The organism is Acidovorax sp. FG60 (assembly GCF_057808995.1).
The window spans coordinates 54585-109481 of the sequence record NZ_JBMDJC010000014.1; the positions used below are offsets into that span (position 1 = coordinate 54585).

The 54897-nt window shown below is 65.2% G+C and carries 56 protein-coding genes (1 of these 56 cut by a window edge); 19 read left to right on the plus strand and 37 right to left on the minus strand.

Features of this window, described 5'->3' with window-relative positions:
- Together ACODS0_RS19440 and ACODS0_RS19445 are read right to left on the minus strand one after the other, a co-directional pair.
- Positions 1–963 carry the 5' portion of an MFS transporter gene (locus ACODS0_RS19440; protein ID WP_488836570.1) on the minus strand. Its footprint begins 318 nt before the window's first position, so the window shows 963 of its 1281 coding nt (coding positions 1–963); its start codon is at positions 961–963; its stop codon lies off the left edge, out of view.
- Between the two features lie 41 nt (positions 964–1004).
- On the minus strand, positions 1005–1454 hold the full coding sequence (locus ACODS0_RS19445) for a RidA family protein (RefSeq protein WP_121507048.1): 450 nt from the start codon (positions 1452–1454) through the stop codon (positions 1005–1007).
- Positions 1455–1668: 214 nt separating this feature from the next.
- Between ACODS0_RS19445 and soxR the strand changes: the two genes are divergently transcribed.
- Positions 1669–2133, plus strand: coding sequence for a redox-sensitive transcriptional activator SoxR (gene soxR / locus ACODS0_RS19450; RefSeq protein ID WP_304505251.1), 465 nt, complete (start codon positions 1669–1671; stop codon positions 2131–2133).
- Between the two features lie 130 nt (positions 2134–2263).
- On the opposite strand, the gene ACODS0_RS19455 is transcribed toward soxR, so the two are convergent.
- The 5 genes from ACODS0_RS19455 to ACODS0_RS19475 all read right to left on the minus strand — a co-directional run bounded on the left by ACODS0_RS19455 (position 2264) and on the right by ACODS0_RS19475 (position 8642).
- Complete coding sequence (locus ACODS0_RS19455) at positions 2264–2815, minus strand: PaaI family thioesterase (protein ID WP_488836572.1); 552 nt, start codon at positions 2813–2815, stop codon at positions 2264–2266.
- Positions 2816–2909: 94 nt separating this feature from the next.
- Positions 2910–3716, minus strand: coding sequence for an oxidoreductase (locus ACODS0_RS19460; protein WP_488836574.1), 807 nt, complete (start codon positions 3714–3716; stop codon positions 2910–2912).
- Between the two features lie 35 nt (positions 3717–3751).
- Complete coding sequence (locus tag ACODS0_RS19465; protein WP_488836576.1) at positions 3752–6829, minus strand: efflux RND transporter permease subunit; 3078 nt, start codon at positions 6827–6829, stop codon at positions 3752–3754.
- Complete coding sequence (locus ACODS0_RS19470) at positions 6826–7941, minus strand: efflux RND transporter periplasmic adaptor subunit (RefSeq protein WP_488836578.1); 1116 nt, start codon at positions 7939–7941, stop codon at positions 6826–6828. Before ACODS0_RS19470 ends, ACODS0_RS19465 begins: the two co-directional genes overlap by 4 nt.
- An 83-nt stretch (positions 7942–8024) precedes the next feature.
- Entirely contained in the window at positions 8025–8642 is a 618-nt protein-coding gene (locus ACODS0_RS19475; protein ID WP_121419489.1) for a TetR/AcrR family transcriptional regulator, read from the minus strand.
- A gap of 91 nt (positions 8643–8733) precedes the next feature.
- On the opposite strand from ACODS0_RS19475, the gene ACODS0_RS19480 reads away from it, so the two are divergent.
- A complete protein-coding gene (locus ACODS0_RS19480; protein ID WP_488836681.1) occupies positions 8734–10182 on the plus strand; it encodes an efflux transporter outer membrane subunit in 1449 nt (482 codons plus the stop codon).
- 60 nt (positions 10183–10242) lie between these two features.
- Here the strand turns inward: ACODS0_RS19480 and ACODS0_RS19485 are convergent, their stop codons facing one another.
- Positions 10243–13365, minus strand: a complete 3123-nt coding sequence (locus ACODS0_RS19485) for a WD40 repeat domain-containing protein (RefSeq protein WP_488836580.1) — start codon at positions 13363–13365, stop codon at positions 10243–10245.
- Positions 13366–13469: 104 nt separating this feature from the next.
- On the opposite strand from ACODS0_RS19485, the gene ACODS0_RS19490 reads away from it, so the two are divergent.
- Entirely contained in the window at positions 13470–14405 is a 936-nt protein-coding gene (locus ACODS0_RS19490; RefSeq protein WP_218299248.1) for a M14 family metallopeptidase, read from the plus strand.
- A gap of 19 nt (positions 14406–14424) precedes the next feature.
- Here the strand turns inward: ACODS0_RS19490 and ACODS0_RS19495 are convergent, their stop codons facing one another.
- The 4 genes from ACODS0_RS19495 to ACODS0_RS19510 form a co-directional block, all read right to left on the minus strand.
- A complete protein-coding gene (locus tag ACODS0_RS19495) occupies positions 14425–14964 on the minus strand; it encodes a DUF924 family protein (protein ID WP_487262337.1) in 540 nt (179 codons plus the stop codon).
- 85 nt (positions 14965–15049) lie between these two features.
- Entirely contained in the window at positions 15050–15265 is a 216-nt protein-coding gene (locus ACODS0_RS19500; protein WP_055398867.1) for a hypothetical protein, read from the minus strand.
- 227 nt (positions 15266–15492) lie between these two features.
- Positions 15493–16455 (minus strand): DMT family transporter, encoded by a 963-nt coding sequence (locus tag ACODS0_RS19505; RefSeq protein ID WP_488836583.1) that lies wholly within the window; start codon positions 16453–16455, stop codon positions 15493–15495.
- A gap of 217 nt (positions 16456–16672) precedes the next feature.
- The gene (locus tag ACODS0_RS19510; protein ID WP_488836585.1) at positions 16673–17179 is read right to left on the minus strand and encodes an MgtC/SapB family protein; all 507 of its coding nucleotides are present in this window, start codon (positions 17177–17179) and stop codon (positions 16673–16675) included.
- A gap of 472 nt (positions 17180–17651) precedes the next feature.
- Here ACODS0_RS19510 and ACODS0_RS19515 point away from each other — a divergent pair, with 472 nt between their 5' ends.
- Complete coding sequence (locus ACODS0_RS19515; protein WP_121419494.1) at positions 17652–18242, plus strand: NAD(P)H-dependent oxidoreductase; 591 nt, start codon at positions 17652–17654, stop codon at positions 18240–18242.
- Positions 18243–18275: 33 nt separating this feature from the next.
- Here ACODS0_RS19515 and ACODS0_RS19520 read toward each other — a convergent pair whose 3' ends face one another.
- Together ACODS0_RS19520 and ACODS0_RS19525 are read right to left on the minus strand one after the other, a co-directional pair.
- Positions 18276–19226, minus strand: a complete 951-nt coding sequence (locus tag ACODS0_RS19520; protein WP_488836587.1) for an NAD(P)H-dependent flavin oxidoreductase — start codon at positions 19224–19226, stop codon at positions 18276–18278.
- A gap of 68 nt (positions 19227–19294) precedes the next feature.
- Positions 19295–20089, minus strand: coding sequence for a pseudouridine synthase (locus ACODS0_RS19525; RefSeq protein WP_488836589.1), 795 nt, complete (start codon positions 20087–20089; stop codon positions 19295–19297).
- A gap of 216 nt (positions 20090–20305) precedes the next feature.
- On the opposite strand from ACODS0_RS19525, the gene ACODS0_RS19530 reads away from it, so the two are divergent.
- Positions 20306–20899 carry a DUF6151 family protein gene (locus tag ACODS0_RS19530; protein WP_488836591.1) on the plus strand — a complete coding sequence of 198 codons (594 nt, stop codon included), beginning with the start codon at positions 20306–20308 and terminating at the stop codon, positions 20897–20899.
- 156 nt (positions 20900–21055) lie between these two features.
- A complete protein-coding gene (locus tag ACODS0_RS19535; RefSeq protein WP_488836593.1) occupies positions 21056–21391 on the plus strand; it encodes an ankyrin repeat domain-containing protein in 336 nt (111 codons plus the stop codon).
- Positions 21392–21434: 43 nt separating this feature from the next.
- Here ACODS0_RS19535 and ACODS0_RS19540 read toward each other — a convergent pair whose 3' ends face one another.
- Positions 21435–22262, minus strand: a complete 828-nt coding sequence (locus ACODS0_RS19540) for an alpha/beta fold hydrolase (RefSeq protein WP_488836595.1) — start codon at positions 22260–22262, stop codon at positions 21435–21437.
- A 68-nt stretch (positions 22263–22330) separates the two neighbouring features.
- Positions 22331–22795: a tellurite resistance TerB family protein gene (locus ACODS0_RS19545; protein ID WP_488836597.1), complete on the minus strand. Its 465-nt coding sequence runs from the start codon at positions 22793–22795 to the stop codon at positions 22331–22333.
- A gap of 129 nt (positions 22796–22924) precedes the next feature.
- Between ACODS0_RS19545 and ACODS0_RS19550 the strand changes: the two genes are divergently transcribed.
- On the plus strand, positions 22925–23842 hold the full coding sequence (locus tag ACODS0_RS19550) for a DHH family phosphoesterase (RefSeq protein ID WP_488836599.1): 918 nt from the start codon (positions 22925–22927) through the stop codon (positions 23840–23842).
- Positions 23843–23929: 87 nt separating this feature from the next.
- Here ACODS0_RS19550 and ACODS0_RS19555 read toward each other — a convergent pair whose 3' ends face one another.
- The 3 genes from ACODS0_RS19555 to ACODS0_RS19565 all read right to left on the minus strand — a co-directional run bounded on the left by ACODS0_RS19555 (position 23930) and on the right by ACODS0_RS19565 (position 28192).
- Complete coding sequence (locus ACODS0_RS19555) at positions 23930–25147, minus strand: DUF1501 domain-containing protein (protein ID WP_488836601.1); 1218 nt, start codon at positions 25145–25147, stop codon at positions 23930–23932.
- 10 nt (positions 25148–25157) lie between these two features.
- A complete protein-coding gene (locus ACODS0_RS19560; RefSeq protein WP_488836603.1) occupies positions 25158–26771 on the minus strand; it encodes a DUF1800 domain-containing protein in 1614 nt (537 codons plus the stop codon).
- Positions 26772–26920: 149 nt separating this feature from the next.
- Positions 26921–28192: an MFS transporter gene (locus ACODS0_RS19565; RefSeq protein ID WP_488836605.1), complete on the minus strand. Its 1272-nt coding sequence runs from the start codon at positions 28190–28192 to the stop codon at positions 26921–26923.
- 277 nt (positions 28193–28469) lie between these two features.
- Between ACODS0_RS19565 and ACODS0_RS19570 the strand changes: the two genes are divergently transcribed.
- Positions 28470–30173, plus strand: a complete 1704-nt coding sequence (locus ACODS0_RS19570; RefSeq protein ID WP_488836607.1) for a flagellinolysin — start codon at positions 28470–28472, stop codon at positions 30171–30173.
- Positions 30174–30191: 18 nt separating this feature from the next.
- Here the strand turns inward: ACODS0_RS19570 and ACODS0_RS19575 are convergent, their stop codons facing one another.
- Positions 30192–30629 carry a thermonuclease family protein gene (locus tag ACODS0_RS19575; protein WP_488836609.1) on the minus strand — a complete coding sequence of 146 codons (438 nt, stop codon included), beginning with the start codon at positions 30627–30629 and terminating at the stop codon, positions 30192–30194.
- A 420-nt stretch (positions 30630–31049) separates the two neighbouring features.
- Between ACODS0_RS19575 and ACODS0_RS19580 the strand changes: the two genes are divergently transcribed.
- A complete protein-coding gene (locus ACODS0_RS19580; RefSeq protein ID WP_488836611.1) occupies positions 31050–31628 on the plus strand; it encodes a DUF2242 domain-containing protein in 579 nt (192 codons plus the stop codon).
- A 79-nt stretch (positions 31629–31707) separates the two neighbouring features.
- Here the strand turns inward: ACODS0_RS19580 and ACODS0_RS19585 are convergent, their stop codons facing one another.
- Positions 31708–32256 (minus strand): RBBP9/YdeN family alpha/beta hydrolase, encoded by a 549-nt coding sequence (locus ACODS0_RS19585; protein ID WP_488836613.1) that lies wholly within the window; start codon positions 32254–32256, stop codon positions 31708–31710.
- Positions 32257–32399: 143 nt separating this feature from the next.
- Between ACODS0_RS19585 and ACODS0_RS19590 the strand changes: the two genes are divergently transcribed.
- On the plus strand, positions 32400–32837 hold the full coding sequence (locus ACODS0_RS19590) for an Lrp/AsnC family transcriptional regulator (RefSeq protein WP_306553184.1): 438 nt from the start codon (positions 32400–32402) through the stop codon (positions 32835–32837).
- An 80-nt stretch (positions 32838–32917) separates the two neighbouring features.
- On the opposite strand, the gene ACODS0_RS19595 is transcribed toward ACODS0_RS19590, so the two are convergent.
- Positions 32918–33478 carry a dihydrofolate reductase family protein gene (locus ACODS0_RS19595; RefSeq protein WP_488836615.1) on the minus strand — a complete coding sequence of 187 codons (561 nt, stop codon included), beginning with the start codon at positions 33476–33478 and terminating at the stop codon, positions 32918–32920.
- Between the two features lie 77 nt (positions 33479–33555).
- Positions 33556–34446, minus strand: a complete 891-nt coding sequence (locus ACODS0_RS19600; protein WP_488836617.1) for a LysR family transcriptional regulator — start codon at positions 34444–34446, stop codon at positions 33556–33558.
- A 182-nt stretch (positions 34447–34628) separates the two neighbouring features.
- Between ACODS0_RS19600 and ACODS0_RS19605 the strand changes: the two genes are divergently transcribed.
- A complete protein-coding gene (locus ACODS0_RS19605) occupies positions 34629–35339 on the plus strand; it encodes a glutathione S-transferase family protein (protein ID WP_487256620.1) in 711 nt (236 codons plus the stop codon).
- Positions 35340–35358: 19 nt separating this feature from the next.
- Here the strand turns inward: ACODS0_RS19605 and ACODS0_RS19610 are convergent, their stop codons facing one another.
- A complete protein-coding gene (locus ACODS0_RS19610; protein WP_488836619.1) occupies positions 35359–35895 on the minus strand; it encodes a pseudouridine synthase in 537 nt (178 codons plus the stop codon).
- 275 nt (positions 35896–36170) lie between these two features.
- Between ACODS0_RS19610 and gltS the strand changes: the two genes are divergently transcribed.
- Positions 36171–37412, plus strand: a complete 1242-nt coding sequence (gltS, locus tag ACODS0_RS19615; protein ID WP_055398922.1) for a sodium/glutamate symporter — start codon at positions 36171–36173, stop codon at positions 37410–37412.
- A 137-nt stretch (positions 37413–37549) separates the two neighbouring features.
- Here gltS and ACODS0_RS19620 read toward each other — a convergent pair whose 3' ends face one another.
- Positions 37550–38470 carry a peptidoglycan DD-metalloendopeptidase family protein gene (locus ACODS0_RS19620; RefSeq protein WP_488836622.1) on the minus strand — a complete coding sequence of 307 codons (921 nt, stop codon included), beginning with the start codon at positions 38468–38470 and terminating at the stop codon, positions 37550–37552.
- A gap of 177 nt (positions 38471–38647) precedes the next feature.
- Between ACODS0_RS19620 and ACODS0_RS19625 the strand changes: the two genes are divergently transcribed.
- Positions 38648–39919 carry a phospholipase D-like domain-containing protein gene (locus tag ACODS0_RS19625; RefSeq protein WP_488836683.1) on the plus strand — a complete coding sequence of 424 codons (1272 nt, stop codon included), beginning with the start codon at positions 38648–38650 and terminating at the stop codon, positions 39917–39919.
- Between the two features lie 169 nt (positions 39920–40088).
- Here the strand turns inward: ACODS0_RS19625 and ACODS0_RS19630 are convergent, their stop codons facing one another.
- The gene (locus ACODS0_RS19630; protein WP_121419513.1) at positions 40089–40337 is read right to left on the minus strand and encodes a hypothetical protein; all 249 of its coding nucleotides are present in this window, start codon (positions 40335–40337) and stop codon (positions 40089–40091) included.
- A 362-nt stretch (positions 40338–40699) separates the two neighbouring features.
- On the opposite strand from ACODS0_RS19630, the gene ACODS0_RS19635 reads away from it, so the two are divergent.
- Positions 40700–41482, plus strand: a complete 783-nt coding sequence (locus tag ACODS0_RS19635; RefSeq protein ID WP_218299267.1) for a transporter substrate-binding domain-containing protein — start codon at positions 40700–40702, stop codon at positions 41480–41482.
- 28 nt (positions 41483–41510) lie between these two features.
- On the opposite strand, the gene ACODS0_RS19640 is transcribed toward ACODS0_RS19635, so the two are convergent.
- The 5 genes from ACODS0_RS19640 to ACODS0_RS19660 all read right to left on the minus strand — a co-directional run bounded on the left by ACODS0_RS19640 (position 41511) and on the right by ACODS0_RS19660 (position 45531).
- Positions 41511–41972: an SRPBCC family protein gene (locus tag ACODS0_RS19640; protein ID WP_055398924.1), complete on the minus strand. Its 462-nt coding sequence runs from the start codon at positions 41970–41972 to the stop codon at positions 41511–41513.
- A 160-nt stretch (positions 41973–42132) separates the two neighbouring features.
- A complete protein-coding gene (locus tag ACODS0_RS19645) occupies positions 42133–42450 on the minus strand; it encodes a DUF2322 family protein (protein ID WP_488836625.1) in 318 nt (105 codons plus the stop codon).
- Between the two features lie 263 nt (positions 42451–42713).
- Entirely contained in the window at positions 42714–43043 is a 330-nt protein-coding gene (locus tag ACODS0_RS19650) for a hypothetical protein (RefSeq protein WP_010460358.1), read from the minus strand.
- Positions 43044–43105: 62 nt separating this feature from the next.
- Positions 43106–44098 (minus strand): FHA domain-containing protein, encoded by a 993-nt coding sequence (locus ACODS0_RS19655; protein ID WP_488836627.1) that lies wholly within the window; start codon positions 44096–44098, stop codon positions 43106–43108.
- Positions 44095–45531, minus strand: a complete 1437-nt coding sequence (locus ACODS0_RS19660; RefSeq protein WP_488836629.1) for a S1 family peptidase — start codon at positions 45529–45531, stop codon at positions 44095–44097. The genes ACODS0_RS19655 and ACODS0_RS19660 overlap by 4 nt, the downstream gene beginning before the upstream one ends.
- An 89-nt stretch (positions 45532–45620) precedes the next feature.
- Between ACODS0_RS19660 and ACODS0_RS19665 the strand changes: the two genes are divergently transcribed.
- Positions 45621–46565, plus strand: a complete 945-nt coding sequence (locus tag ACODS0_RS19665; RefSeq protein ID WP_488836631.1) for a M14 family metallopeptidase — start codon at positions 45621–45623, stop codon at positions 46563–46565.
- Between the two features lie 41 nt (positions 46566–46606).
- Here the strand turns inward: ACODS0_RS19665 and ACODS0_RS19670 are convergent, their stop codons facing one another.
- Positions 46607–47488, minus strand: a complete 882-nt coding sequence (locus ACODS0_RS19670) for a DMT family transporter (protein ID WP_488836633.1) — start codon at positions 47486–47488, stop codon at positions 46607–46609.
- Positions 47489–47736: 248 nt separating this feature from the next.
- Between ACODS0_RS19670 and ACODS0_RS19675 the strand changes: the two genes are divergently transcribed.
- The 3 genes from ACODS0_RS19675 to ACODS0_RS19685 all read left to right on the plus strand — a co-directional run bounded on the left by ACODS0_RS19675 (position 47737) and on the right by ACODS0_RS19685 (position 49273).
- Positions 47737–48045 carry a single-stranded DNA-binding protein gene (locus tag ACODS0_RS19675; RefSeq protein ID WP_488836685.1) on the plus strand — a complete coding sequence of 103 codons (309 nt, stop codon included), beginning with the start codon at positions 47737–47739 and terminating at the stop codon, positions 48043–48045.
- A 107-nt stretch (positions 48046–48152) separates the two neighbouring features.
- The gene (locus tag ACODS0_RS19680) at positions 48153–49151 is read left to right on the plus strand and encodes a hypothetical protein (protein WP_488836635.1); all 999 of its coding nucleotides are present in this window, start codon (positions 48153–48155) and stop codon (positions 49149–49151) included.
- A complete protein-coding gene (locus ACODS0_RS19685; RefSeq protein WP_488836637.1) occupies positions 49130–49273 on the plus strand; it encodes a hypothetical protein in 144 nt (47 codons plus the stop codon). Before ACODS0_RS19680 ends, ACODS0_RS19685 begins: the two co-directional genes overlap by 22 nt.
- Positions 49274–49359: 86 nt before the next feature.
- Here the strand turns inward: ACODS0_RS19685 and ACODS0_RS19690 are convergent, their stop codons facing one another.
- The 5 genes from ACODS0_RS19690 to ACODS0_RS19710 form a co-directional block, all read right to left on the minus strand.
- Entirely contained in the window at positions 49360–49659 is a 300-nt protein-coding gene (locus ACODS0_RS19690; RefSeq protein ID WP_488836639.1) for a hypothetical protein, read from the minus strand.
- A 98-nt stretch (positions 49660–49757) separates the two neighbouring features.
- Entirely contained in the window at positions 49758–50105 is a 348-nt protein-coding gene (locus tag ACODS0_RS19695; protein WP_488836641.1) for a HepT-like ribonuclease domain-containing protein, read from the minus strand.
- Positions 50102–50392 (minus strand): nucleotidyltransferase family protein, encoded by a 291-nt coding sequence (locus tag ACODS0_RS19700; RefSeq protein ID WP_008906417.1) that lies wholly within the window; start codon positions 50390–50392, stop codon positions 50102–50104. Before ACODS0_RS19700 ends, ACODS0_RS19695 begins: the two co-directional genes overlap by 4 nt.
- Before the next feature lie 417 nt (positions 50393–50809).
- Entirely contained in the window at positions 50810–52336 is a 1527-nt protein-coding gene (locus ACODS0_RS19705) for a TIR domain-containing protein (RefSeq protein WP_488836643.1), read from the minus strand.
- Positions 52337–52495: 159 nt separating this feature from the next.
- Positions 52496–54319 (minus strand): glutamine--tRNA ligase/YqeY domain fusion protein, encoded by a 1824-nt coding sequence (locus tag ACODS0_RS19710; RefSeq protein WP_488836645.1) that lies wholly within the window; start codon positions 54317–54319, stop codon positions 52496–52498.
- Positions 54320–54491: 172 nt separating this feature from the next.
- Between ACODS0_RS19710 and ACODS0_RS19715 the strand changes: the two genes are divergently transcribed.
- Positions 54492–54845 carry a hypothetical protein gene (locus ACODS0_RS19715; RefSeq protein ID WP_055393575.1) on the plus strand — a complete coding sequence of 118 codons (354 nt, stop codon included), beginning with the start codon at positions 54492–54494 and terminating at the stop codon, positions 54843–54845.
- Positions 54846–54897 lie beyond the last annotated feature (52 nt).

A 54897-nucleotide genomic window follows, 5' to 3' on the forward strand; every position in this document is an offset into this window, starting at 1 on the left:
CCACACCAGGCTGGTGGCGCCCAGCCACAGCGCGCCCCAGCCCAGCAGCAGCAACCCTACCGAAACGGCCGTGGCCACCTGGGCCTGACCACGGTCGGCCATGCGGCCCGCCACATTGGCCATGAGCGCACCGGCCACGCCCGCCAGCCCCACCAGGCCGATGCCCGCATCGCCCAGGCGGTGGGCAGGCCCCGCCAGCAACAGCGCCATGGTGGAGAACAACACGCTGACCGACGCAAACGACAGCCCACCCAGCAAGGCCCGGCTGCGCAGCCTGGGGTGGCGCAGGGCCAGCGTGCCCAGAGAGCGCAGCACCTGGCCATACCCCTGGGCCCGCCCAGCGTTTCGCGAGCGGGGCATTACCCACCACAGCGCCAGCGCCACGGCCACCATGGCCACGCCCGCCTCGCGGTACACCAGCGTCCAGCCGCCCAGTTCAGACAGCAGTCCTGCCACACTGCGCGCCGCCAGAATGCCAACAAGCAGCCCGCTCATCACCAGCCCCACCGCGCGCCCACTGCGGCCCGGCGCAGCCAGCGTGGCCGCCAACGGCACCAGCACCTGCGCAGCCACCGAGAACAGACCCGTCAGCACCGTGCCCAGCGCCAGCAGGGAGTAGCTGCCCGCAAACCCGCTGGTGAACAGCCCCAGAGCCGCCAGCAACATCAGCGTGGTGATGAGCCGCCGCCGCTCCAGCATGTCACCCAGCGGCACTAACAACAACAAACCCGCCGCGTAGGCCACCTGCGCCAGCGTGACGATGAGCGCCGCCGAGGCGTCACGCACCTGCAACTGCGTGGCAATGGAGTGCAGAAGGGGCTGGTTGAAGTAATTGCTGCCCGCGCACAACCCGCAGGCCACGGCCATGAGCAGCAGCACCGGCGTGCTGAGGCCTGGCGCCTCTGCGCGGGGCGTGCTGGGCGGTGTGGTGGATGCGGAGCGGGAGTGCGGTGGAGTGCTCATCTTGGGGACAGTGGTTGCCTGGGGTGGTGTGCATGCACAGCTCATGCCTGCATCACTGCTGTGGCCTCGATTTCAATCAGCATGCCGTCGAGCGCCAGCCGGGGCACCGGGATCAGCGTGCAGGCCGGTGCCGCCCCATCGGGCCAAAGGCTGCGCACCGCCTGGCTGAACAGCGCCAGCCGCTGCTCGGTGTGGTCCACCACCAGCACGGTGAGCTTGGCCACGTCATGCACGCTGGCCCCCGCGCCTGCCAATGCGATACGCAGGTTGGTGAACGCCTGGCGCAGCTGCTCCCCAAAGTCGGCAGACAGCTGGCCCGCAGCGTTCTCGCCACCTTGGCCCGCCACAAAGACAGTGCGTGCCGGGGCGGGCGCCACCACCACATGGGTGTAGCCATTGGCACGCGGGTCGTACAGGCCCGGCGGGTTGATGAAGCGCAGCGTGGAAGTTGCCGTGGCGGGGTGCTGGGTTGTTGCGGTATCAAGGCGCATGGTGCAGAAATCCTGAGAGGGGATGTGAAGGTGAAGACCACGGCGGAATTGCCAGAAAGCCTGGGCGACCGCAGTCGCAGCGGCATCGGCGGCGGTTGCAAGGGCTTCGTGGGTTAGTATCAAACATCAAGTTAAATTGAGGTCAATCGCCGTGAAGAAAGCCCTTGCAGAAGCTGTTGTGAAACCAGGCAAGCTCCGCATTCCCGTCGCCCGCGTGGTAGCGGACGCGCAGGCTGACCCGTCCGAGCTGTGCGAAAAATCCGAGCTGTCGGTGGGCGAGGTCGCCAGCCGCAGCGGGCTGGCCGTGTCGGCCCTGCATTTTTATGAATCGCGCGGGCTGATCGCCAGTGTGCGCAATGCGGGGAACCAGCGGCGCTACCCGCGCTCCGTGCTGCGCCGCGTGGCGGTGATCAAGGTGGCACAGCGCATGGGCGTGCCGCTGGCCGCCATCGCCGAGGCCTTGCAGGCGCTGCCCGCCGGGCGCACGCCCACGGTGGCCGACTGGCGCCGCCTGTCCGCCCGCTGGCGCGATGACCTGGACGAGCGCATCCGCACGCTGACGGCGCTGCGTGACCAGCTGGATGGCTGCATTGGCTGCGGTTGTTTGTCGCTCAAGGTCTGCCCGCTGCGCAATGCGCAGGATGCGCTCGCAGAGGAGGGGCCTGGGCCGCATTTTTGAGGGATGGCGGGCGATCTTCGGCGCCCGGGGTGCGAATGGCACGCATGGGCTCGTGCAGGTCTTAGACTGCATTGCGAATAGCATGGTTCGCATCGGGCACAACCCCATGCAGAGGCGTGTGCAGACTTCTTTACGCAGCACGCTTTGGTACGTCAAAGACAAGGCAGGTGGTCGTCGCATGGGCATACAGCTTGCCGTGCTCGTCCTCGACGCGGGCCTCGGCCGTAGCGAGTCGATCACCGCCGTGAATAAGTCTGCCAGTGGCCCGCAGCGGGCCGGTTTTGTGGGACGCAGGCCGCACGATCTTGATGCTGAGTTCGGCCGTCGTGTAAGACCGGCCCGCAGGCAGCGTCGTTTGAATCGCACAGCCCAGCGCGGAGTCCAGCAGCGATGCAAACCAGCCGCCATGCACGCTGCCGAGCGGGTTGTAGTGCCCAAGCAGTGGGATGCCCTGAAACACGGCGCGGCCGTTGCCGACCTCCAGCAATGCGAGGTTCATGGTGTCGTTCATGGGAGGGTAGGGCAATGCGCCGGACATCATGGCTTCGAGAATTTCCTGTCCATTCATCCCTTCAATCTGCTCCGCCCGCGCGAGGCCAGGCCCGCCACCGCCGTCGCGCATGCGTTGAGCCGCTTCCGACTGCTGATGGGCCCAGACCAATGCCTTTTGATCGTCGTTCATGCTTGTCTCCCGTTGGGTAATTCGGTTGTCCATCTGCGGCCGCCCTTGCGGGGGTGGAACCTGCGGTGGTTGTATGGGGTATCGGCATGAGCCGTCACGCGAGCCCGAATGACTTGCGCAAGCCCTTCCCGACAGGGCCTGCAGGCATGAAGCGGCGCAGTTTGGCCAGCATCGACGCCTCACCTTTGGGTGTGTGGCGCATTTTCCAAGTCCCCAGCGCGGCACGGACGATGGTGTCGGCCACGCCCTGGGGCGGGGGCGCCTTCTGCACGTTGCTCTGGATCGCTTGCGACACGACGTCCAGCTCCTTGCTGTAGTCAGCAATCCGGGCCACCGTTTGGGGCGCGTTCAGATCCAGGTTGGTCTTGGTGAAGGAGGGCTCGACCAGCGAGACGCGGATACCGAATTGGCGCACTTCGTGGTCCAGCGTTTCAGCCAGCCCTTCAACGGCATGTTTGGACGCTGAATAGAGAGCCATGTAGGGCGCGGGCAAAAATCCGAGCACCGAACTCACATTGACGATGCGGCCATAGCGCTGCCCGCGCATGTGCGGCAACACTGCCTTGATCACGCGCAAGACGCCGAAGAGGTTCGTGTCAAACAGCTTCTGAGCCTCCTCCACAGATGTTTCTTCCGCAGCGCCCAGCAGAGTCACCCCCGCGCTGTTGACCAGCACATCGATGCGTTGGGCTTGCGCGATGATGGTCTGGATGCCGCTTTCAACGGACATTTCGTCGCGGATGTCCATCTCAACGAGCGTCACGTTGGGAATGGCGTGCGCTTTGGCGGTGTTGCGCACGGTGCCGAAAACCCGGCAGCCCTGTTCGGCAAACTTCATGGCGGCAGCACGACCGATGCCCGAGGACACGCCGGTAACAACGACAACTTTGGATTTCGACATGGCAGTTCCTTTGATAGTGAGATTCGCAAGGGGAATCAGATGGATGCGGGGGCTGAGCGAATGGGCCGGATGCCGAACCAGATCGAATACATCGCGGGCAGGAACACGAGCGTCAGTACCGTGCCGGCCAGCGTGCCGCCGATCAAGGTGTAGGCCAACGTTCCCCAGAACACGGAGTGCGTCAGCGGGATGAACGCCAGGATCGCGGCCAGGGCGGTGAGGATCACCGGGCGGGCACGTTGCACGGTGGCTTCCACCACGGCGCGGAAGGGATCCAGTCCGGCGTCTTCGTTTTCGCGGATCTGCCCGATCAGGATGAGCGTGTTGCGCATCAGAATGCCGGACAACGCGATCAGGCCTACCAGCGCATTGATGCCAAAGGGCTGTTGGAACAACAGCAGTGTCGGCACCACGCCGATCAGGCCCAGCGGGCTGGTCAGGAAGACCATCACCATCCCTGAGATGGAGCGAACCTGCAGGATGATGATGAGCAGGGTGGCTGCCAGCATGATCGGGAAGATTGGCAGCATGGCGACCGTCGCCTTGCCGGCTTCCTCGATAGAGCCTGCTTCCACGATGCGGTAGCCGCTAGGCAGCTTGTCCATGAGGGGCTTCAGTTGCTGGGTGATGGCCGTGGATACGTCCGGAGGCTGCAAACCTTCGGCAATGTCGCCACGCACCGTGATCGTCGGCGTGCGGTCACGCCGACGCAGGATGGGATCTTCCATGCGCACATCGACCTTGCCCACCTGCGACAGCGGGATGCGCTGCCCGCTCGATCCCACCAGCGACAGGCCCGAAATCTTCGCGGGGTCGAGACGGACATCACCGGCGGCCCGGCCCATTACTTGCACCGAGCGGATATCCTCGCGCACCTCCGTCAACGGGGCTCCGCTCAGCAGGAACTGCAGCTGCAGCGCCACCGAGCTGGAGCTGAGTCCCACGGCGCTCAGGCGGTCCTGGTCGAGTGTGAAATGCAAGGTCGGAACACGCGGGCCCCAGTCCGTGTTGACGGTGCGCATCATCGGACTGGTCTGCAGGACCGCCTCGACCTCGGCGGAAATCTCGCGCAGTTTGTCCAGATCGGGCCCCATGACGCGGTATGCCACGGGGAAGGGCGAAGGCGGGCCAAACACGATTTGCGTGACACGCACCCGTGCCTCGGGCGCCAGGCCATCTGCCACCGCATGGCGCAGTCTGAATTTGAGCTCTTCCCGTTCCTTGTCATTGCCGGTGAGCACCACGATCTTGGCGAACGACGGGTCCGGCAGCTCGGGCGACATGGCCAGGAAAAAGCGCGGGGCACCCTGGCCGATGTAGGCGGTCACGACCTTGGCCTCCTCCTGCTTGGCTAGCCAAGCCTCCACCTTGGCCGTCGCAGCGCCGGTTTGTTCGATGGACGTGCCATAGGGCATCTGCACCTCGACCAGCACTTCCGGCCGGTCGGACGCGGGGAAGAACTGCTTCTTGACCAGCGCCATCCCCAGCACCGACACCACAAACAGGATGACGACGGAGGCTGCAACAATCCATTTGCGCGCAATGACGCGGCCAAGCAGCTGACGGAACTGGTTGTAGCGCGGTGTGTCGTAAATGGCGTCGTGTCCGCCTTCGACCTTTTTGAGGTCAGGCAACAGCTTGACGCCCAGGTAAGGCGTAAAAACCACCGCCACCACCCACGACGCAATCAATGCAATGCCTACGATCCAGAACATGTTGCTGGTGTATTCACCCGCCGTGGAGCGTGCGAAACCATTCGGCATGAAGCCAATGGCTGTGACCAGGGTGCCCGAAAGCATGGGGGCTGCCGTATGGCTCCAGGCGTAGGCCGAGGCCGCCACACGGCTGTAGCCTTCTTCCATCTTCACCACCATCATTTCAATGGCAATGATGGCGTCGTCCACCAGCAGGCCCAGGGCCAGGATGAGTGAGCCCAGCGTGATCCGGTCAAAGTTCTTGCCAGAGGCGGCCATGATCACGAACACCGCCGCCAGCGTCAACGGCACGGCGGCTGCCACGACGATGCCCACACGCCAGCCCATGCTGACAAAGCAGACCACCATTACGACGAGCAGGGCGACAAAAAACTTGACCATGAACTCGTCCACTGCCGAGCTGATGTTGACGGCCTGGTCGGTCACCTTGGTCAGCGTCATGCCCATGGGGAGTTCTGCATTGATCTTGGTGACCTCGGCCTCCAGCGCTTTGCCCAGATCGAGCCCGTTCCAGTCGTCGCGCATCACGACGCCCAGCAACAGGGCTGGCTCGCCGCCGTTGCGCACCAGGAAGGTTGCGGGGTCTTCATAGCCGCGCTCGATAGTCGCCACATCCGACAGCTTCAGCGTCCGCCCCTGCGCGATGATCGGGGTCTGCCGGATCTTCTCCAGCGTGTCGAACGCGCCATCCACACGCAGGAAAACCTGTGGTCCCTTGGTTTCGATGGAGCCTGCGGGCGTCAGCACGTTCTGGCTGTTGAGCGCGGCAAAAATGTCCTGCGGCGCCACGCCCAGCGTGGCCAGGCGATCATGGGAGAACGAGACGTAGATCCGCTCGGGTTGTTCCCCAATGATGTTGACTTTCTTGACTCCCGCCACATGCAGCAGTTGCTGGCGCAACACTTCCGCGTCGCGGACCAACTGTCTTTGGGGTTCACCCTTGGCCTTGAGGGCGAAGAGCGCAAAGGTCACATCTGCATATTCGTCGTTGACCATAGGGCCGATGACGCCAGCAGGCAGTTTCCTCGCCTCGTCGCTGATCTTCTTGCGTGCCTGGTAGAACTCCTCCTGCACTTGCGACGGCGGTGCGCTGTCCAGCAGCGACACCATGGTGAAAGCCAGGCCGGGGCGGGTGAAGGTTTCTGTGCGGTCGTACCAGCGCAATTCCTGCATGCGCTTTTCCAGGGGTTCTGCAACCTGATCCTGCATCTCCTGGGCCGTGGCGCCAGGCCACGCCGTAACGATCGTCATCTGCTTGATGGTGAAAGGCGGGTCTTCAGCGCGCCCGAGTTTGGCAAACGCGAGAATGCCTGCTGCAGAGATCAGGAAGATCAGGAACAGGGTGATGGCGCGCTCGCGCACTGCGAGCGCCGACAGGTTCAAACGGCCTTCGCTCACGGACGTGCTCCTTCCTTCGGAGCAGCTGCCGCAAGATCTGCCAGCCGGACCTGCTCGCCTTCGCGCAACAGGTGCGCACCCAGTGCGACGATTCGCTCCCCGGGCTTGATGTGGCCCGTCACGTAGGCGCCTGCATCGTCCAGGCGCTGGACGGCCACCGGCTGCCAGGCAACCTTGGCCGGTTCCCCGCGAAGCACCCAAACTCCTGGGCCCTTGCCCGCATCGAACAAGGCGCCGATGGGCACTTGCAGGCCCGCCGCCGCAGAGGACTTTTCGTCCGGAATGCGAACCACCACCGTGGTGCCCAGGGGCGCGTTGGCCAAATCCCCTTCGAGCACATAGCGGGCCTCGAAGGTGCGCGTCACCCGGTCTGCCGAGCTGGAAAGCTGTCGCAGCTTTGCCGAGACGGCGGCCTCCTCCTTGCCAAACAAGGTGGCTTGTGCCTGCGACCCTATGGCGGGGCGCAAAGTCTCCGGCAGCTGCACGAGCGCTTCGCGGCGGCCTGCATGGGCCAGGCGGACTACCGGTTGCCCGGCGCTCACCACCTGTCCGGGTTCGGCCAGCGTTTCCACGACGACGCCGTCGCCGTCTGCCACCAGTTCGGCATAACGGCTTGCATTGCGGGATACATCCGCCTGGGCTTCGGCCGCACTGAGCTGCGCCTGGGCTGCGTCTGCAGCCGCCTTCACCTGGTCATAGGCCGCAGCGGAGATAGCGCCTGTGCCGCGCAGGTCGCGGTACCGTGCTTCATCGTCCGCCGTCTGGCGAGCACGGGCACGCGCAGCGGCCACAGCCTCTTGCTGCGCATGGGCGGCAAGTTTCAGATCGACCGCATCGATGCGCATGAGCAGCTGCCCGCGTTTGACGGTCTGCCCCGCATCCACCAGCCGTTCCAGCACCTTGCCCGAGACGCGAAAGCCCAGGTCGCTCTGCACCCGGGCCGCTACGGTACCCGTGAACGCCCTGGAGGCAGCTGCGGCCTCTTGAACAATGGCTGCGCGCACCAGCGGCGCTTCGGTGCGTGGATCGGAAGAAGCCTTTTCGCCGCAGGCGACCAGCGCCAACGGCAAGGTAGAAATGAGAAACAGAGTGGCGAGGCGAGGCCGAAGCATGAAAGTCCCTTGTGCAGATGGATCGGGACTTTCATTGTTATTCTTGTGACCAAATTAGTCAATAGTCACAAATAAACTTTCGCTCATGGGGACAGGCTGCGCAGGACCAGGCTGGACAACTGGGTGGGCGCCTCGTTGGCGTAGTCCAGGCTGTGCTGCAGGATCAGCGGATTGAGGTAGGGGCGCATCACCAGGTGGATGGCTGCAGTGGTTTCATCCAGCGGCGTCTTGCGCTCGAAGTCGCCGGTCTGCCGGCCTTCCTGCAAAACATCCCGCAACAGCGCCTGCAGGCGCTCCTCGTACACGATGGTGGACTGCCAGCGTTCGGTTGCCGCAGAGGTGGCGATCTCGTAGAGCTTTCTGTCCTGGAAAAAGAGACGCAGGCTCGACTCCACAATGGCTTTGAACATGCGCCGCAGCTTCTCGGGTGGCCGATCGGCCTGGGCCACCGCCGCTCGGACCTCGCTCTCGATATCGCTCAGGCAGTTGGCGCAAATCATCTCGCCGATGGCCTGCTTGGATTCGAAGAACTTGTAGATATAGGCTTTGGAAAAACCGATCTCCTTGGCCAGGTCGGACACGGTGGTTTTTTCGTAGCCGTAGCGGCTGAAGTGCTCGGTGGCGGCGGTCACGATCTGGTTTCGCACCTCGTGGTCCGCAGGGCCCCGGCCTGCGGCGGTGGGATGGCTTGTTTTGGTCATGGGCAAAGCTTACGCCAGTCCTGGTGACTAGACAACGAGTGACCATTTGGTATTATGGTCACAATTCAATTGAACCATGACCGAAAAAACCATGCTGCCCAAACGCACACTCGCCGCCCTTCTTGTGGCCAGCCTCTCCGCTGGCTGCGCCGTGGGGCCGGACTATGTCCGGCCCGAGATTTCCCTGCCTGGGCACTACCAGGATCAGCACGGCAGCAATCAACAGCCAGAGAAGGCCGCCGCCGAACTGGCCTCCTGGTGGTCTGCGTTTGGCGATCCTCAACTCACGCGATTCGTGTCGCTCGCGCTGGCGCAAAACCTCGATCTGGCGCAAGCCGCTGCACGGGTCGCCCAGGCGCGTGCGGGGCTGGGCGCGGCCGACGCCGCACTGTTGCCGTCCGCAGCCGTGTCGGGCCAGGCTGCGCGGGCCTATCAGTCCACGCAAACACCCTTGGGACAGGTCTTGAGTTCGACGCCGGGTTTTGACCGGTATGGCAGCGCTTACGAGGCAAACCTGGGCGCAAGCTGGGAGCTGGATGTGTTTGGCGGCCTGCGCCGGGGGCGGGAGGCGGCCACCGCCGAATACCAGTCTTCGGAGGCTGGTGCTGTTGCCACCCGATTGGCCGTGGCGGCACAGACCGCAGATATCTACATCACGATTCGCGGCCTGCAGGCCCGCCGAGACGTGGCCCGCCAGCAGGTGCAGACGCAACACGACCTGCTGTCCAACGTCAGGCTGCTGCACAGTAAGGGTCTTGCGGCAGAGCTCCAGGTGAGCCAGGCGGAGGGGGCGCTCTCGCAGGCGCAAGCAGCGATCCCGGTGCTGGACGCTTCCTTGGACACGGTAATGAACGCCATGGATGTCATCCTGGGAACTCCCCCGGGCACCCACCGCGCAGAACTGATCGCGCCGGGCGGCATTCCGGCAACTCCCCAAGGAATTGCGACGGGCTCGCCCAGCGAGCTGCTCAGGCGCAGGCCGGACCTCATCGCTGCGGAGCGCCGCTTGGCTGCATCCAATGCGCGCATTGGCGCCGCCATCTCCGAGTACTACCCCAAACTCTCTCTCAGCGGCCTGGTGGGGAGTGCAACGTCTGTGTCCAGCGGCAGTCTGTTCTCGGGCGGCGCCAGCCAGGCCACAGGCGTGCTCGGGCTGCGCTGGCGTCTTTTCGACTTCGCGCGCATCAATGCGCAGATAGAGCAGGCCAAGGGCCACGAGGCAGAGATGCTGGCCGCCTACCGATTGGCGGCGCTGCGGGCCACGGAAGATGTGGAAAACTCGCTCTCCGCGTTTTCCAGGCGCCAGGAGCAGGTTTTGGTGTTGAAGGCCGGTGTCGATTCGCTGGGTCGCGCTCGCGCAGCGTCGTTCTCGGCCTACCAAAAAGGCCTTGTCAGCTTGATCGAAGTCTTGCACGCCGATGAGACCTTGCTCCGGGCTGCCGATGCGCGTGTACAGGCGCAGACGGAATCTGCCCGCGCGGCAGTGGCCATCTTCAAAGCACTGGGGGGAGGGTGGGAGTCCGGTGCATCTCCGACCTAGTCCACGTTCAATGGCCACGCCCAAAGCAGCGTTAACTTCCGACGAGTACGGTCACATCGCCTACCACCGCAACGGCCCGGTTTCATCGCTCCAGAAGATCCACCGCCGCACCTCCGCATACGGCGATGTGCCGATGGAATACGGGGCCATCCCCGTCTCCACGCGCTCCAGGTGCACCAGGTAGCCGCCGTAGCTGGCGGCCCACAGGGTGCTGCCGTCGGGCGACATGTCCATGGCACTGATGGTGCTGCCGATGTGGTGGCGCCACAGCGGGCGCCCGTCGTCGCTGATGGCGTGCAGGTAGCCATTGGCATCGCCCAGCACCACCATGCCCGGCAGGGTGGCAGATGCATACACGCGCCACTGGGTGTTGATGGCCGGGGCTTCGTGCGTTTCTTCTTCTCCACTGTCTGCCGCGAGGTCTGGCAACGCTGCACTCACTGGCGCGGCCAGCGTGCAGCCCCCGTAGAAGTGGCAGGAGTTGGCAAGCAGCTGCGTGCCGTCGTGTGAAAAGGTGGTGTGGTGCGGGTAGGACGACAGGGGCTCGTAGCGGCGCACCACCTGGCCTCGGGCGTTCAGCAGGATGTGCACGCTGTCCTGGTCGCCCACAGCGATGTAGCGCTCGTCCGGTGACAGGGCCATGTGCAGCATGTCGAGCGCCAGCATCGTGACCTCGGCGCCGTTCACCGATTCGTCCTGCTGGTTCTTGGGCCAGGTGTAGGGGCCGTCTTCGTCAAAGGTTTGCGGGTGGATGCGCTGCACGGGGCTGCTGGCTCCCGCGGCACCCTCGGCGTGCAACAGATAGACGCCCGTGGGGTTGCGCAGCAGCACACGCTGGCCGTCGTTGAAGGGGATCAGCTCGTCGCAGCGCTGGCCCAGGGGGCCGGGCGATACCACCACCTGAGCTGGCAGTGCTTCGTTGCCCTGGGGCAGGGCAAAGCGGGCGATGACGGGGCCGTCAAAACCATCGTGCGTGGTGACATGCTCGCCGTCGCTTTGCGCAAAGCAGCGCCGGTTGGGCGAGCGGCCGAGGCCGCGCAGTGCGGGCAAGGGGATGTGCTGCAGGACCTGCAGGGCCACCCAGTGCGCCATGTTGTCGTATGGGGCGCCGATGCGCGCCAGCACGCGGCCGTCGTCCAGCGCGAACACCGGGCCGATGAAGCGGCCCGCATCGGCGGCGTGCCGCACGAAGGCGTCGGGGGCAAATGCAAAGCGCTGGCGAAAGCGGTCGGCCAGGTCTTCGTCGGCGTGGGTGTTGACCACGCGGGCCAGCTGCAGCACGGTGGCTGCGGCCGCCTTGCGCGGGTCGGAGGGCAGGTCGCTGTCTTCGTTTTCTTCTTGTTCTTCTTCGGTATCGCCGTTGCCTTCCTGCACTTCGGCCGAATCCAGTGCGAGCTGGTGCGCGCGGATGGCGGCCACATAGCTTTGCCCATCGGCCTGCCATTGGTCGGACAGCGTCATCAGCTCGACAGGGAAGACCGCTGCATCGGGCAGGTCGGGCGCCAGCGGGGGCGTGGCCAGCAGGTGCACGGCGGCTTCGATGCGCCGCGCCTCGGCCTGACGGGCCTGCTCCTGTTCGTGCTGATCGCGTACGCGCAATTGGACCGCGCCGTAAAAACGCAGCAGCCGCGTTATGTGGTCGGCGGCGCTGCGGGGCAGGGTGGCGCGGGCATCGCTCTGGCGCTGCGCATAGGTGAACTCCACCACGGCTGGCCCGTCCAGCGCGGCTTCCACGTTGATCTGGTAGGCGCTGTGGGCGTTGTCGTCTTCGTCGCCGGGGGCTTCGTCGCCGTTTTCCCAGCTGAGCTTGAGGGCGCGGCCCCAAGGCTCGCCTTCGTGCATGCAGGGCTGGCGTGCACCCACCCACACGTCGCCTTCCCACCAGCCGTTCTTGTCGCTGTCCCACCAGTCGTTGAAGCGCTCGGTGAACACAGGCAGGGAGGTAAATTCTTCGATGCGCTCTGCGGTCAGCTCGGTCACCAGGCGCTGGTACAGCGGGTAGCGGGCGCGGTGCTGGCCCACGGCCTTGCGCAGGTAGTCCAACACGCCGCGCCAGGCCAGCGTGCAGGCCTGCCAGGCTTCGGGGGCGGTGTCGGGTGCCAGGGGCAGCCATTCGCCGGGCTCGCCGTCGCTATAGCCGCGGTACACCAGCGTGAGCTGCGCGGTGGTGGGCACCTTGCGGCCCCGCACGGCGGCGGCCAGGCGCGCCAGCAGCCCCTGGCGTTCGGGCACCTGCGCCACCGAGAGGTAGAAGTCCCAGGTCTTCCAGACGGTGATGAACACGTTGTCGTCGCGCTGGTCGCCATCGGCGTCCACATGCCGCTGGCACAGCGAAAAATCAGTCTGCTGAAACCACCCGGTGGCCGTGTGCTCCTTGGGGCCGATCACGGGCGTGTGCACGGTGGCCAGGATGTTGCGCACGCTGATGGCCTCATCGGCGAACAGGTCGGCCTCCAGGGGCATCAGCGCGTGGATCTCGGCGCTGGTGCGCGTGGCGTTCTCGCCCGCGCGCACGGCGGCCACCACGCGGGCGCGGTCCAGCACGTAGCTGACGCCGCTTTCGCCATCGTCGATGCCGTCATGGAACTCAGGCAGGAACACGATGCCTACGATTTCGCTGGAGAACTCCGCCAGGTGCGGCACGCCGCGCACCTCGTCCATGAGGAACTCCACCTGTTCGGGCCCGGTGATGTCTACGGGGTATTCATCCGTGAACAGTGCCACCCGCGCCGTGAGCCCGCCACGCACAATGAGCCCGCCGTGGTTGTAGTCGCCCCACAGCAGGTCGGCCACTTGCAGCGCGCCCTGCACATAAAGCAGCTGGCCGCCCACCACGGCGTTGTGCATGCGCGCGTCGCCCAGCACGATCAGGTGCGTGGCGCCGTCGGTGTCGTCGCAGGTGAGTGCGCCGTCGATCTGCAGATGCCCTTCGATCAGGATCAGAAAGGGCTGGCCCGTGGGGGCTGTGTTTGCGCTGCCGTTCTGCAGCAGCGCCCGCAGCGGGCTGCCGCTGGCCAGAGGCGCATCCAGGTGCAGCTCGGGCACCTGCACATCGCCGGTGATGCAGAGCACGGTTTCGGTGGCCAGCGCATCCGGGTCCTCTGCAAGGCGCTGGGCGATCCAGCTGTCGGCGGGCAGTCGGGCGGCCACATCGGCCAGCGGGCAAAGTCGGGCAGTGGGCATGGTGCGGGAAAGCGGTGGAACAACGGGCGGGGCATCGTACACCGCGTGCAGTGTGGTTTCTGTTTTGCGCAGAGAATGATGTGTTGTCTTATTAATTGCCCGCCATGACACAAAACTCTCCCGTTTTCGAAGTCCTCCCCCGCGACCTGTCTGCCTACCGCCAGGGCAATGTGGGCATCGACTACGTGCACCGTTTTGAATCGGGCCAGCCAGGCCCCCACGTGCTCATCAATGCGCTCACGCATGGCAACGAGATCTGCGGCATGGTGGCGGCCACGCACCTGCTGGACACGGGCGTGCGCCCGCGGATTGGCACGCTGACCATCAGCTTTGCCAACGTGGCGGCGTATGCATCGTTTGACCCGACCCGTCCGTTTGAAAGCCGCCAGCTGGTGCACAACCTCAACCGCATCTGGTCCGCCGGTGAACTGGACGGCACGGCCGCAAGCCCCGAGCTGGACCGCGCCCGTGCGTTGCGCCCGGTGGTGGCTGCGGCCGATCACATCCTGGACATCCACTCCACCAGCCAGGACGTACAGCCTTTCTGGGTGTACCCCGCCTATCCGCGCAATGCGCAGGTGGCGCTGGCCATTGGCAGTCCGCCGGTGCACCTGGTGATGCCCAGCGGGCTGGGCTCGGGCACGCCGCTCATCCAGCACGGCCGCCATGGGCTGGCTGAGAGCGATGGGGTGGCTTTGGTGGTGGAGTGTGGCCAGCATTTCCGCCAGTCGGCGGCTGACGTGGCCACGGCCGTGGCGCTGGATTTTCTGGCGCATTTCGGGCTGGTCGAAGCTGCTGCCAACCGCCCAGCGCCAGGCCCGCAGCGCCGCTATGAACTGCTGGAGACCTGCATGGTGCGCACGCCGGACTTCCGCTTCACACGGCCTGTGCAGGGCTTTGAGGTGTTTGCCCAGGGCGAACTCATCGCCACCGATGGCCCGCACGAGATCCGCGCGCTGTGCGACGACTGCACGGTGATGATGCCCACGCGCGAGCCCATCGTGGGCCGCGAGGCGGTGTACCTGACCCGGCCGATCTGACCGGCAAGGACCGGCAGGCTCAGAAGGACGAGCCGGGCTGCGCGAGGAAGGCCAGCTCCTGCGCCGTGGACGAGCGCCCCAGCACGGCGTTACGGTGCGGGTAGCGCCCGAAGCGCGCAATGATGTCGCGGTGCGCCACCTCGAACTTCAGGTTGTTTTCCAGCCCCGGCTGGTCAAAGAGCACCATCGCCTGGGCGTGGATGGCGGCGGATTCGCTGTGCATGTAGGGCATGTAGGCAAAGGCGCGTTCGGTGGGGGCCAGTGCCTTGTCGTGCTGCCCGGCCACCAGCTCCTGCGCCAGGACCAGCGCCTGGGCGTCTTGCGCAAACGCAAGTGGCGAGCCGCGGTGGATGTTGCGCGAGAACTGGTCCAGCACCAGGATCTCTGCCAGGCGGCCTTGGGGCGTGCCGCGCCAGTTCCACAACTCGCACTGCCGCGCTGCCTGCCAGGTGGCACCGAAGCGGACACGGATCATCGCGTCGATGGCGTCCTCTTGTGCGAAGTGCTGGGCGGGGGTGAGTTCTTCGAACCAGAAATGAAGGATGTCTTCGGCTTGCATCGTGAATATCGCATGAAATAAGGCTCTGGCGCTTGATCATAAAGCGCTGGATGCTATCAATTTCATAGTATTCGATGCGAACCACTCAGTTCTGGATGCGGATTTTTCCCTCGCGCACGTATTGGTTGAACTGGTCCTTCGGGATCGCGGCGGAGCCCACGGCATCGTTGTCTGCGGTCCAGCTCAAGGTGGTGCTGTCTTTGGAAGGCTCCAGCTCCACGGGGCCTTTCGGAATGGTCAAGGGGGCTCCGTCACCCGGGGTGTAGGTAACGTGGCCTGCAATGGTCGCGTGCTGAGTCATGGTGAATTCCTTTTTGGTGGTGCCGATGTGATGGAGCTTCCATTGCACTGCGCGCACGCGTACCGGGGTGTAAGACCATGCCGTGCCACCGCGCGGGCCGTGGCCGCCACCCGTAGCCCTTGAAACTGGCGCGGCCCAGGCGGGGGACGCCAAGCAAGGGCCGCCCCGCAGCGAGGGCGTCGTCCCCCTGGGGGGAAGGCGCGTAGCGACTCAGGGGGGACTCCTGCTCACGGAGGCACCACCGCCTGCGTCCGCTCCTGCCGCACCAGATACAACCCGCTGCCGATGATGATCGCGCCGCCCAGCAATGTGGAAACCCCCGGCACGGCCTGCCACAGCACCCAGTCGAGCCCCATACCCCAGGCCAGGGCCGTGTATTCAAACGGCGCCACCACCGACGCCTGCCCGTGCCGGAACGCCTCGGTGATCGCCAGCTGCCCCAGAAACCCCGTGACCGCCAGGCCCGCCACCAGGGGCCAGTGCGCCTGCGCCACACCCACCCAGTTGGGCCAGGCCAGCGTGCCCGCGCCCAGCGCCAGCAAGGCGGTGGTCCAGAAGACCAGACTGGCGCTGGAGTCCGTGCGGCTGAGCACGCGCCCCGTGATGGCCGAAACGGCGTATCCACACGCTGCGCCCAGCACCGCCAGCGCGCCCAGCGTGAAAAAGGCGTCCTGGCTGGGCCGCAGGGCCACCACCACGCCCACCATGCCCAGCACGATCGCCACCCAGTGGGCGGCGCGCACCTTCTCGCCCAGCACCACGGTGGACAGCGCCGTGATCAGCAACGGGGCGATGAAAAACAGCGTGTAGGCCTCGGCCAGGCCCAGTTCCTTGAGTGCGTAGGTGAACAGGCCCAGCATGGTCACGTTGAGCACGCCACGCAGCAGGTGCAGCGGCCAGCGCACTTTGAGCAAGCCCCGCACCTCGCCGCGCCACAGCACATACAGCGCCACCAGCGGCAACGCAGCCCAGCCGCGCAGCGCCGCCACCTGCATGGCGGGGTAGCTGGCCGACAGGGTCTTGAGCAGGGCGTCCATCAGCGAAAAACACCCCACCGCCGCGACCATGGCGACGATGCCGCGCAGGCTGCCCGAGGCTGCCGCCTGCGCTGTGGTGGTCGTCGCAGTCGCAGTTGTGTTCGCGGCTGCAGATGCCGCAGGCTGAGCCTCGGTGTCGCTCGTCCGCGTCATGGTTGTACCGCCGCAGGAAGGCTGCAGGCTGTGGTGGGTGGCAGGGTGGCAAATGGCGCAGGAGCTGTGCCGCCAAGGCAGCGGTGCTGCGCTGGAAGACTGTGCATGGGGTAACCAGAGGTGGCTGGCTGCGGCGCGTGGGCCTGCGCCGCAGCCAGGGGGTCGGTGGGCCAAAAAGTGTAGCGCAGCCCGCGCCAGCGGGCTGCCTCGGCTCGGCTCAGTCCGACTTGTGGTTGGCTGCGTTGCGGCTCACCTTGTCGTGCAGCATCGGAATGGCCCACAGCACCACCAGCGCGAGCACCGTGCTCAGCACCGCCGTGGCTTCGCGGCCCAGCCCGGCGGCCACGCCGATGGCGGCCGTGAGCCAGATGCCAGCGGCTGTGGTCAGGCCCTTGACCTGGCTTTCGGCATCGCCCTTGAGGATGGTGCCCGCGCCCAGGAACCCCACGCCCGCGATGATGCCCTGCAGCACGCGGCTGTTGTCTGCCGCTTCAATGCCAGTCTGCTGCGCCACCAGCACGAACAGGGCCGCGCCCATGGCCACCAGCATGTGCGTGCGCACGCCGGCGGCCTTGCCCGCGTGTTCGCGTTCCCAACCCAGCAGCCCGCCCAGCAGCGCTGCCATGGCCAGGCGCACCACGATGCGCGTGGCCTGTGCCGCATCGGGCACGTCCGAGAATTCCGAGGCCACCGTGCTGGCGATCTCCTGCCAGAGGTCAGCCATGGCCATGGTCCTTGCACCCGGTGACCGGCGTTGTGGCGAGGGAGGGCGGTGTGCTCAGAGAGCGGTGCGCGTGTGGTGGCATGGCGGGGAGTCCAGCGGAGGAGGGGGCGCAGCAACAGTGCTGCCCTGCGACTGTGCTGCTCCTGCGCGGCAGCGTCTACCGGTGGCGGGCGAGCGCGGGGGTAGGACACTGCCGACGCACGCCAACGATCGCTTGGCGGGGTGTGGGCGCCAGGTTTTGATAGAAATTGGCACCTGGCGCTTGATGGTAAAGTGCTGGTAGCTATCAAAAGTGAAGCGTCTGGCGATGGCCGCCCATGGCCACGTTCCTCCCGTGCCTCCCCAGCCCGTCCCTGCGGGTGGCGCCATCTGCTCGGCGCTTGCACCCCGGGGTTGCGCGTGTCACGATTTGCCTTGGTGCCTGCAGCGGCCGCCATCACCGGCGGGCCTGGCGCCGCGAGGAGTTTTTGCCATGACGCCCCAACGCATTCTTCTGATACAGGGCCACCCGGACGCGAGTGCGCCCCACCTGTGCCACGCGCTGGCGCAGGCCTATGCGCAAGGGGCCATCGCGGCCGGCCACGAGGTGCGCGAGATCGAGGTGGCTGCCATCGACTTTGCGCTGCTGCGCAGCCAGCACGAGTGGGAGCTGGGCCTGCTGCCCGCATCGCTCAAGCCTGCTCAGGCGGACATCGGCTGGGCGCAGCACATCGTGCTGTTTTTTCCGCTGTGGCTGGGCGACATGCCAGCCCTGCTCAAGGGTTTTCTGGAGCAGGTGGCGCGACCCGGGTTTGCCTTCAATACCGAAGGCAGCAACCCCTTTGGCCGCAAGGGGCTCACAGGGCGCAGTGCGCGGGTGGTAGTCACCATGGGCATGCCTGCGCTGGTCTACCGCTGGTACTTCCGCGCGCACAGCGTGAAGTCGCTGGAGCGCAATATCCTGGGCTTTGTGGGCATTGCGCCGGTGCATGAGACGCTGGTGGGCAGCGTGGAGCAACTGGGCGACGATGGGATTGCCAAGTGGAAGGCGCGCATGCGTGCGCTGGGCGCGAAGGCGGCGTAGAGCCCTGGCCCTAGCCCTGCGCTGCGATGGCGATCAGCCAAATGACCGCGCTGCAGCCAAGGCGCCCATGCGTTGGCTGATCGCAAAGAACTCCTGCACTGTGTCGTCAATGATCTGCTGCGCGGTCTTGACGGAATCGATGAGCCCGGCGGTCTGGCCCGCGAGGGCCGGTGCGGCCTCCATGTCGCCGTCAAAGTACACGCGCTGGATGCCCGCAAAGCTGTCGGCGGGCATGAGGCCTGCCTCATGGATGGCCTGGGTGCGCTGCGACTTGAGCGCGCGGATGCAAGGGCTGGCCTTGGTGTTGAGCATCCAGGTGCCGGTCACGCCCGCATCGATGATGGCGTTCTTGTAGTTGGCGTGCACGGGGCTTTCGGCGCAGCTCACAAACCGTGTGCCCATCTGCACCGCCTCGGCCCCCAGTGCAAAGGCCGCCGCCATGCCGCGCCCGTCGCAGATGCCCCCGGCGGCCACCAGCGGCACATCCACCCGCGCGCGGATGGCTTGCAGCAGCACCAGGGTGGAGACTTCTTCGGGGTTCTTGAAGCCACCGCCTTCACCACCTTCGACCACCAGGCCGTCGATGCCTGCGTCCACGCATTTGAGCGCCGCGTCCACCGTGGGCACCGCGTGGTACACGGTGATGCCCGCGTCCTTGAGCGGCGCAATGAACTTGGCCGGGCTGCCCGCCGAGGTGGTCACAAACTTCACGCCCGACGCGCACACAAAGCGCAGCATGGCGTCGTCCTTCAGAAAACGGATGGGCAGGTTCACGCCAAACGGCAGGCCCAGTGCGCTCATCTTGGTGATCTCGGCCTGGCAGTTGGCCGTCTCGCCCGACGATGTCTCGATGATGCCCAGCCCGCCCGCGCGGGACACTGCCGATGCCAGCTGCGTGCGCGCGATCCAGCCCATGGGCGCCTGGATGATGGGGTAGCGCGCGCCCGTGTGGGCGAGGACGCGGTTGGTGGCGGGTGCGGTCATGGGCGGAGTCTCCTGATTTTTGGAGTGCCCATTATTTCGACGGGTGCGCTGTCGTCGTGTCGCCCGGGTTACGGTGCAGCGGGCGTGCCTTGCGTCTCTTCCCACGGCAAGCGTGCAAACAGCCGCTGCCAATCGGAGACGGGGCTGGCGTTGGCGATCTCCGCCGTGTCCTGCCCAGAGCCCCAGCCCGCAGGCCCCGGCCATGGCAGCCCGCTGTCAAACGTCATCACAGCGCCCGATACGGGGTGTGGCACCGCCAGCTGCCACGCATGCAGCCACAGCCTTTGCTGCCCCAGCCGCTCGGCCCACCAGCGGTTGAGGGGGCCTTTGCCGTGTGTAGCGTCGCCAAGGATGGGGTGCGCCAGGTGCTTGAGGTGGCGGCGTATCTGGTGGCGCCGCCCGGTGGTGGGGATGGCCTCGACCAGCGAGGCGCGGGTGGTGGCAAAACGCGCATCACTGGCCTCGGGCAGCGTGAGCTGCGCCACGCGCCGAAAGCGGGTGTGGGCGTCCTGTACGGCCGCATCGGCCGGGGCATCGTCGGGCTTCAAGGCGTGGTCCACCTCGATGTCCTCGGGCGCCCAGCCGCGCACCATGGCCAGGTAGCGCTTGTGCGTGGCGCCGTGCTCGAAGGCCTGTGACAGTGCCCGCGCCGCATCGCTGTGCAGCGCCATCACCAGCACGCCGCAGGTGCCCTTGTCGAGCCGGTGAACGGGGAACACATGCTGGCCCAGCTGGTCGCGCAGGGTCTGCATCACAAACCGCGTCTCGCCCGCGTCCAGCCCCGTGCGGTGCACCAGCCAGCCCGCAGGCTTGTAGACGGCCACCAGGTGCTCGTCGCGCCAAAGGATGTGCAGAGGGGGCATGGAAGAAGGTAGAGAAAAAAGGGGCGGGAGGCCGTAGACAGGAGTCCAACCGCACGACAGCACGGCTGATGCCGGGGCTGGCGCAGGGGCTTATGCGGTGGCATCGTTTCTACTATACGGCGGTGGGTAGGGCGCCCGGGTGGCCTGGCCTGCACACTGCTGACAAATTCTGGCAGCTGGGGCGGTAAGCTTTCCATACACCAGAGAGAGGGCTCCATGAACCACCGCTTTCAATGCCAGTGTGCCAAGGTCGTCGGTGAAGTGGCCGACACGCGCTCCGCCATCCACGCCATCTGTTATTGCCGGGACTGCCAGGCCTATGCCCACCATCTGGGGCAGCCCGACGCGGTGCTGAACCCTCTGGCCGGCACCGAGGTGGTGGGCACGCATGCCCGCAACGTGTCTTTCACCAGTGGCACCGACCAGCTGGCCTGCCTGTCGCTGTCCGAGGCGGGATTGCTGCGCTGGTATGCGCGCTGCTGCAATACCCCCTTGGCCAATACGGGGCGCGACTGGCGCATGCCCTATGTGGGGCTGGTCCACCTGTGCCTGCGCGCGGGCGGCGAGCCGCTTGCGCCCGCGTTTGGGCCGGTGCAGATGCACCTGGAAACCTCCAGCGCCAAGGGCACGCCGCCCCGCATGCGCTGGAGCCAACTGAAGGCGCTGCTGGGCTTCATGCCCCGCATTGCGGCGGCGCGATTCACCGGTAGCTACCGCCGCACACCATTCTTCACGGCCACTGGCGCGCCTGTGGTGGCGGTGCGTGTGCTGTCCGCCGCCGAACGCGAAAAGGCCGTGGCAGCGGTGTAGCAGCTGGGCCGGGTGCCGGAGTTCTTTGCGCTACCACCCACGCGCCAGGGCGTGCCAGAATGCCGACGGTTTGCCATGGAGCCCCTGGTCTGGAGGCATGTGCATCGGCCCGCGCTGCGCTCCTCGCAAAACCGAAAAACAATACAAGGAGACCCCATGTCCGCTGGAGACTGGAAAGACATGTACGCCGCCGCAGTGGCGGGCGACCTGGCACTGGTGCGCCACCACATCAGCGCGGGCGTCAACCCCAACTACCAGCACCCCGAAATTTTGTGCACACCGCTGGTGGCCAGCCTGATCCATGGCCACAGCGAGATCGCGCACTACCTGCTGGCCCACGGTGCTGATCCGCAGCTCAAGTCTGACTTTGACGACATGACACCGCTGGAGGCCGCGCGCCGCTACCGGCGCACCGAGTTCATCACGTTGCTGCAGGCGCAGGGGGCCAAGGAAGAGCGCAAGCCGTTCTGGTGGCGCTGGTTGCCGGTGTAGGCGATGTGGCGGGGTGATGGATCACCCTGTTGCCCACAGGTTCTCAGAGGCCGGCCAGGCAGCGCGCGAGGGCCGCATTGAACTGCTGCGGGGCTTCCAGTGAAGGCAAATGCGCCACGCCCGGTAGCACGGTGCCTTGCGCGGCAGGGATGCGCTGCGCGAGCAGCCTGCATCGGTCTTGCAAATGCGGCAGGTCGAGATCTCCCCACAGCACGGCCGTGGGGGTTTGGATGGACTCCAGCCGCCCCCATGCCGACGGCTCTTCGACGGCCACGCCCGGGTGAGGTGCTCGCAGTGCGGTCCCGTTCATCGACAGAAAAAGGGAGCGTGCCTCGCCTCCGACCCGGCCCGGCGGGCTCAGGGGACCGTCCAACCACAGCTGGGCCTGCAGTTCGTTTTTGGCATCCAGGTCGTCACGCGCTGCGGTTGCATGGATGGCGTCCATGAGCGCTTTCACCGTGGCGACGGGCTCTGGCACCGGCGCGCCGCCGGCACCGGGCGACACCAGCACCAAGCCACCCACGCGCGCAGGCTGAGCCATGGCTGCATCGATGGCAATACGACCGCCCATGGAGCAGCCGACGAGAACTGCCTGCTCATATCCAAGAGCATCCATTACCGACCACAGGTCGGCCACGTGAGAATGCGGCGTGGGTGCGAGAGTGCGCGATTCGCCAAACCCTCGGCGGTCATAGCTGATGGCAGGGCGGAACGAGGCCAGCCAGCTGCAGGAGGCCCGCCACATGCGTCGGTCTGCGACGTTGGCGTGCAGGAAAAGGACCGGCACACCCGCAGCACAGGGGTGAGCCTCCTGCTCCGCAGCCAGCAACGCACCGCTGACTTGCACCTGCATCGTTTTCCTTGTTGTCATGCGGGGGAAGATACCGACCGCCGACTCGGGGTGTCAAGGCGAAGTGTCAAGCGGCTTGCTGCACAGGGTCACAGCGGCGCGGCTTCCTTCGCCCGCATCTTGGCAGCTATGTACTCCCCATGCGTCACATGCAGCAGCCCTGCCACCTTGCTGATGGTGTGCATCTCGTTCTCGTCCAGGCGCGCATCGGCATACGCCACCTGCCACATGGCCTCCACGAGCTGGATCTTCTGGTCCTGCGTGAAGTGATCGTTGAGGCTGCTGGTAAATCGCTGGTAGTCGTAGGCGGTCTTCGATGTGGTTACGGCCAGCTCCAGCAGGCGCTCCAGCTCATCATCGCTCAGCGCAAATTTGCTGCGCAGGGCGGTCACCATGGTGGAGCGCTCGGCGTCGTCCATGGCGGCATCAAACCGCACCACCTCCACCAGCAGCACGGCGGCTGCCAGTTGCACGGCGTGGGCTCGCGCGGCGGGCGACTGGGTGGTGGAGGGCTGCGTGAAGCTATCAAACAGGTCTTTGAGGGTTCGGAACATCGGGTGCTTTTCGGTATGCGGGGCAAATGGGGTGGAGGCGCGGTGGATGGGTTGGTTCCCGCAGCGCGCGCGGGCGGGCTGCGCACTTTGCGCTCGCGTGGTGCACCGCCCCGGCGACAATCGGGGGCCATGACGAAGAAAACCATACTCCCCCTGCAACTGCTGGTTGCCCCCGACAAGAACGATCCCAAGCCGCTGATCCTGTACCACGGGCGCAATTGCCCCGACGGTTTTGGCGCGGCGCTGGCCGCATGGCTGTACTACGGCGACAGTGCTGAATACGTGGGGCTCGACCACGGCGATGTCAAGTCTGCGGACGACCTGCCGCCCCTGCAAGGCCGTGCGGTTTACATCCTCGACTTTTCCTTTGCCGCCGAGGTGATGGCTGCCATCGACGAGCGAGCCGCCAAGCTGGTGATGCTGGACCACCACAAGAGCGCCGCCGAAAAACTCACCGGCTTTGCCTGCCGCTGCGGTGTGGTGCACTTCGACATGAGCAAGTCGGGCGCGCGCCTGGCGTGGGAGTTCTTTCACCCGCACGAGCCTATCCCTGAGCTGCTCAAGTACGTGGAAGACCGCGACATCTGGAAGTGGGAATTTGCCGAGAGCGCCGCGTTCTTGTCGGCCCTCGACATGGAAGAACAGGGCTTTGCGCGCTGGCGCGAGATCGCGGCCTTCACGCCCGAGCAGCTCCAACAGTTCATGGTGCGCGGCGAGGCCATGGACGAGAAGTACAAGAAGCTCTGCGCCGACATTGCCGAAGGCGCGCAGCCGCTGGTGTTCAACGGCATCACCGGGCTGATGGTGAATGCGCCCGGCATGTTCCACAGCCTGGTGGGCGACATCCTCTCGGCCAAGACCGGCACCTTTGCGCTGATGTGGAGCGCGGGCGAAAAAGGTGTGAAGGTGGGGCTGCGTGCACAGCGCAACTTTGACTGCATCGCGCTGGCCGAAAGCATGGGCGGCGGCGGGCATGCCCAGGCCTGTGGTTTCAAGATGAAGGTGGAGCGCCTGCCCGAGCTGCTCTCTGGCACCTTCAATGCCTGAAGCAGGCGCCGGTTCTGAATAAAAATCGGCCTTTGCGCGCCATGGATAAGCGCTGATAGCTATTAAATATATAGCAATCTGCGCAAGCTACACCAGCCGCAAGTCCGCCCCCTTCGTCCCTGGAAACACCCGCGCCACGGCGGCCGCGTTCAACCCGTACAACCGGGCGAACAACCCGCCCAGCACGGCGCGGTAGTCGTTGAGCACGGGGTAGTCGCGGTTCTGGAACAAGGTGGTGGCCGTCAGCGCCTGCTGCTCACCCACAATGCGCCCGCCGCCCACACCACCGCCCAGCACCCAGAACACGGTGCCGTGGCCGTGGTCGGTGCCCCGGTTGCCGTTCTCGCGGAAGGTGCGGCCAAACTCGCTGACCACCACCACCACGGTGGATTTCCACGCCGGGCCCATCTCGTCGGCAAAACCCGCCAGGCCCCGGCCCAGCTCTTCAAAACGGTTGGCCAGCGCGCCCGTGGCTGCACCCTGTGCCACATGGGTGTCCCAGCCGCCTACGTCCACAAAGCCCAGTTGGTAGCGCGTCTGCATCAGCTTTGCCATGCGCCGCGCCGTGCCTTCAAATCCCTTGGTGCTCAGCGCGTTGCGGCTGGCGGCCTCCATCTCGCCCTGCATGGTGCGGGCGACTTCTTCGCGCGTGGCAAAACCTTCGGCCACGGGTGTGGCCAGCGGCGTGCCCCGGTACATGGATTCGATAAGCTGCGCCTGCCGCGCGTCCACGCCGCTGCGGCCCGCCGCCGCGCTCAGCAGCGTGTTGGGCACATCCACTGCGCCGCGCAGCACCAGGGGCAGGGTGCTGGTGAAGGCCATGGGCTGCAGCGTGGCCGGGGCCGGGGTGTTGCCGGAGCGCGGGTTCAGCTCGGCCACCAGTCGGTTCAGAAAGCCCGAGCGGTAGTCGCGCCGCCCGCCCACGGGCTGGCCCAGCTCCATGCTGTCTTGCGTGTCAAAGTGGCTGCGCGAGAGGTCGTCGGTGCCTGCAAAGGGCACCAAGGCCAGCTGGCGCTGCTGGTACAGCGGCAGCATCGACTCGGCCAGCGCTGGGTGCAGGCCCCAGTCGGGCGTGAGCGGCAGCGCGCCGCCGTCCTGCCCGGGTCGGGCGATGGCGATGTTCGGGCGCGTCTCGTAGTAGTAGCTGCTGGCCGCGGGCACCAGCAGGCTGGCGCAGTCATAACCACCGCGCAAAAACACAAGCAGAAAACGCACGTCCTGCGCGCCGGGGGCGGCCATCGCGCTGGCGCTGTGCACGCCGATGGCGCTGGCGCCCAGGGCTTGAAGAAGGTGTCTGCGTCGCATGGTGATTTCCTCAGGCGTGCATGAATTCCGGTGATGCAAGGAACAACAGGTTCCACTCACGCGGTGATGTTGCCTGCGCCAGCGCATTGCGCGTGGCGGCCGACCAGGTGGGCTGCAGGGCGCGCACATAGGCACTCTGTGCCAGCGGTGGGGGCGTGCGCTGCGATGCAGACTGTTCGGCCATCCTCATCTCCTTTTCGCGCGGGGTGGGCATGGGGGCGGTGGCCACACCGGCCCCGATGGCGCGGGCGATCTCGAAGCGCGTGGACATCTGCCCTGAGCCTGCCCATGCCGCCGCGTCCAGCGGGTAGCCGTCGGGCGTGGCGCGGCCATACAGGGGCTCGGCCAGGCGCTGCAGCCAGCCCAGTGCGGGCTCGGCGCCGGGCAGCACGGCGTCGCCATGGGCCAGGCGCAGGCTGGCCAGCACATAGTGCACCGGGTCGCGAAAGCGCTGGCCCAGCGATGCCCGAAACTCCGGCGCGCTGAACAGTGCCTCCAGCACGGCGGCGATTTCGCCATCGGTGCGCTCGAACGTGCGGGCCAGGGTTTGCAGCAGCGCGGGCGGTGGTTTGTCGCCCACCAGGAAAAGCGCGATCTTGCGGGTGATGAAGCGTGCAGTGGCCGGTGCGCGGGCCAGGCGGTCCAGCGCTTCGTCCACCTCGGCCAGGCCCTCGGCGCGCAGGGGCTGGCCCAGCAGGGTCTTGGGCTCCCAGTCATGCCGCTGGGGGTTGAACTCGAACAGGCCGTCGCGCACATAGTGGCGGCGCAGCGCGGGCTTCATGCGCGGGGGCTCGTCGCTGTCTGGCTGGCGCGCAATGCCCACGCCGGTCAGCACGCGTGCCAGCTCCTGCACATCCTGCTGGCTGTAGCCGCCGTCCACGCCCAGCGTGTGCAGCTCCATCAGCTCGCGCGCGTAGTTTTCGTTGATGCGGCCCGCTGCGTTGCGGGCGTTGTCCAGGTAATGCAGCATGGCCGGGTGGCGCACCGTGGCACCCAGCAGGTCGCGAAAGCGGCCCAGCGCATGGGGACGGATGGCGCGTTCCTCGTAGTCGCCCACCAGCACACGCAGGCTGCCCTTGCCCGCAAACACGCTGAAGTGGTTCATCCAGAACCAGGTCATCTTCTCGCGCAGCTGGGTGGGCGAATACAGCGCGCGCAGCACAAAACGCTCGGCCGCCTCCTGCTGCAGCGCGCGCATGTCCTGCTGCCAGGCCTTGAGCGCGGCTTTGCGGCCATCCTCGGTGGACTGGGCCTTGGCGGCCTGGTGCTGGGCCTCCATGCGCGCGGCCAGCTCGGGCAGGGGCGTGCGGGTGATGGCCATGGCGTCGATCTGCGCCTGGGCCGCGCGCGGCAGCATGGCGGGCAGGGGGCGCAACTGCGCTGCCAAGTAGGCAGCAACCCCTTGCGGCGGCAGCGCCTGTGCGCCTTGGGCGGTGTTGCCCCAGGTCACGCGGTCCAGCAGGCGGGTTTGCGTGGCTTCGTCGACACCAGCCCAGCCAGCGTTGCCCGCCGGGGTGGCGGCGCGGGCCAGGCCCAGCGGGGCGGTGGCAGCCATGCCCAGCAGGCCAGCGAGCACGGTGCGGCGGTGAAGAGGGCCGGGGAGCGGGGCGGAAGGAGCGTTCATGGGGCGCGCTTGGGGGCTGGCAGTGGAGCGCATGGTGCTCCGCCCCAACGCGCCGTGCAAGCCTGCCGCGCGGGTTTTACCTGCGCGACACAAACGCCCCGGAGCTTGTTTACACGGGCTGTCGCACCGTCGCTGAACCGCTCAGCTGCTCAGCTGCTGGCCTGCGCAGCTTCCTCGAAACGGTCCACCGTGCGCAGTGTCTTGAACGCCAGCATCCAGCCACCCACCACGCCCAGCGTGCACAGTCCGCCCACCACGGCGGCGGGCACCACGCCCAGCCAGGCGGCGCTGGTGCCCGCGCGGAACTCGCCCAGCTCGTTGGACGAGCCGATGAACAGCATGTTGACCGCGTTCACCCGCCCTCGCATGGTGTCGGGCGTGGAGAACTGCACCAGCGCGCCCCGGATGTACACGCTCACCATGTCGGCCGCGCCTGCCACCATCAGCGCCACAAACGACAGCCAGAACCAGTGCGAGAGCGCAAACACCAGGTTGGCCACGCCAAACACCGCTACCGCAATGAACATGGTGCGGCCCACATGGCGGTTGAAGGGCCGCATGCTCAGGTACAGCCCCGCACCCACCTCGCCCACGGCCATGGCGCTGCGCAGCGCGCCCAGGCCCGCCGGGCCTACATGCAGCACCTCCTGCGCATAGATGGGCAGCAGGGCCACCACGCCGCCCAGCAGCACGGCGAACAGGTCCAGCGAGATGGTGCCCAGGATGATGGGCCGGGTGCGGATGAAGGTGATGCCTGCGCCAAAGCGCTCGAACATCGTTCCCTGCGCGGGGCCGGGCGCAGTGGCATGGGCCACCACCACACGCAGCAGCAGCGCCACGCCCAGCACAAAACACGCGCAGCACACGGCATAGGTCAACTCGCCCCCGCCCAGCGCATACAGCAGCCCGCCCAGCAGCGGCCCTCCGATGCTGGCGACGCGCATCAGCATGCTGTTGGCGGCAATGGCCTGCGCGAGCTGCCCGCGCGGCACGATCTGCGGCAGCAGGCTTTGCATGGCTGGCCCCGAAAAAGCGCGTGCGCAGCCATACAGCACCAGCACCGCATAAATGCCCGCCACGCCGCTGGCCCCATGGCCCGCCAGCCACCACAGCAGGGCACTGCACACGCCGCCCACCGACCAGGCCAGCGCCAGGATGCGCCTGCGGTCAAAGCGGTCGATCAAATCGCCTGCTGGCAGCAGCAGGGCCAGCATGGGCAGAAACTGCGCCAGACCCACATAGGCCAGTGCCAGCGGCTCGCGGGTGAGGTCATACACCTGCCAGGCCACCACCACGGCCTGCACCTGGGTGGCGACCACGGCCACCACGCGGGCGATCAGAAAGGAAATGAAGCCGGAGTGGCCGTAGACGCTGGAGCTCTCCGCATCGGGTGCTGCAGGGGGGGAATGAGGGACTGTCATGAAAACGGAGCGGGGGCGGCCGGGGCAGCGCACGCTGGGGGCCAGATGGGAAAGACCCCAGGATGCTAGCGGCTGTGCAGCCTGCACGCTGGGGGCTTGGGGGAAGACCCGCAGAAATGGGTCTTCAGGTTTTGCCCTGGCCCGCCGATAAGGCAGAGAAGAAGAAGCGGGTTTGCGGCCTCGGCGCTGCTGCTGCGTGGAGCTGGGCGTGCCGCTTCGACCGGTTTGTACCGTTTGTCTATTCATCTGCTTTGACCAGGAGTCCCCGGGGCGTGCCATGGCGTTGACGATCAACACCAACGTGATGTCGCTGAATGCGCAGCGCCGGCTTGGCGGTGCACAGAGTGACATGGGCACGACCGTGCGGCGCCTGTCCTCGGGCTTGCGCATCAACAGTGCCAAGGACGACGCGGCGGGCCTGGCGATCTCCGAGCGGTTCACTTCGCAGATCCGGGGGCTCAACCAAGCGGTGCGTAATGCCAACGACGGCGTTTCGCTCATGCAGACGGCCGAGGGCGCGCTGCAGAGCGTCACGGCCAGCCTGCAGCGGATCCGCGAGCTGGCCGTGCAGGCCGCCAACGACACCAACAGCGCGTCCGACCGCCAGGCGATCCAGGCCGAGGTCACGCGGCTGGCGCAAGAGATCGACCGCACCGGGCGCACCACGCAGTTCAACGGCATGGACGTGTTCGACCGCTCCGACGCCAGCGTGGTGGGCGACGAGAACCTGCTGTCCGTGTTTGACGGCCTGACCAGCGCGGGCAGCTGGCTGGAGAGCAGCGAAAACCTTATCCGCACCTATTTTGGCCTGCAGGGCGATGGGGCGGCCATCGACATCCGCTACACCGGCTTTACCGACAACGCGGGCGGTGTGGCTGCCTATGTGCAGGTCACCGGGTTTGACGGGCAGGGGCGGGGCAACAACCTGGTGCTGCAGGTGGACATGGCCGACTTCGTGCCGCCCAACCCGCCCAATGGGGGCTCTGCGCCGTTCTACAACGACCGTGTGATTGCCCACGAAATGGTGCACGCGGTGATGGCCCGCTCCACCAACTGGCAGAACATCACCGGCAGCCACTTGTGGTTTGCCGAAGGCGCGGCCGAATTCATCCACGGCGCCGAAGAACGGGTGCGCGCCGACGTGGCCAACCTGGGCGTGGCCGCGGTGGTGGCGGCCATTGGCGGGCCCAGCAACACCAGCGAGTTCTACTCGTCCAGCTACTCGGCCGTGCGCTACATGCACGAGCGCATCAAGACGGCGGGCGGCACCGGCATCAAGGATGTGCTCACCTACATGAGCAACAACCCCGGCTCCACGCTGGACGCGGCCATTGGCGCAGCCTCGGCCGGGGCCTTCACCAACGCGGGGGATGTGCTCACGCAGTACGGGCTCAACGGTGCGGCCTTCATCGGCAGCTTTGACCTGAACAATGCCGACACCGGCGCCATTGGCGGCGCCGACGTGGACGGCGGCATGGTGCGCGACGCCAAGGCGGCGTTGCCCAACCAGGGCAGCCGCTCGGGCAAGGACGCGCTGCAAGGCTTCACCGAGACCTACGAAAACATCGCCTCGACCAGCGGCGCGATCAGCACCAAGGTCTTCCAGGTGGGCGCCAATGCTAACCAGACGCTGGAAACCCGCGTGGGCGCGATTGGCCTGGGGGCCATGGGCCTGCGCAATACGTTGGACGTGACCACCTCGGCCGCACAGGCCATCGTGTCGGTAGACCGCGCGCTGGACTACGTGAACAGCCAGCGTGCCGTTATCGGCGCGCAGTCGTCGCGGCTGGAGTCGGCCATCACCAACCTGCAGATCGGCAGCGAGAACCTCTCGGCCAGCCGGGCGCGCATCACCGACACCGACTTTGCGGTGGAGACCGCCACCCTGGCGCGCCAGCAGATCCTTCAGCAGGCGGGCAACGCCATGGTGGTGCAGGCCAACCAGATGCCCCAGGGCGTGCTGGCACTGCTGCGCACCTGAGGCAGCTTGAAAAGAGGATCAGCGCTGGCTGTGCCGGTGCCGGTAGGTCCACGGCGCCAGCGGCCGCTTCTGTGACCACAACCCTGTGCCGCTGCTGCGCGCCTGGCGCTGCAGAGCCACCAGCTGCGGGCGGGATTCGGCATAGGGCGTGTACACCCAGGCCAGGCCGGCGCGCACCTGTGCCGTAGCCACATCGGCGCTGCCGCAGCGCACATGGGCCACCGTGCGGCCGTAGTTATCTTCGTCCACCGGCTGCAGTGCGGCGCGTTGCCTGAAGCACAGCTGCGCCAGGTGCTGCCGTGACTTCTGGCCAAAGGCCTGGCGTGACTCGGGCGCGTCGATGGCGGCGATACGCACCTTCACCTGCTGGTAGGCACCGGGCGCGCCGCAGCGCACGGTCAGGGTGTCGCCGTCGCTGATGGCGACGACCAGGCAGAGCAGGGAGGCACGGGGCACGGCAGCAGAGGGAGAGAGAAATGGTGGAAGGCGAGCAAGAAGGCAGGTGACAGAATGTTGTGTCAAATTGCCACTTTGCGCTTTATGGATAAGCGCTAACAGCTATCAATAGTGTAGCATCTGGCGTGTTGTCTCTACGGGCTGCTGCAAATTGATACCTTGGCGCGTGCAATGCCCGAAATGGTGCGCAGGGCGTGCGTGCAGGGCTTTGGGCTGTGGTTACCACGCTTTCAGCCCCTCCACGGGCAAGGGCGTTGTGCCAGGCTGGGCATAGGGCTTTCTAGAATCTACGGGAACCGGGTGTGGTGCAGACTGTCAGAACGCCATGGCAGCCGTTCTGCGCCGCTATGGCAACCGGAAATGTCCCCCGCAATGACGACTTTCTTGATGATGTTGATGACCCCGAAGGAGTGCCCGCCCTTGCGTTTGTGCCTTTTCCCGACCCGCTTCACTGTTCGTTCTGGTGCCGCTGCAGGTAGCTTGGCTCTGGCCGCATTGCTGGCAGGCTGTGTGGGCACCACGCCCAAGACGTTTGGAGTGCAGGAGAGTTTTGGTTCGGTGGCCACCTACTCGCGCCTGTTTGACGCCACGCCCGCCCAGACCTGCGAGGCATCGCGCCGCGCGCTGCTGAGCCAGGGCTACATCATCTCCACCCACCAGCCGGAGCTGGTGGAGGGCAAAAAGAGCTTCCAGCCCGAAGCCGAGTCGCACCTGCAGATGGTGGTGCGCGTGGTGTGTGTGCCCGAGGCCACGGACGGCAAGGTCAGCCTGGGCTTTGTGACGGCGCTGCAGGACACCTATGCCCTGCGCAAGACCAACAACTCGGCCAGCGTGGGCGTGGGCGCCATCGGGTCCGTGTCGCTGCCGTTTTCTGCCAGCAGCGAATCGCTGGTCAAGGTGGGCAGCGAGACCATCTCGAAGGACGCTTTCTACGAGAGCTTCTTCGATCTGGTCAAGCGCTACCTCGTGATGGACCAGGCGCAAGCCATCGGTGGCTGACGCGGAGGTTCCAGGCACTGTGGCCTGAGCGCTCTGGGCCTGCGCTCTCAGAGGGGCGTGTCAATCCCCGCAGCGGTTCTCACTCTCCGCGCCAGCGCGCCACCAGCTCCCATCCCTGCGGCCAGTCACCCAGGCCACTGTCGGCATTGAGGTGGCCCCGCGCACCCAGCACCACGTGCTCGGCGTTCCAGGCGCTGGCGCACTGCGCCGAAAAGTTGGGGGTGGAATACGGGTCGCTGGTGCTGCTCATCAGCACCCGTCTTGGCAGGTCGGGCTGGGCGGGCAGCACGGCAGGCAGTGGGGCAAAGCCTTTGGCGTCGGCCGGAAAATTCGGCCCCCCGGGGTCTGGCACCGCCACCAGCAGCAGCGCATGCACGGGCCGGTGGTGGCGCGCGGCCCAGTGCACCGCGACCAGGCAGCCCAGGCTGTGTGCCACCAGGATGGGGGGCTGGGGCGATGCAGCAACGGCGTCATCGAGCGTGCGCACCCAGGTGTCGCAATCGGGGTGGTCCCAGTCGGCCTGCTCCACCCGCGCCACGCCCGCGTGCCGGGTTTGCCACAATGACTGCCAATGTGTGGGGCCCGAGTTGTAGATGCCCGGAATCAGCAAAACAGGTCGCGTCGTCATTCAATGTCCTTGTTCTCAAAGCAGATCCATCACTGCCCGCCAACAATAGGAAACCGCCGCTGTTCCGGCCAGGGGGGCTCATCGGAAATCGCCCGCCCAAACCTTGAAGTCATCGTTAAGAGCCTGTTCAAAGAAAGCACCCCGTGGAACTGGACAAAAAAGACCGGCAGATCCTCATGGCCCTGCAGCACGACGCGCGGCAAAGCCTGTCGGCGCTGGGCAAGCAGATCGGCCTGTCGCAGCCTGCGATGAGCGAGCGTGTGAAAAAGCTCGAGGACGCGGGCGTGATTGCAGGCTACGCGGCCCGCATCAACCTGGCCGCCGTGGGCCTGGGCCTGCAGGCTGTGGTGCGGGTGCGCACCACGCACGAGCACATCCAGCGCTATGTGTTGCTGTTCCAGTCCCTGCCCGAAGTGCTGGATGTTGTGCGCGTGACCGGCGAAGACTGCTTCGTGGTGCGCTGCGCCTTCGGCCAGCCCGCCGACCTGGAGCGCGTGGTGGATGCGCTGGCCGCGTTTGGCAGCGTCTCCACATCACTGGTACTGTCGCACCCGGTGAACAAGGCGGTGCCGCTGGGTTGAGAATTTTTGCGTCCAAAGCGCCGCTGGCGCTTGATGGATAAGCGCAAATAGCTATAAAAACAATAGCTTCAAGGGAGTGGCTATGGGTTGCGTTGCGAGGCTGGCGGCACCTTGTACCGCAGCTCTGCAAAGATGCCGCCCAGCGTTGTCACCGACTGCAGGCGCAGCGCCGGTTGTGTGATCCGGCGTGGCAACAGCGGCTTGCCCGCACCCAGTGTGACCGGTGCGATCTGCACGATCAACTCGTCCAGCAGGCCCGCGTCACAAAACTGCCCCACCAGCTCGCCCCCGCCAACGATCCACACATTGCGCCCCGCTGCGGCCCGCACCATGGACTGGTGCACGGGCCGCACATTGCCACGCACAAAGCGCACATCGGCGCCCGGGATGGCGCGCAGCGTGCGCGTGCTGAACACCCATGTGGGCTGCACGTAGGGCCAGGGCTGGCCTGCGTCGATGGCGTGTTTCAGCATCCATTCGTAGGTGTGCGACCCCATGGCCAGCGCACCCACGTCGCGGATGAAAGCGGGGTAGCTGGAGCCCTCGATCTCGCCGAACTGCAAGAGCCAGCCAAGGTCATGGTCTGCCGTGGCGATGAAGCCGTCGAGACTGGATGCGCCGTAGAACTGTGTGAGGGTCATGGCGGCGCACTGTAGAGACCGGCTGCTGACAACGTGCTGGCAGCAAGCTGGGAGGGCGGCGGGAAGGCCCGAGTGCGTCAGGGCAACTGAACCGTCTCCGCCAGATGCCCGTACACCGTGGCAATGCGCCGCAGGTGCCGTGACTCGGGGTGCGTCAGCAGCCACAGCTCGGTTTCACAGTCGGCCAGCGACCCGGTGAGGGGGCGCAGGTCGCTGCGGCCCTGAGCCAGAAAGAGGGGCAGCACCCCCACGCCCATGCCCAGGGCCACCAGCTCCATCACGGTGAGCAGGCTGTTGACGCGGTAGGTGGGCTGCGCCTTGGGGTATTGCTTTTTGCGCCAGCGCACCGAGGGGTGGTCGGGCAGCGCGTCGTCGGGCGCAATCCAGGCTGCGCGGCCCGCCTCCACGTCGGACAGGACCAGCGGGCTGGCGGTGCCTGCGTACAGCGCGGATCGGATCATGCCCAGTTGCCGACCCACCAGGTGTTGTGGTGGACGCTTGGTGGCGCGCACGGCGATGTCGGTGTCTCGACGCGTCAGGCTCACCAGTTCATTGCCCGCATGCAGTTCGTAAACCAAGGCCGGGTGCCGGGGCTGCAGCAGCTGCAGAGCCGGGGCGATGAGGCCGTGCAGGAGGGTGTCGGTGGTGGAGATGCGCACCGTGCCCGACACCTGCTCGGGCTGCGCCTGCGTGGCCGTGCGGGCGGCCTCCAGGGCAGCTTCCACGCGCTCGGCCTGCTCGGCCAGGGCCTGGGCCAGCTCCGAGGCGCGGTAGCCCGCGCGCGAGCGCTCGAACAGCAACTGGCCCAGCCCGCGCTCGATGCGCTGGATGGCACGGAACACCGTGGACGCATCCACGCCAAGCCGTTCACCGGCTGCTGCCAAGGTGCCGGTGCGCACCATGGCCAGCAGCACTTCCAGCTCTGCGGCGCCCAATTGATATTGCGTGGGTGCAATCGATGTTTTCATGTTTGCTTATTTCGTTTGCGTCAATGCAATCATAAATTCTGCTGGTCGCCATACGTCGGTAGATACACCGCGGGCGATGTCTACCCCCTTGCCATAGAAAGCCCGCCTATGAAACACACCTGCACCTGCATTGCCTGCCTGTTGAACACCCTCTGTGCCCCACACGCTCAAGGATGGGCCGCATGAGCTCGCCTACAGCCGCACCCGCGCTCACCCTGGTCTCGCACGCGCTGTGCCCCTATGTGCAGCGCGTGGCCATCGTGCTGCACGAAAAGGGCCTGGCGTTTGAGCGCCGCACCATCGACCTGGCCCGCAAGCCCGACTGGTTCCTGGCCCTCTCGCCGCTGGGCAAGACCCCGGTCCTGCAGGTGCAGGGCCAAAGCCTGTTCGAGTCCGCTGTGATCTGCGAATACCTGGACGAAGTGGCCATGCCCGTGTTGCACCCGTCAGATCCGCTGCAACGCGCACGCCACCGGGCATGGATGGAGTTTGGCTCTGCGGTGCTGAACACCATCGGCGGCTTCTACGCCGCGCCGGATGAGGCCACGCTGCAGGCCCGCGCGCAGGACCTGCGCAGCCGTTTTGTGCAGATCGAAGAGGCCCTGGGCCAGCGCAGCGTGCCGGGGCCGTACTTTGCGGGGCCGCACTTTGGCATGGTGGACGCGGTGTTTGGCCCGGTGTTCCGGTACTTCGACGTCATCGACACCTTGCCGGGCATGGATGACCTGGCGCTCTGGCAAGGCTTGCCGCTGGTGCAGCAGTGGCGGGCTGCGCTGGCTGCGCGCCCTTCTGTGCAGCAGGCCGTGGGTGCGGACTATGCCGAGGGCTTGCGGGCCTTTTTGCGCGCGCGTGGGTCCGCGTTGTCGCGGCGCATGCAGGCGGTGGCCGCGTAGGCCCCGCACGCCTACCGGTTCAATCCGCCCAGGTTCCCGGCGCCAGCCCGTCCAGCGTGTACGGCCCGATGGCCGCACGGATGAGCCGCAGCGTGGGGTGGCCCACGGCGGCCGTCATGCGGCGCACCTGGCGGTTGCGGCCTTCGCGGATGATCAGCTCGATCCAGGCAGTGGGGATGGCCTTGCGCTCGCGGATGGGCGGGGTGCGGTCCCACACCGCAGGCGCGGGCTCCAGCAGCCGTGCGCGGGCGGGCAGGGTTGGGCCGTCGTTCAACACCACGCCGCTGCGCAGCGCGGCCAGCGCGGCCTCATCGGGGACGCCCTCCACCTGCACCCAGTAGGTCTTCTCCATCTTGAAGCGTGGGTCGGCAATGCGGGCCTGTTGCTTGCCGTCGTTGGTCAGCAGCAGCAGGCCCTCGCTGTCGGCATCCAGCCGCCCCGCCACATACACGCCGGGCAGGTCGATGTAGTCCTTCAGGCCCTGCCATTTGCCCTCGGCCGTGAACTGGCTGAGCACGCCGTAGGGTTTGTTGAAGCGGATCAGGCGGGCGGTCATCGACGACGGGGTGGGAGCGGTGAGGGTGGATCGGGGGGTGCAGGGCTGCCGAGCATAGCCGCAGCGATGGAGGAAAGAGCCAGTGCGACGCTGAGTGAACAGGATGGCGTCTGACACCCGCTTCATCCTCCGGCCTGGCCGGGGAGGCGGAGCTTGACAGGTAAAATAGGCTCCAGCGCTACGCTAGCTTGCGCTGGCAGCTATCTAATCCATAGCTGATACATCTGGGCAAGTGTTGCCTGACCCTCTCATCCAGGCCTCAAGGAGACACCGCCATGACCACCATTGAACTCGACATTGCCCAGACCATCGGCATCGCCGCCGTGCTGCTGGTGGTGGGCGATTTCATCAAAAACCGCGTCGGCTTGCTCTCGCGTTACTTCATTCCCGGGCCCATCATCGGCGGACTGGTGTTTTCGCTGATTGCGCTGGTGGGCCACCAGACGGGCCTGTTCACCTTTCAGTTCTACGACAACATGCGCGCCTTTTTGCTGCTGGTGTTTTTCACCACCATCGGCTTTTCGGCCAGCTTCGAGCTGCTCAAGAAAGGCGGTGTCGGCGTAGCGCTGTTCCTGGCCGCCGCCGTGGGCCTGGTGGTGCTGCAGAACCTGCTCGGAGCCGGGCTGGCTGCTGCGCTGGGCGTGCATCCGCTCATCGGCGTGGCGGCGGGGTCCATATCGCTCACGGGCGGGCACGGCACCTCGGCCGCGTTTGGCCCGCTGCTGGAGCAGGCGGGCGCCGCAGGTGCGTTGCCCGCCGCCATTGCGGCGGCCACCTATGGCCTGGTGGCAGGTTGTGTGATTGGCGGCCCGCTGGGCACCCTGCTGATGCGGCGCAATGGCCTGCACACCTCGGGGTTGGCTGCGGGCACACCAGCCGCTGCCACCGCCACGGCGGCTGGCGCTGTCGACGCCGCCAATGCCTCCACCGCCCGCCTTGCAGCCCCGGCCCCCATGGGCAACAGCGACACTGTGATGTACGCCAGCATCCTGATTGCCGTGTCCATCGGGGCAGGCACGTTGCTGGTCAACTGGCTCAAGGGCCTGGGCATTACGCTGCCTTCGTACCTGGGCCCGATGCTGGTGGCGGCGGTGGTGCGCAACATCATCGACTGGCGCGACAGTGCGCTGCCCCTGCGCCAGTTCGAGGTGGTGGGCAATGTGTCGCTGGCGTTCTTCCTGGCCATGGCGCTCATGTCCATGAAGCTGTGGGAGCTGGCCGAGGTGGCCGGGCCGCTGCTGGTCATCCTGCTTGCCCAGACCGTGCTGATGTTTGCGTATGGCTACTTTGTCACCTTCCGCGTGATGGGGCGCGACTATGACGCCGCAGTCATCGCCGCCGGCCACTGCGGCTTTGGCATGGGCGCCACGCCCAACGCCATGGCCAACATGCAGGCGTTCACCGCCGTCAATGGCCCATCGGTGAAGGCATTTTTTGTGATCCCGCTCGTGGGCTCGCTCTTCATCGACTTTTTCAACGCCGTGATCATCACAGGTTTCATGAATTATTTGAAGTAGCCCGTTGAAGCGTGGTGCGGCTCAACGGGCTGCATGGGCTTCAGCGCGGCGCACCGGCCCGCAGCCGCGAAGCGGGTACGGCCCGAGCAAGGGCCGTCCCGCAGTGAGGGGCGTCATCCCGCGCAGCGACTCAGGGGCTACAAGAACAATGCGGGGTCCACCATGGTGCGGTTCAGCATCACGCCCCAGTGCAGATGCGGTCCGGTCACGCGGCCGGTGGCGCCTACCTTGCAGAACGCGTCGCCCGCCTGCAGCACATCGCCCACGCGCACATCCATGCTGCTCAGGTGGCAGTACATCGTCAGCAGGCCCTGGCCGTGGTCCAGCCACACCGTGCCGCCATTGAAGAAGTAGTCGCCCACGTCAATCACCCGGCCTGGCAACGGTGCCACGATGGGCGTGCCCGTGGCGGCGGCAATGTCCATGCCGCTGTGCGGATTGCGCGGCTGGCCGTTGAACACGCGCCGCAGCCCGAACGAGCTGGACCGCCGCCCCTGCACCGGCACCCGCATGCGCAGCGATGGCAGGGCCACACCGGCGGGCTGCTCGGTGAAGGTCGCCATCACCTTCGCCTGGTGGTCGCGCTCGCGCTCGTAGCGGGCCTGGTCCTCGGGTGAAAGGTCTACCGTGCGCGGCGATACCTTGAGGTGCTGCTCCTTGTATTGCTTGGGGGCTACGGCGTAGTGCACCAGGCGCGGGCTGCCGCCGCCTTCGGCCAGCACCGTGATAAACGCATCGCCGGGTGCTGCGGCCAGCGGTATGCCCACGATGGCTGTCCACTCAATGGCATCGCCCACTACCCGCAGCGGCACATCCACATCGCCCTGGCGCACCTGCGCCACCGGCCGTGTGGCCGCTGGGCCCAGCGACAGCCGCGCCACACCCCCGGGCACCTGCAGCGCCTGGGGCCACACCGTGGGCGCGGGTGGCAAGGGCTTGGCGTGCAGCAGCTCCACCAGGGCGGGCTGGGCGAGAAGGCCCGCCGTGCCGATCAAGGCGCTACGGCGTTTGATGGGGGTGGCTGGGCGGATGAGGGCAGGGCGGGCAGGTTCAGACACGGCAGGGCAACGGTAAGAAAAAAGCGCGGGGGGATGGCAAGCGTGCTGCAGCCGCGCGTGCACGGCGAGCACCCCGCAATTGTGCCGCCCAGCGTTGGCGGCGTCCGCCTACATCGCCACCCCCAGGCCGCCACCTACCATCGCGCCATGCCACCTGCCGCCCCCCGCCGCTTCACCATGTTCACTGTCTTGCTCACGGCCCTGGCCACGGGGGCCCTTGTCTTGTTGGCACTCAACTTCACGGCGGGCGAGAAAAAGGTGCAGCAACAGCTGCCGCGCCTGTACAACACCGCCCACCCGCAGTTCGAACGTGCCCTGGGCAGTCTGCTGGGCCCGGGCATTGTGGGCGGCAATGCGGTGACCGAGCTGCTCAACGGCGACCAGATCTTTCCGCCCATGCTGGCCGCGATCAAATCCGCGCAAAAAAGCGTCACCTTCGAAACCTACATCTACTGGTCGGGCGACATCGGCAAGCAGTTTGCAGACGCCCTGAGCGAGCGCGCCCGCGCGGGTGTGTCCGTGCATGTGCTGCTCGACTGGGTAGGCAGCGCCAAGATGGAAGAGAGCTACCTGGCCGAGATGAAAGCGGCCGGGGTGCAGATCGAAAAATTCCACAAACCCCACTGGTACAACCTGGCCCGCCTGAACAACCGCACCCACCGCAAGCTGCTGGTGGTGGACGGACAGGTGGGCTTTACCGGTGGCGTGGGCATTGCGCCTGAGTGGACGGGCCACGCGCAAGACCCGGAGCACTGGCGCGACTCGCACTACCTGGTGCGTGGCCCCGTGGTGGCGCAGATGCAGGCCACGTTTTTGGACAACTGGCTCAAGGTCACCGGCAAGGTGCTGCATGGCGAGACGTACTTTCCGGCCATCGCACAAGACCCTCCCGTGGGCACGCAAAAGGCGCAGATGTTCTCCAGCTCGCCATCGAGTGGCAGCGAGAGCATGCAGCTCATGTACCACCTGGCCATCACCGCGGCCGAGCGCAGCATCGACCTGTCGGTGGCGTACTTCGTGCCCGATGAGCTGACCCACAAATTGCTGATGGACGCCTTGGCGCGCGGCGTGCGCCTGCGCCTGGTGACCCCCGGTGAACACACCGACACCGAAACGGTGAAGGCTGCATCCCGCGCCACCTGGGGCCCGCTGCTGCAGGCCGGTGCCGAGATTTATGAATACACGCCCACCATGTACCACTGCAAGGTCATGATCGTGGACCAGCTGCTGGTGTCGGTGGGCTCCACCAATTTTGACAACCGCTCGTTCCGCCTGAACGATGAGGCCAACCTGAACATGTACGACGCGGCGTTTGCGCAGCGCCAGACCCAGGTTTTTGAAGACGATATCGAGCGGTCACGCCGCGTGACCTACCAGGCTTGGTTGGACCGGCCGCTGCGCGAGAAGGCTCACGAGAAATTGACGGCCTTGCTGCGGTCGCAGTTGTGATGGGGTTTGAATGAAATCAGGTGCTAGCGCTTTTGGGTAAAGCGCCAGATGCTATCAATAGTGTAGTTTTCTGCGTCTGATGCGGGGGCGAAGACGCCGCCTGGATTTTTCAACCCAAGCAGGCACTTGCCCCCAATGTCCCGAGTTTCTAACTCGGGACCCTCGTCCATCAGTGCGTCACAAACTCATACGTCACTGCCTCGCTGTCCACCATGTCGAGGATGTCGTCCAGCACATCTTCATCTTCGGTGCTGGCCCACAGGTCTTCGGGGTCTGCCGCAAACAGGGGTTCGATGGCAATGTCCATGAACTTGCCGTCGGGCAGCTTGATGACAGGCGTGCCCTCCGAGGTGTCGACCAGCTCCCAGTCGTCGGGCACGGTCATTTCGAGTTGGATGGTGACGTTGAGTTTTTTCATGGCGATTCCTTGTTGCTAACCGGGCAGGGTAACCCACTTTGGGAAGAATGGGCGTGTAGCGCTTATTCCACCAGCGCAATGTGCTATAAAAAATAGAGCATTTGAAGGAGCCTTGTACCTGCGCAGCCTGGCACCGGTACGGGGCGGGCTGCTTGGCACGCCACTTGCGTTGCTTGGAGCCTGCTGGTGTCGAAGCCCGCAAGTGCTCATGACCGCCCACAAATGCTCGCGCAGAAGCCACCAACGACCACCCCAGTGCATAACGCTGCGGGGCGCACCCAGGCCTGCTGTATTGTTGGTGGCGATTCTCGTGCCAGGCACCCCTTCACCAAACTGTCCTTCACCCACCGGAGAACCTTGAAATGATCGCCCAAAAAATCCTCGCCGTGGCCGCAGCCGCCGTGGCCGTCACCCTCGCCTTCAGCCAGGCCGCACAAGCCGGCCCCCGGCTCGACAAGATCATGGAGGCCAAGGTCATCCGCGTGGGCACGCCTGGCGACTACCGCCCGTTTGCCATCAAGACCGACGCGGGCTACAGCGGCCACGACATCGATGTGATCGAAACCATGGCCAAGGAGCTGGGCGTGAAGATCGAATACGTGCCCACCACCTGGCCCAACCTGCTGAAGGACCTGCAGGGCGACAAGTTTGACGTGGCCGTGGGCGGCATCACCCGCAACGTCAACCGCATGCGCATTTTTGACATGCTGCCCGGCTACGCTCCCTTTGGCAAAGTGGCCCTGGTGCGGGCGGCCGACAAAGCCAAATACACCAGCGTGGACGCCATGAACCAGCCCGCCGTGCGCGTCATCAAGAACCCCGGCGGCACCAACGAAACCTATGTGCTGGCCAACCTCAAGGCCGCTCAGGTCAGCACGCACGACAAGAACGCCGAGATCCCCGCGCTGATCGCCGAAGGCAAGGGCGACGTGATGATCACCGAAACCTACGAAGCCCTGCACTACGCCAAGGCCGACCCCCGCCTGCACGCCGCGTTTGTGGATGCGCCGCTCACGCCCAAGAACTACCTGGGCTTCATGTTGCCCACCGACGACGCCGACTATGTGCGTGTGATGGGCTTTGTGTGGGGCCTGGTGGACAGCCGGGGCACCATCAAGCAGGCGGCAGACAAGTGGTTGAAGTGATCAGGGCCTGAGGCTTTGGGCGTCTGAGTTATTCGCCCGGAATCTCTGGCTCCACCAGCAGCGCCAGCAGCTGCAGCGACTCCTGCCAGCCCACGTAGCACATCTCAGTGGGGATCACCGCCGGGATGCCCGCCTGCACGATGGACACCTCGGTCCCCGCGATCACCTTTTTCAGCTGGATCGTGGTGCGCATCTCGCCCGGCAGGTTGGGGTCGTCAAACCGGTCGGTGTGCACGATGCGCTCGCCCGGCACCAGCTCCACATACTCGCCGCCAAACGCATGCGTCCCGCCACTGCTGAAGTTGGTGAACTGCATGCGGTAACTCCCGCCCACGCGTGCGTCCATGCTCAGCACCCGGCCGGTAAAACCGTGGGGTGGCAGCCATTTGCACATGGCGTCTGGGTCCAGAAAGGCGCGGTAGATGCGCTCTGCCGGGGCGCGCAGCACGCGGTGCAGGGTGACGGTACCGGTGTTGGTGTTGGTCGTCATGCTCGGGTCTCCTTGGGATGCAGATCTGTGGTGGATGAAAGCGTGAACCGCCAAACCATATCGGTTATTCAACGTGTTCACACCCCTACGACGAACGGACCTGCGCGTTTTCGACACGCTGCTGTTGTAACGGCCAACTTTTTGGCAAAGCCTCAGCCTTTCAGGCCAAAACCGTCCGCACCCCAAAGCTCTCGCTGCCCTGCGCCCAGGCCAGCAGCCGGTCAATGTTGGGGTGCTTGCCGGGGAAGGTGCGCGCATCGGCTACATGCTCGGCGTACCACTCCAACCCCAGGGTGGCGGCCGCAGGCGTGATGCGGCCGCCGTACAAGGCAGCCAACGCGGCATACACCACCAGCGACCCGGTCTGTCCGGGCTTGTTCTCGATGGTGGCCAGCACTTGGTCGTCCGCGCCCAGTAGGTGCAGGGCGGCGAGGTGGCTGGCGGAGGGGAGTTGCTTCAAGCGGTCTGCGAAGTTCATGGTTGTCAATGAAAATATGAATGAAATTGGTCTCTAGCGCTTTATGGGTAAGCGCTAGTAGCTATGAATAGATGAGTATTTTGGCGGTTGATGCATCAAGCCGCTGCGGCCGCGGTGCAGCTTCACAAGGGAGGTGTTCGATGGAGCCACCAACTTGCCCGGCATGAGGGATTGGTGGAGTGCGCTGCTATACCAATATTGGGGTGGATCATTCCTTTTTGGGTTTCTTCGGATCGGAATGAACCCAGACTCCCTAGCACGCATCACGCCTGCCACACCCCAAACCCCGCCGACCGCAGGTCGATGCCGATCTCGATCTCCCGGTCCACTGCATCCTCGTAGCTCATGGGGTTGAAGCCTTCGTACAGATCGGGCAGCAGGCGCAGGCCGTATTGCGTCACAAACCGGTTGGCCTGGATGCCCGCCTTGTGCTTGTCAAAGCGCACATCCGGGTCCAGCCCGGTCATGCCCACATACACGCAGGGCTTGCCCTCGATGTAGCCCGGGTTACACCGGCGAAAGCGCGGCTCCAGCAGAACGTCTTTGGAGAGTTCGACCACGTAGACGTGGTGGTGGAGCTTGCGGCGGCGCATGGGTGGATGGGATAGACGCGGGTAGTAGGGCTGCGGTGAAGCGCTCTGCGCGGTGCTACTTTTTACTCGTCATCGTCCGCCTGGCCGTCATCGCTCAGGCGGCGGTCCAGCTTGCTGCGCAGCGACTCGGTTTCTTGCAGAAACTGCTCTACCGGCACGGCCGGGGCCACGCGCAGGCTGGGCGGGAACAGGCTGCTCATGTATAGCGTTTGCGACAAGCGCATGTTGTTGAGCCACTGCGCACCCAGCCACGACGGCACGCCCAGGGCCACCACTGCAGCCACCATCCACGCCAGGCCCACGCGGCGGCGCGGCAGCACGGTCGCCAGGTGGGCATACAGCGCACCAGCCAGCACCAGCACGATCAACACACTGGCGAACTGCGAAAAAACCTCCAGCGAGAAAACGAATGCGGTCAGGTGGGCCACCAGATGCACCACATCCACCGCCAGGGCCGCAGCGCAGGCTATGCGCACGTGGCGCCAGAACTGCAGGTGGCCCGCAAACACCTTGTTGGCCGCTGCCCACACGCCCGACCAGGCGCCCAGCACCACCAGCAGCGTCAGCAACACGCCCGGTACGGCCTTCAGGTATTGCGAAGTGTCGCGCGCATCCAGCCACGACTCCCCCAGCCCCGCCAGCAGCACCAGCGCCACCAGCACCGCCGTGGTGCCCACCGTGCGCCACGGAAACTGCGGCAGCGGCTGCTCGTCGGCAATCGGCGCATCGGCCAGGCGCAGCGTGATGTGGGTGTGGCCCAGGTCGATGGGCGCGCCGTCGGGCCAGTCAAAGTGCTCGCCCTGGCCGTGCTGCTTGCGCTGCAGGCGCGCGCCATTGCGCGTCTCCAGCACCTCGATCTGCACGGTGCGTGGCTCGTTCACCGCGCGGTCGATGCGCAGGTGCCGGGGCGCCACAAACGGGTCGTCCAGAACGAGGTCGCAGTCCAGCGCCCGGCCTACTGTGATGGGCCAGCGCGTGATGGGTGCGCGCGCCAGCAATGCGCCGTGGCGGTCAAAGGCTTCGATAAGCCCCAGGGTGGTCGGCATCGTGCTCATGGTGCGGCCTCCCAGCGGAAGGCCTTGAGGTAGTGGCTGGCCAGCTTCATGCCGTTGTCAAAAGCAATGCCCTGCACGTCCAGGCGGCCCAGCACGCCTTGCGTAGGCTGGTTGATGGACGCGGCCAGGACAGTCATGTTGTACAGACCGGGCAGCTTGCGATAGGCCGACAGGCAGACCACCGCGCGCAGCGGCAGGCTGCCGGGGTCCACAAAGCGCTCGCTGCACTCTGCGGCCGTCTGGTGGCGGTTGCCGCGCCGTTGCAGCTGTTCGTTGGCGAAGCTCTGGGAAAACATCCGGGCGAACCGTGCAGTGCCCAGGGTGGGGGCGTTGTAGGCCTCATAGCTCAGGCGCACTGCGCCGGTGTTGAATTCACCCGCTACCACATCGCTGTCGGCCCGGCATTGCGTGCGCTCCAGGTTCAGGCCCGGAAACGCCGGGTCGCGCCCCGATCCCCAGCACCGCGCCAGCGCGTCGTCGGGCACCGGCACGCGGTAGTTGCCGTGGCGCTGCTCGCGAAATGGCGCTTTCAAGAACCGGTCCGTCAGAAGCTGCTGGTGCTCCATCAATTGTCGCGTCATCTCGGCATGTGCGGCCTGGGTGATGGGCTGGGCGTTGGCCGCACGCTGCACCAGCGCCTGCGCAAACTCGGCCGGGATCAGAAAGCTCACCTGCTCGCCGTCGAGCCGCTTGGCCACGTTCACGCCCAGCACGCGGCCTGCGTCGTCCACCGCCGGGCCGCCGCTCATGCCGGGGTTGAGCGTGCCGCCAAAAAAGATGCGCGGGTAAAAGCTGCGCTTGACCAGCCCGTTGTAGGTGCCTTCGGTCACGGCAAAGCCAATGTCCAGCGGGTTGCCCAGTGAGTAGATGCGCTCGCCCTGCGCCAGCGCCTCATCGGCGGGCCGAAAGCCCAGCACCGGCGCTGCGGCTGTGCGCCCCTTGGCGCGCAGCACGGCTAGGTCGCGCTGCACGTCAAACGCCAGCAGCTCCACCTCGCCCTCCTGGCCTTCCATCGTCACGTACACGCCCCGGTAGCGCTCGGGCTCCAGCGCCAGCTGGCTGGCCACGTGAAAGTTGGTGACGATGAGCCCATCGGCTGACACAAAAAAGCCCGAGCCGATCGACGCCTGCGTGTTGGCATTGCGCAGCAGCGTGCGGATCTGCACCAGCTTGTCGCGCGACAGCTCGTAAATGCGCCGCGCATCGCGCGAGAGCAGGGCGGGATCGGCCCCGGCAGGCGCAGCGGCTACGGTTGGCCCCAGTGGTGGCGTGTTGCCGTCCACCGGGCTGCTGCCCACCGGGCGAGTGGCCTGCGCAGGGGGGAATGCAGTGGCGGGTGAGGGAGTGGTCTGTGCGTGGGCGGCCAGGGCGCAGAGCAGCAAGACCAGGGACGAGGCGGCCAGCCGCAGGGGCCGGATCAGGGGGAAGGGCATCGCGGTATTCTATGAATGCTCTGCGCCACGCCCGGGCCCTGTCTGCCGCGGGTTTTTTTGAACAGGTTCTTGCCCCCACCCACACATCCATGCAACCCATTCCTTCCTACCCCATCGGCACACCCGGCCAGCCCTGGGGCGACGCAGAACGCGACCAGTGGCGCGCGCGCCAGGTGCGCCAACGCAGCTATGCCGACGACGTGCTGCGCGCCATCGACACCCTGCGCAGCCAGTGGGATGTGGAGCCCTACGGCGAGGTGGCCTATGCCAACGCCCACCATGCGCCCGAGCATTTCCCCCTGCGGGCGCTGCGCAGCCGCAACTGGCAACCCGGCCTGCCCAACGTGCTCGTCACTGGCGGTGTGCATGGCTACGAAACCAGCGGCGTGCACGGCGCGCTGCGCTTTGCGCAACAGCACGCAGCCGAGTTTGTGGGGCGCGCCAACCTGCTGGTGGTGCCCTGCGTCAGCCCCTGGGCGTATGAGCGGTTTCAGCGCGGGAACTTTGACGCCATCGACCCCAACCGCTCGTTCCGCCAGGACTCGCCCGCGCAGGAGTCTGCAGCCCTCATGCGCCTGGTGGCGCATCACCGTGCTGCACACGGCCCGTTCGCCGCCCACATCGACCTGCACGAAACCACCGACACCGACGAATCCGAATACCGCCCCGCTGTGGCCGCACGCGACGGCAAGGTCTTTGAGCCTGGCAGCATTCCCGACGGTTTCTACCTGGTGGACGACACGGAGAACCCCCAGCCTGCGTTCCAGCAGGCCATCATCGAAGCCGTGGGCCGCGTCACGCACATCGCCCCGGCCGATGACAAGAACGAAATCATCGGCTCGCCCGTGGTAGCGCCCGGCGTGATCCGCTACGAATTCAAGGCCTGGGGCCTGTGCGCCAACGTGAGCGGCGCGCGCTACACCACGACGACCGAGGTCTACCCCGACAGCCCCCGCGCCACGCCCGAGCAGTGCATCGCGGCGCAGGTAGCGGCCGTGTGTGCCGCGGTGGAGTTTGTGCTGGCGGGCGCATAGCACGGTGTGCCTGCAGTCGCACTGCCCCGGGCTGGCTGCGATCAGCGCTTGTTCCAGATCACCAGCGCAATGCCGCCCATGATGGCGCAGGCCGATAGCGCCATTGACCACGTGGCGGGCTCACCCAGCAGCGCCAGGCCGCCAATTGCCGCAATCACCGGCACACTGAGCTGCACCGTGGCCGCGTGCGTGGCCTGCAGCGTGGGCAGCACCCTGTACCACACGGCGTAGCCGAGCCCGGAGGTCACTGCCCCCGATGCCACCGCATAGAGCACTCCGCTGCTGCTCACATCAATCTGCGGCAGCAGCACGACACTGACGGCAAGCGCCATGGGCACGGTGCGCACAAAGTTGCCTGCCGTCACCGCGGTGGGGTCGGCGTTGGCGGGGCCCTGCTTGCGCCGCCCTCGCAATGAATAGGCGCCCCACGCCACACCGGCGCCCAGCATGGCCAGCGACCCCGTCCAGCCCGGCGTGGCCAGGCCCGGCAGCGTCAGCGCCGTGAGCCCCGCCACCGCCAGCACAAAGCCGCCCAGCTGCAAGGGGCGCAAGCGTTCGCCTTGGTGCAGCCCCCAGGCAATCATGGTGGCCTGCACCGCGCCGAACAGCAGCAGCGCGCCGGTGGCAGCCGTCATGCTCAGGTAGGCAAACGAAAACCCGGCGGCGTAGATGAACAGCGCCAGTGCAGACCAGCCATCGCCCGGCAGTGCGGCAAGCCTCAGTGGGCGCCCAGGCTGTGCACCGCGCCCGCTTTGCAGCCACACCAGGGCCGCGAGCGTGATGGCGCCGGACACCAGCCGGATGCTGGTGAAACTGGCCGCGTCGATGGCCCCGCCCTTGAGCGCAAGGCGGCACAGCAGCGAGTTGCCCGCAAATGCCAGCATGGCCAGCGCCACCAGCGCGACATTGACGAGGGAGCCCATGCGGGCCAGTGTACGCCTGAGCCGGAAGGATAAAAATCGGGCTGCAGGGATTGCGGGGTAAGCGCAATACGCTACTAATATGATAGCTGTCCGCCATCGCTGATCGATGTCCGCCCCAACACTGGCACTTCAGCGCACGCGCCATGCGGATCACGGGAATGCCAGGCAACTGTGCATCGGCGTGTCTTTCAAGCCCCCCATCCATTAGGCTCAGGGGCTGTGTCGGCATGACAAACCAAGGAAATGATGTGATTGATGGCCTGGTAGCGGGTAGGTTGGTGGGCGAGGCGGAGATGCGTGACGGCAAGAACGCCACGCAATTTGCGGTGGCCAAGGTGCGGGCTGCGGGCGGCGATGGTGAGCCCGTGCTCGTCAACGTGATCGCCTTTGTTCCAGAGGCCTGCGCTGCGTTGCGGGCCTTGCAAGACGGCGACGCCGTGTCGTTGGTGGGGGCGCTGACCCCCAAGGTATGGACAGACAAGCAGGGCAACACCAAGCCTGTGCTGGACATGGTGGCCAGCAGGGTGTTGGCGATGGCCTCGCAGAGCGAACGGTAGGCACCGCTGTCGCAACGAGGTGCTGTACGCAGGGTGACGCGCTGGTAGCACACTGCCCAACTGCATCCTGCACGCCCACGCACCGCCCGCGTTGAAAGGAGAAGCCCATGGACTGGCCCCAGATGCTGGACACCTTCGCCCGCATGCCTGCCGCCGAGCAGCAGGCCTGGTGGCGCATGGCTGCCGGGTTGCTGGCGGTGGTGGTGGCACTGCTGTGGCTGGAGAGCCGCTACTTCAAGCCCAGCCGCCGCGTGGGCAGCTGGCTGGCGGTGCGCCTGGTGTCGGTGCTGGCCGCACTGTTGGCGGCCGCGGCCGTGCTGCTGCCCGCACGCGCCGTGGGCGGGCCCGCCGCGCTGGGCGTGTTTGTGCTGTCGCTCTACACCCTGGGCCCCGTGGTGTGGTTTGGCGGCCATGTGCTGGCCGGGCGCTGGGTGCGGCCCGCACTCTCGCGCGCTGAAAGCCTGGTGCTGGGCCTCACTGGCCTGGCCATCGCCGCCGTGCCCGTCTATGCCAGCCTGCTGGCGCAAAGTGCCCTACAAACCGCCGCACGCGACGTGGCCCAGCGCCGCGAGCTGCCCGCCACCAACCCCCCGCTGGCCCACACCGTGCAGCCCGTGCAGCGCTACCACCTGCCCGGCTTGGGGCTCATCTACACCCAGTCACTGCTGGGCACCCCCGACAACCGCCTGCTGCGCGTGGAGCAGCGCCACGGCGGCGGCCAATGGCCCACGCACCCCCACCCCGTGGCCCACCCCAGCTACTGCACCCACGGCAATGACGTGCACCTGATGTGGTCCGCCCAGGAACCCCCACCCTACCTGCGCCTGCACTGGGCCCAGAGCAACGGCGCACTCACAAAGGCCGAATTCACGCCCCAGCTGGCGTTTGACCCGGCCACCCCCGTGCCCGACTTCCCCCTCACCCTGCGCCCCGACGGCGCCGACCCCGCCGCCCCCATCGCGCGCGAAAGGGCGTACCTGGTGCTGGTGAAAGAGGGGCAGGCGGCGCCGCCGCAGCAAGCCCAGCCGCAGCAACCGCCGCAGACCTACACCCAGATGCTGGGCAGCCCCCCGAATCAGGCGAGGTGCGCACGACCAATTGCGTGATGGCGGGCTTCCAGCTCAGCCCCACCGTGGCCAAACAAGGCTGGCAGGTGCAGGCCATGGGGCTGGTGTTTCAGCTGTCCACAGGCGGGCAGCCGTTGCGGGCGTTGGTGGAGCGGAAATAGAGGCGAAATGAGCTGTTTCCGCCTGATGGTATTGCCTTTTTTGCTATAAAATTAGAAGCAAAAAGGGTTTGGTGCGCGAGTGGGATTTATGGATTGCTTCCCAAAGCGCCCAGCAACCGCGCACTCACCTCGGCCGCATCCAGCGTGGCGAACTGCATGTTGTGCTGCTCCGTCAGCGGGCCGTGGCCCGGCTCCATGCGGCCTGCGGCGTCGTAGCCCATGGCCTTGAACTTCCAGACCCCGCCAACCAGCTTGAGCGAGCCCACATGCGCGCCATCGGCGGTGTGGACTGCCACTGCGGCGGCGTTGATGGGCAGCAACTGCAAGGGGCCCGCCAGCGGGCCGGGTGGTATTTGGGCGAAGGTGGGGGTTAACGGAGGCGTCATCGAGGGGCTTTAGCTGTGCCGCAGTTCTTTGGATGAAAATGGCCTTTTGCGCTTGATGGATAAGCGCAAGAAGCTATCAAAATTGAAGCAGCCTAGAGCTAGAGTGCTGCTACTTGCGCCCTGAGCGCTGGCAGGTCGTTCTGCACGGTTTGCCAGACGATGCCGAGGTCTACTGTGAAATAGCCGTGGGCCAGTGCATTGCGCATTTCATAAGCAAAGCCCCACGGCACATGGGCGTGTTTTTGCGCAAAGTCAGGGTGGTTCTTGGCCACGTTGTTGCAGGCCTCGCCAATCACTTCCAGGTTGCGAATCACGGCGTCGCAGGTCTTGCGGTCTGCCAAGAACGCAGCCAGGTCCATACCAGCCGTGTACTCCTGAATGTTGCCGATAGCCTCCAGGATGTGCTGCAAATAGTCCGCCACCCGCAGCGGGTGCGCCCGGCTCATACGGTGATCGCCTCGCGCAGTACCTGGTCCCGAAAGCTGGCGGGCAGGCTGTTGGGGGTGAGCACATCCACCTCCATACCCAGCAATTGCTTCAGTTCAAACCGAATCGCACCAATGTCCATCAGTGTGGTTTGCGCGGTGGGCTCCACCAACAGGTCGAGGTCGCTGTCGGCTGTGTCGTCCCCATGCAGCGCCGAGCCAAACACCCGTACGCTGCTCACGCGGTGGCGAAGGGCAATCTCGCGGATTTGCGAGCGGTGGAGGGAAAGGGCTTCGGAGGGGCGCATGTTTTGGAGTTTAGCGGCGCAGCGGGTTTTTTAGCCAAATTGGCCGATAGTGCTTGTGAAGCCTACGCTGGAAGCTACTAAAAATATAGCTAGGCTCCTGTAGAAAAATGGTTTCGTGCCCGCTGCCGTTGTTCGCTGTCACGCAAGGAGCGCGCACTGCGTCCTGCTCCACCAAGTCCGAAGTGAAATGGGCAAAAGACAAGACCTGACCCCATTGCTCGAAAGCAGCTACTAAAAGTGCAGTGAATCTTCTGCAGAAAAAATGCTTCCGAGGCTGCAGCCGTCGTTAGTGGTCACGCAAGGGTCGCGCGCCTCGTCCGTGTCGACCCCATTCGGCGTGAACTTGGCAAAAGGCAAGACGGGAACCTGTTAGTTGAGACCCAGTGGCTGGTGCTTTAGCTTTTAAATTGAGCGCATTCAACCAGACACCGGAAATAGCATTTGTTGCTCTGAGTCCTTTGCCTCCCCCTGACGTACCTCTTCTAGCTTCTTGCACAGCGATGCAACGATATCAGGTAGCTGAACAGAAACAGGTTGTTCTGGGTCAAAAGATAAACCGCCAACCCGCCTGCTCTCGTCGAATAGGCCAGGTGAGGTGTCGGTGTACCAAATTGGTATTACTGCAAATTCCCCGAATCTTTGCTTGAACTGCTCGGACTCAAACTTAGTCCAGATTTTTCTGGGATACTGCTTGCTAAGCAAAGCGATAACGAACTTGGATTCGCTTCGATATATTGGTGCTAGATATTCCTCAACGTCGTTAGCGAGAATTCTGTGTTGCTCATTTTTGTCGTAGAAAACGCTTACCTCACGGCTGGCAAGTTCTTGAGCCAGCGCCTCTGCAAAATCTCTATTTTCTCCCGCAAAAGATAGCGCGAAATCATATCGGCTTTTAAAGTCGATGCTGAAATATCCGACTTGTCGAGCGAACTTGGACCAAATTAAATGTCGAATAAAATACAAAAATTTTGGATCTTCAGTCGTCAGTAGGTCCGTTTTTGCCTCAAAATGAATTAGTTCGGAAATTGCGGTTGAATTCGCAATGAGGCTGTTTAAATGTCCCTTTTCAATAACTTGAGAAACGCTGCCCTTTAGTTCCGGGTTCGCAGCCATGGCTTCTTTGGTATCAAGTGCTCCTTCCTGAGTTTTTGATAGCCAAAGAAGAAGATGGAGGTAGGGCGCACGCCCTTCTCTTCGCAATTTATTTCCAGTGGAAAATTCTCGTGCAATGGGAAAGAACCTAGGGCCCAAGTCGGCAAGCACAGCCTCTCGTATCGCGGGAAGGCTTACTACTATTTTTTCTGGTTCCGGGTCGGTGCGGGTGTATAGTAGTTTTCCTTGTAAGCACGCTTCATGACATAAAACTTGCGCCATTGCAAAGCTACCCTCCGCTTCCTCGGAAATTTCATCCGATATGGAAATTTTGCAATTAAGCGCGCGCTCTCCTAATTCAATAAGTTGCTTTATTCTTTCAATACTGGTTCTTCCCACGCGAATTGTCTCAACTCGATGAAGTAGATCAGGTGCATACTCAACTAACGTTTGGCCGGCGCGATTGATGCCAATAAGAACAATTTTGCTCATGGTATCTTCATCGTCAGCCAACGTTTTTGCAAAATCAGTGATTTTTTGCTTGGAAGACGCGGGTAGCCGGTGAAAGTCATCAATAATGACAATGCCAATCGCGGCCATCGTTGGTAGTTCGTTGATGAGTGGAATATCTCCTTGTTTTCGTCCTGATAAAAAGAGGCACGAATCTGCAAGGCCTGTCTCATCAAGAGCCTTTTTTATGCATGAGGTTTTCCCAATGCCGGAAGGGCCTTCAATAATTACTCCTCTGCCTGGGGTTTGGATGGCCACGCGGACTCTGTCGTATTCTTCGGGCTCAACAAAAGTGTGAGTGGGAACGCCGGATTTTTTGAAGACTTCATCTATGCGAGGCATCTAACTCTCCTATTTGTTATGAGTAAAATTGTTATCGATTGGGAGGCGTGGGGATGTGTTTGTTATTTATTTAAAATCTCTTGGAATTAGTAATTGTTCTGGATTTTGTAAAAAAGCCAGCAATCTATAAGTTTGCTGGCTTTTTTGTCTTTAGGGAAATTATTTCCCCCAAGAATCCTTCAACCCCACCGCCAAGTTAAACACCGGCTTCCCTGCCTTGTGGTCGATACGGTCCGCCACAAAGTACCCATGCCGCTCAAACTGGAACTTGTCGTCCGGCTTCGCATTGGCCAATGATGGCTCCACGATGGCCGTCACCACCTTCAGGCTATTCGGGTTCAGGCTTTCAATGAAGTCCTTGCCGCCCGCGTCGGGGTGGGCGTCTAGGAACAGGCGGTCGTACATGCGCACTTCGGCATTCACGCCGTCGGCCACGCCCACCCAGGTGATGGCGGCTTTCACCTTCACGCTGTCGGCGCCGGGGGTGCCGCTCTTGGTGTCGGGCACCACGGTGGCCAGCACTTCGGTGATGACTCCGTCAGCATCCTTGGTGCAGCCGGTGCATTCGATGACGTAGCCGCCCTTCAGGCGCACCTTGTTGCCGGGGAAGAGTCGCTTGTAGCCCTTGGGCGGCACTTCTTCAAAGTCTTCACGTTCGATCCAGACTTCCTTGCCGATGGTGAAGTGGCGCACGGGGCTTTCCACGCCCTCGGGTGGGTGGGGCAGGGCGGGCAGGCTGCAGGGCTCCAGGTGGCCTGCGCCCATCACGTCGTCCCAGTTGGTCAGCACCAGCTTGACGGGATTGAGCACGGCCATGCCACGGTGGGCTTTCAGCTCCAGGTCTTCGCGCAGGCAGCCTTCCAGGGTGCTGTAGTCGATCCAGCTGTCGGACTTGGTCACGCCGATGCGTTCGGCAAAGGTCTGGATGGAGGCGGGCGTGTAGCCGCGGCGGCGCAGGCCCACGATGGTGGGCATGCGGGGGTCGTCCCAGCCACTGACCTTGTGGTCGTACACCAGCTGGGCGAGCTTGCGCTTGCTGGTGATGACGTAAGTGAGGTTCAGGCGCGCAAATTCGTACTGACGGGGGGGCGGGCTGGCCAGCAGGCCGCCTTCGGTCAGGCGCTCCAGCAGCCAGTCGTAGAAGGGGCGCTGGTCTTCAAACTCCAGCGTGCACAGGCTGTGGGTGATCTGCTCCAGCGCGTCCTCGATGGGGTGCGCGTAGGTGTACATGGGGTAGATGCACCAGGTGTCACCCGTGTTGTGGTGGGTGGCGCGGCGGATGCGGTAGATGGCCGGGTCGCGCATGTTGATGTTGGGGCTGGCCATGTCGATCTTGGCGCGCAGCACCATCGATCCATCTTCATGCTGGCCGTCGCGCATTTCGCGGAACTTGGCCAGGTTTTCGGCCGGGGTGCGGCTGCGGAAGGGGCTGTCCACGCCGGGCTTGCTGAAGTCGCCCCGGTTGATGCGGATCTGCTCCACCGTCTGTTCGTCCACGTAGGCGTGGCCGGCTTCGATCAGGTATTCGGCGGCGCGGTACATGAAGTCGAAGTAGTCGCTGGCCTGGTAGGGAGCGGCGTCGGGTGCGCCGTTCCAGTCAAAGCCCAGCCATTTCACCGCGTCGATGATGCTGTTGACGTATTCGGTGTCTTCTTTTTCGGGGTTGGTGTCGTCAAAGCGCAGGTGGCAGATGCCGCCGTAGTCGCGCGCCAGGCCAAAGTTGATGCAGATGCTCTTGGCATGGCCCACGTGCAGGTAGCCGTTGGGCTCGGGCGGGAAGCGGGTGCGGATCTTGGCGGGATCGGGCTCGCCCTGGGCGTGGTGGGCGGCGTCGCCGGGGGTGCCCGCCCAGCGGCGGGTGGTGTAGGTGCCTTTTTCCAGGTCATGCTCGATGATCTGGCGCAAAAAGTTGCTGGGCTTGACGGTTTCAGGGGCCGCAGAAGTGGCAGTGGCGGCGGTATTGGCGGGGGAGGGGGTGCTCATACAGCCATTTTAGGCGCCGGTTTCGTGATGGTTTACGCATAGAAACAGGCGCGTATACGTCCAGACACAACGTAAAGACGATTTTGTGCCATCCTTTTGCCTACTTGGTGCGTTATGTACCGGTGAGGTGAGTCCATTTGGCTGGCTGCCCTCGCTCAAACAGGAGATTTCCATGACGAAAACCCGTTCTATCTATGCCATGGCCGCTTCGGCTGGCGTGGCGCTGGCATTGCTGGCCGGCACGGGCGCAGCCCAGGCCCGCGACGTAAATTGGTCGGTTGGCATTGGCGTGCCTGGCGTGGTGGTGGGGGCCAGCAATGGCTACTACGCCCCCGCCCCGGTGTATGTGGCGCCGCCCCCGCCCGTTTACTACGCACCCCCTCGGCCCGTGTACTACGCGCCTCCCCCAGCGTATTACGCACCGCCCCCGGTCGTGTACTACGGTGATCGCGGCTACCGCCACCATCGGCACCACCGCCACCACGGATATGGCCATGGGTATGGCCACGGCCGCTGGGATCGTTGATCCTGGTCTGATCCGCTGGCAGCCTGACCGGGTTGCCGCGTTGTGTAACCAA

Bases quoted from the DNA above. Each gene is read 5' to 3' on its own strand.
- ACODS0_RS19670 (WP_488836633.1), bottom strand. From the start codon at position 47,488: ATGGGCTCCCTCGTCAATGTCGCGCTGGTGGCGCTGGCCATGCTGGCA.
- ACODS0_RS19565 (WP_488836605.1), bottom strand. From the start codon at position 28,192: ATGACAGTCCCTCATTCCCCCCCTGCAGCACCCGATGCGGAGAGCTCC.
- ACODS0_RS19460 (WP_488836574.1), bottom strand. From the start codon at position 3,716: ATGTCGAAATCCAAAGTTGTCGTTGTTACCGGCGTGTCCTCGGGCATC.
- ACODS0_RS19490 (WP_218299248.1), top strand. From the start codon at position 13,470: ATGACACAAAACTCTCCCGTTTTCGAAGTCCTCCCCCGCGACCTGTCT.
- ACODS0_RS19500 (WP_055398867.1), bottom strand. From the start codon at position 15,265: ATGACTCAGCACGCGACCATTGCAGGCCACGTTACCTACACCCCGGGT.
- ACODS0_RS19535 (WP_488836593.1), top strand. From the start codon at position 21,056: ATGTCCGCTGGAGACTGGAAAGACATGTACGCCGCCGCAGTGGCGGGC.
- ACODS0_RS19585 (WP_488836613.1), bottom strand. From the start codon at position 32,256: ATGACGACGCGACCTGTTTTGCTGATTCCGGGCATCTACAACTCGGGC.
- ACODS0_RS19475 (WP_121419489.1), bottom strand. From the start codon at position 8,642: ATGACCAAAACAAGCCATCCCACCGCCGCAGGCCGGGGCCCTGCGGAC.
- ACODS0_RS19645 (WP_488836625.1), bottom strand. From the start codon at position 42,450: ATGAACTTCGCAGACCGCTTGAAGCAACTCCCCTCCGCCAGCCACCTC.
- ACODS0_RS19595 (WP_488836615.1), bottom strand. From the start codon at position 33,478: ATGACCCTCACACAGTTCTACGGCGCATCCAGTCTCGACGGCTTCATC.
- ACODS0_RS19700 (WP_008906417.1), bottom strand. From the start codon at position 50,392: ATGCGCCCCTCCGAAGCCCTTTCCCTCCACCGCTCGCAAATCCGCGAG.
- ACODS0_RS19680 (WP_488836635.1), top strand. From the start codon at position 48,153: ATGGACTGGCCCCAGATGCTGGACACCTTCGCCCGCATGCCTGCCGCC.
- ACODS0_RS19480 (WP_488836681.1), top strand. From the start codon at position 8,734: ATGCTGCCCAAACGCACACTCGCCGCCCTTCTTGTGGCCAGCCTCTCC.
- ACODS0_RS19635 (WP_218299267.1), top strand. From the start codon at position 40,700: ATGATCGCCCAAAAAATCCTCGCCGTGGCCGCAGCCGCCGTGGCCGTC.
- ACODS0_RS19485 (WP_488836580.1), bottom strand. From the start codon at position 13,365: ATGCCCACTGCCCGACTTTGCCCGCTGGCCGATGTGGCCGCCCGACTG.
- ACODS0_RS19520 (WP_488836587.1), bottom strand. From the start codon at position 19,226: ATGACCGCACCCGCCACCAACCGCGTCCTCGCCCACACGGGCGCGCGC.
- ACODS0_RS19530 (WP_488836591.1), top strand. From the start codon at position 20,306: ATGAACCACCGCTTTCAATGCCAGTGTGCCAAGGTCGTCGGTGAAGTG.
- ACODS0_RS19455 (WP_488836572.1), bottom strand. From the start codon at position 2,815: ATGAACGACGATCAAAAGGCATTGGTCTGGGCCCATCAGCAGTCGGAA.
- ACODS0_RS19495 (WP_487262337.1), bottom strand. From the start codon at position 14,964: ATGCAAGCCGAAGACATCCTTCATTTCTGGTTCGAAGAACTCACCCCC.
- ACODS0_RS19625 (WP_488836683.1), top strand. From the start codon at position 38,648: ATGTTCACTGTCTTGCTCACGGCCCTGGCCACGGGGGCCCTTGTCTTG.
- ACODS0_RS19695 (WP_488836641.1), bottom strand. From the start codon at position 50,105: ATGAGCCGGGCGCACCCGCTGCGGGTGGCGGACTATTTGCAGCACATC.
- ACODS0_RS19650 (WP_010460358.1), bottom strand. From the start codon at position 43,043: ATGCGCCGCCGCAAGCTCCACCACCACGTCTACGTGGTCGAACTCTCC.
- ACODS0_RS19600 (WP_488836617.1), bottom strand. From the start codon at position 34,446: ATGAAAACATCGATTGCACCCACGCAATATCAATTGGGCGCCGCAGAG.
- ACODS0_RS19545 (WP_488836597.1), bottom strand. From the start codon at position 22,795: ATGTTCCGAACCCTCAAAGACCTGTTTGATAGCTTCACGCAGCCCTCC.
- ACODS0_RS19715 (WP_055393575.1), top strand. From the start codon at position 54,492: ATGACGAAAACCCGTTCTATCTATGCCATGGCCGCTTCGGCTGGCGTG.
- ACODS0_RS19630 (WP_121419513.1), bottom strand. From the start codon at position 40,337: ATGAAAAAACTCAACGTCACCATCCAACTCGAAATGACCGTGCCCGAC.
- ACODS0_RS19470 (WP_488836578.1), bottom strand. From the start codon at position 7,941: ATGCTTCGGCCTCGCCTCGCCACTCTGTTTCTCATTTCTACCTTGCCG.
- ACODS0_RS19525 (WP_488836589.1), bottom strand. From the start codon at position 20,089: ATGCCCCCTCTGCACATCCTTTGGCGCGACGAGCACCTGGTGGCCGTC.
- ACODS0_RS19660 (WP_488836629.1), bottom strand. From the start codon at position 45,531: ATGCCCTTCCCCCTGATCCGGCCCCTGCGGCTGGCCGCCTCGTCCCTG.
- ACODS0_RS19665 (WP_488836631.1), top strand. From the start codon at position 45,621: ATGCAACCCATTCCTTCCTACCCCATCGGCACACCCGGCCAGCCCTGG.
- ACODS0_RS19550 (WP_488836599.1), top strand. From the start codon at position 22,925: ATGACGAAGAAAACCATACTCCCCCTGCAACTGCTGGTTGCCCCCGAC.
- ACODS0_RS19515 (WP_121419494.1), top strand. From the start codon at position 17,652: ATGACGCCCCAACGCATTCTTCTGATACAGGGCCACCCGGACGCGAGT.
- ACODS0_RS19640 (WP_055398924.1), bottom strand. From the start codon at position 41,972: ATGACGACCAACACCAACACCGGTACCGTCACCCTGCACCGCGTGCTG.
- ACODS0_RS19560 (WP_488836603.1), bottom strand. From the start codon at position 26,771: ATGAACGCTCCTTCCGCCCCGCTCCCCGGCCCTCTTCACCGCCGCACC.
- ACODS0_RS19655 (WP_488836627.1), bottom strand. From the start codon at position 44,098: ATGAGCACGATGCCGACCACCCTGGGGCTTATCGAAGCCTTTGACCGC.
- ACODS0_RS19445 (WP_121507048.1), bottom strand. From the start codon at position 1,454: ATGCGCCTTGATACCGCAACAACCCAGCACCCCGCCACGGCAACTTCC.
- ACODS0_RS19610 (WP_488836619.1), bottom strand. From the start codon at position 35,895: ATGACCGCCCGCCTGATCCGCTTCAACAAACCCTACGGCGTGCTCAGC.
- ACODS0_RS19690 (WP_488836639.1), bottom strand. From the start codon at position 49,659: ATGACGCCTCCGTTAACCCCCACCTTCGCCCAAATACCACCCGGCCCG.
- ACODS0_RS19705 (WP_488836643.1), bottom strand. From the start codon at position 52,336: ATGCCTCGCATAGATGAAGTCTTCAAAAAATCCGGCGTTCCCACTCAC.
- ACODS0_RS19510 (WP_488836585.1), bottom strand. From the start codon at position 17,179: ATGGCTGACCTCTGGCAGGAGATCGCCAGCACGGTGGCCTCGGAATTC.
- ACODS0_RS19555 (WP_488836601.1), bottom strand. From the start codon at position 25,147: ATGCGACGCAGACACCTTCTTCAAGCCCTGGGCGCCAGCGCCATCGGC.
- gltS (WP_055398922.1), top strand. From the start codon at position 36,171: ATGACCACCATTGAACTCGACATTGCCCAGACCATCGGCATCGCCGCC.
- ACODS0_RS19710 (WP_488836645.1), bottom strand. From the start codon at position 54,319: ATGAGCACCCCCTCCCCCGCCAATACCGCCGCCACTGCCACTTCTGCG.
- ACODS0_RS19505 (WP_488836583.1), bottom strand. From the start codon at position 16,455: ATGACGCGGACGAGCGACACCGAGGCTCAGCCTGCGGCATCTGCAGCC.
- ACODS0_RS19570 (WP_488836607.1), top strand. From the start codon at position 28,470: ATGGCGTTGACGATCAACACCAACGTGATGTCGCTGAATGCGCAGCGC.
- ACODS0_RS19605 (WP_487256620.1), top strand. From the start codon at position 34,629: ATGAGCTCGCCTACAGCCGCACCCGCGCTCACCCTGGTCTCGCACGCG.
- ACODS0_RS19540 (WP_488836595.1), bottom strand. From the start codon at position 22,262: ATGACAACAAGGAAAACGATGCAGGTGCAAGTCAGCGGTGCGTTGCTG.